Origin of the sequence: Microcoleus sp. K4-B3, assembly GCF_036704615.1 — a bacterium.
Lineage (GTDB): Bacteria > Cyanobacteriota > Cyanobacteriia > Cyanobacteriales > Microcoleaceae > Microcoleus.
The window spans coordinates 57,077-107,790 of record NZ_JAUBSF010000012.1 but is presented as its reverse complement, the minus strand read 5'-3'; the positions used below and the strand labels follow the sequence as shown (position 1 = coordinate 107,790).

General features: G+C 46.4%; 41 protein-coding genes and 1 pseudogene (1 of these 42 cut by a window edge). 20 read left to right on the top strand and 22 right to left on the bottom strand.

All coding sequences use genetic code 11. The annotated features are described in order from the left end of the window. Together QUA78_RS08670 and lepB are read left to right on the top strand one after the other, a co-directional pair. A pseudogene (locus tag QUA78_RS08670) lies at positions 1–225 on the top strand (IS630 family transposase); the annotation flags it as partial. 207 nt (positions 226–432) lie between these two features. After that, on the top strand, positions 433–1,008 hold the full coding sequence (lepB, locus tag QUA78_RS08665; protein ID WP_445302444.1) for a signal peptidase I: 576 nt from the start codon (positions 433–435) through the stop codon (positions 1,006–1,008). A gap of 363 nt (positions 1,009–1,371) precedes the next feature. Here the strand turns inward: lepB and QUA78_RS08660 are convergent, their stop codons facing one another. The 4 genes from QUA78_RS08660 to QUA78_RS08645 form a co-directional block, all read right to left on the bottom strand. Further along, positions 1,372–2,448, bottom strand: a complete 1,077-nt coding sequence (locus QUA78_RS08660) for a DUF3474 domain-containing protein (protein WP_333398722.1) — start codon at positions 2,446–2,448, stop codon at positions 1,372–1,374. Positions 2,449–3,047: 599 nt separating this feature from the next. After that, positions 3,048–4,514 (bottom strand): amidophosphoribosyltransferase, encoded by a 1,467-nt coding sequence (gene purF / locus QUA78_RS08655; RefSeq protein WP_333300784.1) that lies wholly within the window; start codon positions 4,512–4,514, stop codon positions 3,048–3,050. Between the two features lie 139 nt (positions 4,515–4,653). Next, entirely contained in the window at positions 4,654–4,818 is a 165-nt protein-coding gene (locus tag QUA78_RS08650; RefSeq protein WP_333300786.1) for a hypothetical protein, read from the bottom strand. A 300-nt stretch (positions 4,819–5,118) separates the two neighbouring features. After that, positions 5,119–5,565: a hypothetical protein gene (locus tag QUA78_RS08645; RefSeq protein ID WP_333300787.1), complete on the bottom strand. Its 447-nt coding sequence runs from the start codon at positions 5,563–5,565 to the stop codon at positions 5,119–5,121. Positions 5,566–5,759: 194 nt separating this feature from the next. Between QUA78_RS08645 and QUA78_RS08640 the strand changes: the two genes are divergently transcribed. Together QUA78_RS08640 and QUA78_RS08635 are read left to right on the top strand one after the other, a co-directional pair. After that, a complete protein-coding gene (locus QUA78_RS08640) occupies positions 5,760–6,029 on the top strand; it encodes a hypothetical protein (RefSeq protein ID WP_333398720.1) in 270 nt (89 codons plus the stop codon). After that, complete coding sequence (locus tag QUA78_RS08635; RefSeq protein WP_333300791.1) at positions 6,005–6,514, top strand: hypothetical protein; 510 nt, start codon at positions 6,005–6,007, stop codon at positions 6,512–6,514. Before QUA78_RS08640 ends, QUA78_RS08635 begins: the two co-directional genes overlap by 25 nt. A 129-nt stretch (positions 6,515–6,643) precedes the next feature. Here the strand turns inward: QUA78_RS08635 and QUA78_RS08630 are convergent, their stop codons facing one another. Both QUA78_RS08630 and purL read right to left on the bottom strand, forming a co-directional pair. After that, a complete protein-coding gene (locus tag QUA78_RS08630; protein ID WP_445302339.1) occupies positions 6,644–8,362 on the bottom strand; it encodes an SUMF1/EgtB/PvdO family nonheme iron enzyme in 1,719 nt (572 codons plus the stop codon). Positions 8,363–8,577: 215 nt separating this feature from the next. After that, positions 8,578–11,139 (bottom strand): phosphoribosylformylglycinamidine synthase subunit PurL, encoded by a 2,562-nt coding sequence (purL, locus tag QUA78_RS08625; RefSeq protein WP_333300794.1) that lies wholly within the window; start codon positions 11,137–11,139, stop codon positions 8,578–8,580. Between the two features lie 135 nt (positions 11,140–11,274). Between purL and QUA78_RS08620 the strand changes: the two genes are divergently transcribed. From QUA78_RS08620 to QUA78_RS08610, 3 genes are all read left to right on the top strand, one after another. Next, entirely contained in the window at positions 11,275–11,880 is a 606-nt protein-coding gene (locus tag QUA78_RS08620) for a pentapeptide repeat-containing protein (RefSeq protein WP_333300796.1), read from the top strand. 35 nt (positions 11,881–11,915) lie between these two features. Continuing rightward, complete coding sequence (locus QUA78_RS08615; protein WP_333300797.1) at positions 11,916–13,085, top strand: flagellar assembly protein H; 1,170 nt, start codon at positions 11,916–11,918, stop codon at positions 13,083–13,085. Positions 13,086–13,154: 69 nt separating this feature from the next. Then, positions 13,155–14,909, top strand: a complete 1,755-nt coding sequence (locus QUA78_RS08610) for a DUF3352 domain-containing protein (protein WP_333300799.1) — start codon at positions 13,155–13,157, stop codon at positions 14,907–14,909. A gap of 169 nt (positions 14,910–15,078) precedes the next feature. Here the strand turns inward: QUA78_RS08610 and mrdA are convergent, their stop codons facing one another. Beyond that, the gene (gene mrdA, locus QUA78_RS08605; RefSeq protein WP_333300801.1) at positions 15,079–16,905 is read right to left on the bottom strand and encodes a penicillin-binding protein 2; all 1,827 of its coding nucleotides are present in this window, start codon (positions 16,903–16,905) and stop codon (positions 15,079–15,081) included. Positions 16,906–17,458: 553 nt separating this feature from the next. On the opposite strand from mrdA, the gene QUA78_RS08600 reads away from it, so the two are divergent. Beyond that, positions 17,459–17,941: a hypothetical protein gene (locus QUA78_RS08600; RefSeq protein ID WP_333300805.1), complete on the top strand. Its 483-nt coding sequence runs from the start codon at positions 17,459–17,461 to the stop codon at positions 17,939–17,941. Between the two features lie 203 nt (positions 17,942–18,144). Beyond that, positions 18,145–18,951, top strand: a complete 807-nt coding sequence (cysE, locus tag QUA78_RS08595) for a serine O-acetyltransferase (RefSeq protein ID WP_172185669.1) — start codon at positions 18,145–18,147, stop codon at positions 18,949–18,951. A gap of 101 nt (positions 18,952–19,052) precedes the next feature. On the opposite strand, the gene QUA78_RS08590 is transcribed toward cysE, so the two are convergent. Then, positions 19,053–19,634 (bottom strand): Npun_F5749 family FMN-dependent PPOX-type flavoprotein, encoded by a 582-nt coding sequence (locus QUA78_RS08590; RefSeq protein WP_333300808.1) that lies wholly within the window; start codon positions 19,632–19,634, stop codon positions 19,053–19,055. 206 nt (positions 19,635–19,840) lie between these two features. Here QUA78_RS08590 and QUA78_RS08585 point away from each other — a divergent pair, with 206 nt between their 5' ends. Both QUA78_RS08585 and QUA78_RS08580 read left to right on the top strand, forming a co-directional pair. Then, entirely contained in the window at positions 19,841–20,959 is a 1,119-nt protein-coding gene (locus tag QUA78_RS08585; RefSeq protein ID WP_333300852.1) for a tocopherol cyclase family protein, read from the top strand. A gap of 89 nt (positions 20,960–21,048) precedes the next feature. Then, positions 21,049–21,549, top strand: a complete 501-nt coding sequence (locus QUA78_RS08580) for a biphenyl 2,3-dioxygenase (protein ID WP_333300810.1) — start codon at positions 21,049–21,051, stop codon at positions 21,547–21,549. Positions 21,550–21,556: 7 nt separating this feature from the next. On the opposite strand, the gene QUA78_RS08575 is transcribed toward QUA78_RS08580, so the two are convergent. The 4 genes from QUA78_RS08575 to QUA78_RS08560 all read right to left on the bottom strand — a co-directional run bounded on the left by QUA78_RS08575 (position 21,557) and on the right by QUA78_RS08560 (position 24,371). Then, the gene (locus tag QUA78_RS08575) at positions 21,557–22,462 is read right to left on the bottom strand and encodes a hypothetical protein (RefSeq protein ID WP_333300811.1); all 906 of its coding nucleotides are present in this window, start codon (positions 22,460–22,462) and stop codon (positions 21,557–21,559) included. Positions 22,463–22,664: 202 nt separating this feature from the next. Continuing rightward, the gene (locus QUA78_RS08570; RefSeq protein WP_333300813.1) at positions 22,665–22,976 is read right to left on the bottom strand and encodes a hypothetical protein; all 312 of its coding nucleotides are present in this window, start codon (positions 22,974–22,976) and stop codon (positions 22,665–22,667) included. Between the two features lie 250 nt (positions 22,977–23,226). Beyond that, positions 23,227–23,520 carry an ATP-dependent Clp protease adapter ClpS gene (gene clpS / locus QUA78_RS08565; protein ID WP_333028936.1) on the bottom strand — a complete coding sequence of 98 codons (294 nt, stop codon included), beginning with the start codon at positions 23,518–23,520 and terminating at the stop codon, positions 23,227–23,229. A 248-nt stretch (positions 23,521–23,768) separates the two neighbouring features. Beyond that, the gene (locus tag QUA78_RS08560; protein WP_333300815.1) at positions 23,769–24,371 is read right to left on the bottom strand and encodes a superoxide dismutase; all 603 of its coding nucleotides are present in this window, start codon (positions 24,369–24,371) and stop codon (positions 23,769–23,771) included. A 489-nt stretch (positions 24,372–24,860) separates the two neighbouring features. On the opposite strand from QUA78_RS08560, the gene QUA78_RS08555 reads away from it, so the two are divergent. Continuing rightward, positions 24,861–25,400 (top strand): phosphate-starvation-inducible PsiE family protein, encoded by a 540-nt coding sequence (locus tag QUA78_RS08555; RefSeq protein WP_333190705.1) that lies wholly within the window; start codon positions 24,861–24,863, stop codon positions 25,398–25,400. Between the two features lie 199 nt (positions 25,401–25,599). Here the strand turns inward: QUA78_RS08555 and QUA78_RS08550 are convergent, their stop codons facing one another. Then, entirely contained in the window at positions 25,600–26,151 is a 552-nt protein-coding gene (locus QUA78_RS08550; RefSeq protein WP_333300817.1) for a peroxiredoxin, read from the bottom strand. A gap of 119 nt (positions 26,152–26,270) precedes the next feature. Between QUA78_RS08550 and QUA78_RS08545 the strand changes: the two genes are divergently transcribed. Beyond that, positions 26,271–27,608, top strand: a complete 1,338-nt coding sequence (locus QUA78_RS08545; protein WP_333300818.1) for a peptidylprolyl isomerase — start codon at positions 26,271–26,273, stop codon at positions 27,606–27,608. A gap of 134 nt (positions 27,609–27,742) precedes the next feature. Here QUA78_RS08545 and QUA78_RS08540 read toward each other — a convergent pair whose 3' ends face one another. Next, the gene (locus QUA78_RS08540) at positions 27,743–28,474 is read right to left on the bottom strand and encodes a tetratricopeptide repeat protein (RefSeq protein ID WP_333300820.1); all 732 of its coding nucleotides are present in this window, start codon (positions 28,472–28,474) and stop codon (positions 27,743–27,745) included. A gap of 572 nt (positions 28,475–29,046) precedes the next feature. Here QUA78_RS08540 and QUA78_RS08535 point away from each other — a divergent pair. From QUA78_RS08535 to QUA78_RS08525, 3 genes are all read left to right on the top strand, one after another. After that, positions 29,047–29,763 carry a pentapeptide repeat-containing protein gene (locus QUA78_RS08535; RefSeq protein WP_333300821.1) on the top strand — a complete coding sequence of 239 codons (717 nt, stop codon included), beginning with the start codon at positions 29,047–29,049 and terminating at the stop codon, positions 29,761–29,763. Positions 29,764–30,295: 532 nt separating this feature from the next. After that, the gene (locus tag QUA78_RS08530; protein WP_445302340.1) at positions 30,296–31,027 is read left to right on the top strand and encodes a cytochrome c biogenesis protein CcdA; all 732 of its coding nucleotides are present in this window, start codon (positions 30,296–30,298) and stop codon (positions 31,025–31,027) included. Between the two features lie 290 nt (positions 31,028–31,317). Continuing rightward, positions 31,318–32,730, top strand: coding sequence for a cytochrome c biogenesis protein (locus QUA78_RS08525; RefSeq protein WP_333300824.1), 1,413 nt, complete (start codon positions 31,318–31,320; stop codon positions 32,728–32,730). A gap of 447 nt (positions 32,731–33,177) precedes the next feature. On the opposite strand, the gene queF is transcribed toward QUA78_RS08525, so the two are convergent. Beyond that, positions 33,178–33,597, bottom strand: coding sequence for a preQ(1) synthase (gene queF, locus QUA78_RS08520; RefSeq protein WP_333300825.1), 420 nt, complete (start codon positions 33,595–33,597; stop codon positions 33,178–33,180). 145 nt (positions 33,598–33,742) lie between these two features. Between queF and QUA78_RS08515 the strand changes: the two genes are divergently transcribed. After that, positions 33,743–34,339, top strand: coding sequence for a hypothetical protein (locus QUA78_RS08515; RefSeq protein ID WP_333300827.1), 597 nt, complete (start codon positions 33,743–33,745; stop codon positions 34,337–34,339). Positions 34,340–34,423: 84 nt separating this feature from the next. Here the strand turns inward: QUA78_RS08515 and speD are convergent, their stop codons facing one another. Next, positions 34,424–34,846 (bottom strand): adenosylmethionine decarboxylase, encoded by a 423-nt coding sequence (speD, locus tag QUA78_RS08510; protein WP_006633984.1) that lies wholly within the window; start codon positions 34,844–34,846, stop codon positions 34,424–34,426. A 534-nt stretch (positions 34,847–35,380) separates the two neighbouring features. Between speD and QUA78_RS08505 the strand changes: the two genes are divergently transcribed. After that, positions 35,381–40,306: an ATP-binding protein gene (locus QUA78_RS08505; protein WP_333300829.1), complete on the top strand. Its 4,926-nt coding sequence runs from the start codon at positions 35,381–35,383 to the stop codon at positions 40,304–40,306. Between the two features lie 173 nt (positions 40,307–40,479). On the opposite strand, the gene QUA78_RS08500 is transcribed toward QUA78_RS08505, so the two are convergent. The 5 genes from QUA78_RS08500 to QUA78_RS08480 form a co-directional block, all read right to left on the bottom strand. Beyond that, positions 40,480–41,541 carry a pentapeptide repeat-containing protein gene (locus QUA78_RS08500; RefSeq protein ID WP_333300831.1) on the bottom strand — a complete coding sequence of 354 codons (1,062 nt, stop codon included), beginning with the start codon at positions 41,539–41,541 and terminating at the stop codon, positions 40,480–40,482. A gap of 353 nt (positions 41,542–41,894) precedes the next feature. Beyond that, positions 41,895–42,038, bottom strand: coding sequence for a hypothetical protein (locus QUA78_RS08495; RefSeq protein WP_333300833.1), 144 nt, complete (start codon positions 42,036–42,038; stop codon positions 41,895–41,897). A gap of 996 nt (positions 42,039–43,034) precedes the next feature. Continuing rightward, positions 43,035–44,243 carry a histidine kinase gene (locus tag QUA78_RS08490; RefSeq protein WP_333300835.1) on the bottom strand — a complete coding sequence of 403 codons (1,209 nt, stop codon included), beginning with the start codon at positions 44,241–44,243 and terminating at the stop codon, positions 43,035–43,037. A 545-nt stretch (positions 44,244–44,788) separates the two neighbouring features. Next, entirely contained in the window at positions 44,789–45,271 is a 483-nt protein-coding gene (locus QUA78_RS08485) for a BON domain-containing protein (RefSeq protein WP_333300836.1), read from the bottom strand. 475 nt (positions 45,272–45,746) lie between these two features. Beyond that, positions 45,747–46,292, bottom strand: coding sequence for a hypothetical protein (locus QUA78_RS08480; protein ID WP_333300838.1), 546 nt, complete (start codon positions 46,290–46,292; stop codon positions 45,747–45,749). A gap of 69 nt (positions 46,293–46,361) precedes the next feature. Between QUA78_RS08480 and QUA78_RS08475 the strand changes: the two genes are divergently transcribed. Beyond that, entirely contained in the window at positions 46,362–47,768 is a 1,407-nt protein-coding gene (locus QUA78_RS08475) for an S-layer homology domain-containing protein (protein ID WP_333300839.1), read from the top strand. A 538-nt stretch (positions 47,769–48,306) separates the two neighbouring features. Then, complete coding sequence (locus QUA78_RS08470; protein WP_333300841.1) at positions 48,307–49,341, top strand: histidine kinase; 1,035 nt, start codon at positions 48,307–48,309, stop codon at positions 49,339–49,341. Positions 49,342–49,706: 365 nt separating this feature from the next. Here QUA78_RS08470 and QUA78_RS08465 read toward each other — a convergent pair whose 3' ends face one another. Next, on the bottom strand, positions 49,707–50,714 hold the 3' portion of the coding sequence (locus tag QUA78_RS08465) for a hypothetical protein (RefSeq protein ID WP_333300843.1). It continues 30 nt past the right edge of the window; only the last 1,008 of its 1,038 coding nucleotides appear in the window; its start codon lies beyond the right edge, outside the window — the gene reads right to left on this strand; its stop codon occupies positions 49,707–49,709.

The window sequence follows — 50,714 nt, the reverse complement described above, 5'->3', positions numbered from 1 at the left end:
GAGCCTGATGAGTGGTCAATTACTTGTATTTTATTTGCTCCAAATGCTCCCCAACAAAATCCCGTTGAAGATATTTGGTTACAGGCTAAAAACTTTTTAAGAAAGTATTGGTATTTATGTAGGTCTTTTAAGATTGTAAAATTTTTGTTTGAATTTTTTACTAACGAACATAAATTTGATTTCCCCAAAATACATAAATATAATTGCACGGAAAAAATTAATTAGGATTGCTATAGGTCTAGAAAATCATTTAGGATTGCTATATATATTGGGAAAGCTTGGCTCGGTATATTATTACTGATAATTTTTATTGTTTCGTCTCTTTCACCACTAGGTTCAATAATTGCTTATTGCTTAATCACTTATCACGCTTATATTGCTGCACCTGGTCGGAGAAAAATATCAACAAGTTGGCTCGTCGCGTTTTTTATTGTGTTATTCGTTTTAAGTCTAGTTAACTTTGGTCCATTAATTAGAACGTATGTTGCAGAAGCTCGGTATATTCCAACTGGCTCGATGCTTCCTACGCTGCAAATTAACGATCGTTTGATTATAGACAAGTGGAGTTACCGATTTCAAGAGCCACAGCGGGGAGATATTATAGTGTTTATGGCTCCTGAGAGGGCTGGTATTTGCGTCAGTAGCTCTTATATCCCCGACCCAAGCGATAGTTGGTCGAACTTCCCTACAGATAAGACAAAGCCTAGCAATCCCAAATTGCAGAATGCCTTCATCCAGCGAATAATTGGGCTACCTGGAGACAAGGTGGAAGTCAAAAGAGAACAGGTTTATATCAACAATAAAACGTTCCAGGAAAAGTATATTGCAGAGGCTCCATTTTATGAGTTCGGTCCTGTTACCGTGCCTGCTAAGTCTTATTTAGTGTTGGGTGATAACCGCAACAAGAGCTGCGATAGTCATTTCTGGGGGCCTGTCCCCCGCGAGAATATTATTGGTAAAGCGACAAAGAGATATTGGCCTCCTAAGCGCATAGGGAGAGTTGAATGAATTATCTTACTAGGCAACATTATCTTAGTAGGCAACAGTCCGGTGGCGAATAACTTGGGGTCGCTCAATTTCATTTTACGGCTTTTTTTGTCGTCAAACTGATGCCGATTGTTTAACTTGGTTTTAGTCCTCTTCACATTAAATTGGTATAACCTGAGTGAGATCGGGGACTCTTCTCAACTAGGCCTTTAGAGGTTTGACCTCGAATCTCGAACGATCGACGAAGTACGTAAGCGCCAAGCGCTGGCTTCGCCTACGAGTTCGAGGTCAAATAGGCCTCTATGCCCATCCCACAAGAAAACTAACTTTTTGTGAGACGGGCATAGAGCCTGTTTCTGAGAATGATCCCTGATGTGAGATAACTCAATTCGATCGCCGACTGTTAGGTGATTCGTAGCAAACTCCAGAACCTGTATCGGAGACAAAATGACAATCCCAGTAAGAGCGAATAAAGCTCTTCCAAATTGGATCGGTTGACTTGCGATAATAATCGCCCAACACTGGCTTGATGGCTTCCGTTGCTTCCTTCAAGTGATAGTGCGGCATGGTCGAGAAAATGTGGTGGGCTACGTGGGTGCCGATATCGTGATGGATGGAATTGATGATTCCGTAGTCGCGATCGATCGTAGACAATGCACCTTTCAAGAAAGACCAATCTTTACCGCGATACCAAGGAATGTCGGCTTCTGTGTGGTGCAGGAATGTTACCAAATCCAGCCATATCACGAACACGACGTAGGGAACCAAGTAGAACTTGAGTAAAAACAGCCAACCAAACTGATAGGTTAGCGCGCCTAAAAAGCCTACCATCAGTACCAAGGATGCGGAACTCGTCAACACATCCCATTTTTCGGAGGGACGGAAAAGCGGGCTACCGGGCATGAAGTGAGAACCTGCCCGATCGGGCGATCGCCGAAATAGATAAATTGGGTAGGCAAATAACATCAAATAAAAGCGTCCCAGCTTTTCGTACCAAGGCATTTCATTGTATTTGCTCTCCGACACCGGATACCAGCTTTCATCGTTATCTAAGCTGCCTGTATTTGCGTGGTGGGTTCTGTGACTAATCCGCCAACCGTGGAAGGGCACGAGAATTGGAGCGTGGGAGAGGTGTCCGATCAGGTTGTTGAGCCATTTGCTCTTAGAAAATGAACCGTGTCCGCAGTCGTGGCCCACTACAAACAATGCCCAAAACATGGTTCCCTGCATCAACCAAAAGATTGGGTAAAAGAGCCAGGAATCGACGGTGTAGGCGATCGCATACAAACCTGCGATAATTCCAAGATCTAAAAAGAAGTAAGCCAGAGATTTCCATGCCGAGGGCTCAAAACAGTGGGCTGGAATGGCTGCCTTGATATCTTGAAGAGTAAAAGGTAACTCTGTTGTACGAGAGGATGAGCCTTGAGTGCTCGGCTGATTGAGAACAGTATTTGATTGCACGAAGTTTCCGATTTAAGCTGACTTGAGAAACCGCATTCCGCCTTTTAACAGTCACTTTCGGCTCGCAAGGAGCCATATTTTTTACTCTGCAAGGGTTTCTAAAGTTCTTTAGTTCGCATGAACAGCCCGTCCGCAATTCTCAAGCAAGTTGGCTTGTGGAATACTTGTGTGGGAAAAATTAGTGCGATCGACCCTGTTATCTGAAAAAATCTCATGTGCCCGTTGTTGGTGCGAAATGCGACTTCAATCTGAGAGTGGATATCTGGAGGAAGTACCTCCAGTCTGCAGCTAGCATACAGCGCTTCGAGCAGGAATTGTGAACGAGAGTGTAGGGAAAAACCCATCAATTTTAGATTGGTGATTTTAGATTGAAGGACAAATATCAAATCTCAAATCCAAAATCTCAAATCGGAGTGTTGGGTTTCACACAAGTTCTACCCAACCGACTGTTCACTACAGTTCACAAATTCTGCAAAAATTGCTACAGCTAAGTTAATGTAACATTTCTACACACATTCTGGCAACGACTTACCAGAAAATTTTGAAAATCCATAAATCGCGGGAAATGACGGGCGATCGCTTTCTCGCTTTTTGATTTTCTATGTTCCAGCTTTTTCTAATATGAGCTTAGACCGTTTTACCACTTCTGGAACGTCGATCGGATAATCACCAGTGAAACACGCCGAACAAAAACTCATCGGGTCTTCGTTAGTCGCCTTCAGCATTCCATCCCAACTCAAGAAAGCCAAAGAATCTACCCCAATTTGGGCGCCGATTTCTGCGACTGACTTAGTAGCAGCTATCAACTGATCTTGATTGTCGGTGTCGATCCCGTAGAAACACGGATGAGTCACCGGCGGCGAGGAAATTCTCATGTGAACTGCGGTCGCGCCAGCATCCCGCAAGGCTTTGACGATTTTGCGGCTGGTAGTGCCGCGCACGATCGAATCGTCGATAATAATTACCCGCTTTCCTTCCAACACATCTTTGAGAGGGTTGAGTTTCATGCGGATTCCTGACTCCCGCATTGTCTGAGTCGGTTGAATAAAAGTGCGCCCGACGTAGCGGTTTTTAATCAATCCTTCGGCGTAAGGAATGCCGGAAGCTTGAGAAAAGCCGATCGCCGCCGGGATTCCAGAATCGGGAACGCCGATGACTATATCAGCATCAGCCGGAGATTCTGCTGCCAACAAACGCCCGATCCGCAGCCGGTAGCTGTATAAACTTTCACCTTCCATTTGGCTATCGGGGCGAGCAAAATAGATCATTTCAAAGATGCAAAGTTTGCGCTTCTGCTGCTGACTCCAGTGGAAGGAAGCCATACCTTCTTCTGTAATCCAAACTAATTCTCCCGGTTCTACATCCCGCAAAAATTCAGCACCGATAATATCCAAGCCGCAAGTTTCCGATGCTAAAACGTACCGTACCGGAGTTGTGGGGAGGATGCCAATTACCAGCGGGCGGACGCCGTGGGGGTCGCGGACTCCCATCACGCCTTTGGGGGTGGCGATCGTCAAACTAAAGGCTCCTTGACACATACCAAAGGCACTGATCGCTGCTTCCAGCCAGTCTTTGCCCTTGTCTACCTCCGACGCGATCGCCACCGCGATCGCCTCTGAATCCGTCGTGCTGACAAATTCGCACTTCCGAGACAGCAATTCTTCCCGCAATTGTTTCGTATTGACAAGATTCCCGTTATGTGCCAATGCCAGACTTCCCAAACGAGTTTCGACCACCACAGGCTGAGCGTTGACCACGCGCGACGAGCCGGTAGTAGAGTAGCGAGTGTGGCCTACGGCTAAGTTACCGGGCAAGTGACCTAAACAGGATTCGTTGAAGACTTGGGAAACCAGTCCCATATCTTTGTGCAGGTGGACTTTTTCACCGTCAAAGGTGGCAATCCCTGCGGATTCCTGACCCCGGTGCTGCAAGGCATACAAACCGAAGTAGGTCAACTTGGCTACATCTTCACCCGGTGCGTAGATACCAAAAACGCCGCAAGCTTCCTCTGGCTTGTCGGGTTTACTAGAATGCTCGTCAGCCGCGAAGGAATGGTTGGGAATCATAGATGGGTGGGTTCCTAATGGGGAAGGTGGGTTAGGGGGACAGTTTCAGCGGGAAATCTTGTTTGCGAAAGCGTCGCATAACTTAACATTCCCTTAATCTTGCCACGGATCTGTCATTATTTCCAACTCGTGTAACATTTCAGACAGAAGCGATGCGGCGTTTAATGGCATTGTAGTATCGATCGCCCCCCGATCCTATATTAACCTTGATTAATGGTGGGCGATGGGGCGATGGATTTGGCGCGATCGGGCGATCGGGCGATGGATTTGGCGCGATCGGGCGATTGAAATCGCTTCTATACACACTTTCGTCTCAGCAGAGGGGGACTAAGAGATAGGCGATCGTGCAATGGGAAATGAATTACAAAATTGCTTCACTGGCTTTTTCAAATATTAGAATTTAAGGGCGATCGAGCTTGACTTTTTCATATAATTGACCTACTATATCATCATCGGAATCTGTGCGGCCATGTAAAGTCAATTTTGGGCGCGATCGAGTATTAAGTAATGTCGTATTTTGTAGCTGCGTCGTCGCTATAAGATTTGGGCTCTTACTTGGAGATTGTAGATGGCGACGCACCCTACTGATTCAACCCGCGCCCCATCAGGTTTTCGTTGGTGTAGACGCGATTTCAACCGGCGATTCCAATTCTTGAAAAATTTTGTAACTACCGCAAACTACTTCGATACAAATATCTCCTTCCAGTCGAAAGTAGAAAAGGGACGAAGAACCTGTCTCAACCAAACCTGCTTGATTTTGAAAAGGATAGGACAAAGTAGATAAAATTTGACTCTTATCTTCTGTCAATTGTCTTAGTTCTGCGTTACCCACCCAGAAGCAAGACTCTTCTGAGTCGGAGTTGACTGGTTGAGAGATTACCTGATGAACGAGTTGATAGAATTCGATGGAAGTGTCATAAATCCCGGTTCCGAATGTAAAGTCTAAGCGCAAGGTTAAAGGTTGGGGGATTAGAGAAATGCCTGCCAGGTCGGCACTTTTCAAGTCTTCTATGCAAAAATGTTTTAAAGGGCGATCGGTTGTAGCCGTCATAGAATTATATTTTCTTCGGTACTGTGCGTGTTTGAACCTGGGATAAACTGAATATGATTGCCAAACTGGTCGTATCGGCGGCGGTAACTTTTACCGCGAGCGATTGACTTTTCTCTGAAATTGACATACGATATCATCAGGGGAATCTGTGCGGTCATATAAAGTGTTTTCAACTAAAATTAGTGGCAGAAAATATGGAAACTTTGCTGTTAACAGTCGTAATTATTTTGCAGTTCGTGCTAATCTTTTTAATTCTACAGCGCGAGTACCAGTTGTTGGCAGAAGGTTTGGGTGTCCGGGGAGAATCTCAACTTTCAAAGGCTACAATCCAGAAACAAAGGGCAAGTTCAAAAAACTTATGGGATAATCCACCACAAGCATCAGAGGAACTTAAGTTGACTGTTGCTGAATTTAAGGATAAGTATGACAGGAGTGAACCGTGGGATGGAGATTTTGCAGCCTGAAAACTTTTCCTACTCTACAAAGAGAGGAGTTTGACTGTGGAGAAGAGGAAATTAATAATTATCTAAAAAATCTAGTTGAAACGGCTGATGAAGCTGGTTTTTCTAGAACTTTTTTGATGATTCTGGAACCGGGAGAGGCAAAGGTTTGTGGATTCTATACTCTTAGTGCCTCGACAATTCCTGTTAAAGAATTGCCAGATGAATACAAGCAACCGCTTCCTTTCCCGATTCCGGCTATCTTGATAGGACAGTTTGCAATCGATCGGGTGTGGCAAGGGCAAGGAATAAGCCGCCTACTTTTGGCAGATGCCTATCGTCGAATTTGCTTGCTATTTGAACAAGAAATTATTGGATTTCAGGCGATTAGGGTTGATACTAGAAACGAGGAGGCAAAAGCATTTTGGTTAAAACAGGGTTTTGTGCCTTTTAGAAAGACTCAGCGTTCTCTATTTCTGCCAGTTCGGACTATTCTGAGAGAATTATAAATGTATTCATAAAATTAGAAATTCAACCCACTCTCGTCGGGTTTCGTTTGACAAGACGCGGTTTCAACCGCCGAGTCTTAAAATAAAAGTCCTCGCAGGAGAGTACAGCACAGCAACGGAAACCGGAGACTACGCGGAAACCAAAGCCACGCGAAAACCCCTGAGCCACCACCTGAAGACCGCCGAGTCGTAGTTACGAACGGCACCACGGCAATTGACCGCATTGTTGCCCCAGGAACCACCACGCAGCACCCGGTTATTATTTGTGCCAGTTTCCCAAGAACTTCCGTCAGTCGATGCGCCATTGTAGTTATCATGCCAGCGATCGCTGCACCATTCCCAAACATTCCCGTGCATATCATACAAACCAAACGGATTCGGCGGAAAACTCCCCACATCCGTTGTTTGTTTGCGGTAAAGTCCCTTCGGCGCAGCACCGTAGGGATAATTGTCATCATAATTAACTAAATCCGGGGTAATTGTCTCGCCAAAACAGAAAGGTGTTGTAGTTCCCGCGCGACAAGCATATTCCCATTCGGCTTCCGAAGGTAAGCGATAAATCTTGCCGATTTTTTGAGAAATTTTCTGGCAGAATTCCAGAGCATTATTCCAGCTTACTTGTTCTACAGGACGTTTCAAACCTTTGATATCAGAAGGGTTATTCCCCATCACTACTTCCCACTGTTCTTGAGTAATGGGATATTTACCCATAAAAAAAGGAGAGATATTAACAGTACGCTGCGGCCCTTCATTGTTACTTCGCCCTGCTTCTGTATTGGGGGAACCCATCACGAAACTGCCACCAGGAATTGCTACCATATCTAAGATTGCACCGCTACCTAAATTTTCACTATAAAATTGTGCTTGACAGCGTTGACGGCTACTTATATTACCCCGCACCTCAACTGTCACCGGGTCAAAGTCAAACCTTTTTAAAGTCTGTATAAAATTTGGTGTTGACTGACGTTGAAAATCTCTTAAAACTTCCTCTGCTGATTGATAGCGCTGCTGGATATCTTGTGCCAACAACTTAGATAAAATCAATTCCAATTCCTTGTCTATGGGAGTTTTCAAATGTTGCTGCCAATTTCCAGTCCAGCTATAACCGTGTTCCGTCCACAAACCATAAGGATGTACCCCCGTCAGTAGATGAAAAGCCGTCGCCCCCAAGCTAAACAAATCGCTGGCTGCATAAGCTTCACCCCCTTGCATTTGTTCAAGCGGTGCATAACCATGCGAACCAATTTGCGTTCCCTGTCGCGATATCACTGTTCCCGACAACTGTTTGGAAACTCCGAAATCAATCAGCACTAACACACCGTCGCTGCGACGGCACATAATATTCTCTGGCTTGATATCTCGGTGAATGATTTTTTGTTCGTGAATAAACTTGAGAACAGGTAGAAGTTCTAGTAATAGTTGCTTAACTTGGCTTTCTTGCCAAATTCCCTGATTTGGGAAAAGCGTCAACAAATTATCGCCATCGATAAACTGCTGTACGAGATACAAATAGTTGCCTTCTTCAAAGTAGGCATCAAGGGATGGAATTTGGGGATGTTGTCCTAGCTGTTGCAGTTGTCTGGCTTCTTGCTGAAATAATTCTCTCGCTTTGCTACTCTCCCAAGTCCCCTGGAAATTTGGTGCTAATTGTTTAACGACACAGCGTTGATTTAGTCGATCGATATCTTTAGCTAAATAGGTTCTACCGAAACCGCCTGCACCGAGGAATCCTATCATCCGGTAACGGTTTCGCAGGATGGGGACGAGTTCAAGGTGACAATCGATGCAATGTGTACGCCCGCCGGGGTTTTCAGGCTTTTTGCAGTTGGGATTGATACAGCAAATCATTTATTTTACGAATGATATTGTTTATATTATATAGTGTGCAAGAACCCCGACTTCTGTAATAAGTTTTTGCCAAAATCGTGAATTTTGTAAGAAGTCGGGGTTCTTGGGTGTGTTTTTAAACCCGGAGATCCCCCCTCGCCCCCCTTAACAAGGGGGAAGAACACTCAAAGTCTCCCTTTTTAAGGGGGATATAGGGGGATCGAAACTTCACGTTGTTAGACAGATGCAATCCGACGCTCGATCGCATTATAGAACCGATCGCCCATCTCACCCATCGCCACCTCAAGTAACACTTGATTATCAGCACTCAAAACCCGCAAAGGTGATTCAGCCCCGCCAACTAAACCGATTTTATGCCACATTTTAGTCAAATGTTCTTGCAGGTAAGACTCCCAAATTCCTTGATTTTTAGGGGCGACTGAAACTACAATACAGTTGCCCATTTCACCAAACAAAATTTCATCCCAGCGGCCGACATTTGCCGAATTAAAACTGAGATGAATTTCCGCACCCATTTTAGCAGAGATACAGGATTCCGCGAGGGCGATCGCCATTCCACCTTCCGCACAATCATGGGCAGAACCTACCCAACCTTGCCGAATTCCATCGCGACAAACCGATTGCACTTTTCTTTCTAACTCAAAATTTATCCTTGGGGGTTTCCCAGCTACAATCCCGTGAATTGCCGCTAAATATTCCGAACCTCCCAAAGTAGGAGAAGTTTCGATTTTTGAGCTTTCAGATGGAAGTTCTGAGTTTTGGGATGATTCCCCCATTCCCAGCACATAAATTAAATCACCTTTCTTTAGCCAAGCTTGGCCGCAAATCTTCTTCAAATCGGGAATTAACCCCACCATTCCGATTACCGGAGTCGGATAAATTGGTTGAGGATTTCCCTCAGCATCAACCGTTTCATTGTAAAGAGAAACATTGCCGCCAGTCACAGGCGTTCCCAACTCCCGACAAGCATCAGCAATTCCGCGACAAGCTGACGCTAACTGCCAATATCCGATCGGCTTTTCAGGACTGCCAAAATTCAAATTATCAGTAACTGCGAGAGGTTCAGCACCCACACAGCTTAAATTTCTCGCTGCTTCCGCTACGACTGCTTTTGCACCCTCATAAGGATCGAGATAAACATAACGAGAATTGCAATCAACCGTTGCAGCAACTCCAGGAATCATCCCCAGGGGCGCTTCCTTCTTGCTAAGGGGGGGAGAAACTTTTGGAGTTTCCCTACCTTGTGCCTTTGTAAATAGAGGAATTACTTCTTCTTCCTGTTTGCTTTCGGAAGCTAGAGAAACAGCATTTTCTCTCAGTAGATCCCCCTTAGCAAGGGGGTGTACTTCTAGCCCTTTAGCAAGGGAAGATTGGCAAGGTTCTAGCGGACGCAATCTGACAACCGCAGCATCAGCGCCTCCCGGTAAAACCACAGTATTGTTTTGCACTTGATGGTCGTATTGGCGATAAACCCAGCGTTTTGAAGCGATGGTGGGAGTATCTAAAAGCGTCAGCAAAATCTGATTCCAAGTTTGGAATTTACCGTTAATTTCGATACCTGTAACTGTAGGTTGTGGCAGGGAATCCGCCGTCCAATCCCATGCTTTTTTAGCATATTCTGGCGGTTCTGTCAACAATTCTCGGTGATAAATTGGCGTGTTATCTGCCAAAGCAGTGGCGGTAATTTCGGCAGCGATTTCGCCTTTAAAGAGAATTCGGACGATCGGCTCTTCAATCACTGTACCCGCGACTACGGCGTGCAATCCCCAGCGGTGGAAAATATCGATTAATTCCTGTTCGCGTCCTTTTTGGGCAACAAACAACATCCGTTCTTGGGATTCCGAAAGCAGGTATTCGTAGGGAACCATACCGCTTTCTCGAACGGGAACTTTGTCTAAATCAAACTCAATACCGACGCCGCCTTTGGCTGCCATTTCTGATGTCGAACAGGTGATTCCTGCCGCGCCCATGTCTTGGGCGGCGACGACTGCACCGGTTTTGAATGCTTCTAAACAAGCTTCTATTAAGGATTTTTCTAAAAATGGATCTCCTACTTGGACTGCGGGGCGATCGTCCATTGATTTGTCGGTCAATTCGGCACTGGCAAAACTTGCTCCTCCCATGCCATCTCTGCCAGTGGTTGAACCGACATAAAGCACGGGATTTCCGATGCCAGAAGCGCCGGATTTTACGATTTCTTGAGTTTCCATTAAACCCAAGGCCATGACGTTAACTAAGGGGTTGCCGGAATAAGCAGGATCGAAGTAAACTTCGCCGCCAACTGTGGGTACTCCGATGCAATTTCCATAATGGGAAATTCCCGATACTACGCCTTTGAACAATCTCTGAGTTTTAGCATCGTCTAAGTTGCCAAAACGCAGGGAATTTAAAAGTGCGATCGGGCGAGCCCCCATTGTGAAGATATCGCGCAGAATCCCGCCGACACCGGTTGCCGCACCTTGGAAGGGTTCGACTGCTGACGGGTGGTTGTGCGATTCAATTTTGAAGGCGAGTTGCAAGCCTTCTCCCAAGTCTACGACGCCGGCATTTTCTCCGGGCCCGACGAGAATTCGATCGCCCTCTGTGGGAAACTGTTTTAATAGCGGCCGCGAATTTTTGTAACAGCAGTGTTCGCTCCACATGACGCCGAACATTCCCAATTCAGCTTTATTAGGATGGCGGCCGAGACGCTGAACGATTTCTTCATATTCTTCAGGTGTGAGTCTTTCACCGGCAATTTGTTCGGGGGAAAATGGGGATTCGGAGATGGGAGACATGGAAACTCGTTATAAACCACAGGCTTTATTCTAAATGCCCTGTGCTTGCTTAATCTAAAATCTATAATCTAAAATCTACAATCCTAGGTCTTTGGGTTGTGAATCTAAAATCTAAAATCTAAAATCTAAAATCGAATGACTTTACCTCGAAATCTCAATTTTGCTAACCAAAACTTGCGGAACCGTTCTTTTAAAGGGCTTGACTTGTCAGGGGCGAATTTCAGCGGTTGCGACATTCGAGGCTGCAATTTCACCGGGGCGATTTTGAGGGGGGCAAATTTTCAGGGTGTCAGAACCGGACAAAGCCGCAGGCGGGTGAGAAATTTGATTGCTAGGGCTGGGGTAACGGCGGTGACAGTGACGACGGCTGGGGCTTTGACTGGACTGATTGGCGGGGCGGATGCGGGGGCTGTGGCGGTGGCCGGAACGGCTGCGACGGCGATTGCTGCGACTCGGGGCGAGGCGGGAATTGTGGCGGGGGCTGTGGCTGGGGCTGCTGCTGCGATCGGGGCTAGCGGTATTGTGACATTTTTTGGCGGAGATACTATCAGGGGAATTGTCTTATTTTTGGTTTCTGGGGTAATTCTTGGGTTAACTGCGATCGGCTTTTTTATCGCTGTTGAAGAAATAGAAAAATTGTCGGTAACGTCGTTTAGAAAAGCTGATTTAACTGATGCTGTATTCGATGCGGGGGCGGTTCTAGATGCAGATTTTTCCGATGCGCGAGGAGTGCCGTGGTAGACAACCTGCTTCTAAAATCTAAAATCTAAAATCAGATGACTAAGTTTCCCCACGATCAGTTTGCAAAAGAATACCTGCAAGAGTTATTATCCCCCCTCGGAGAAGTAGAAACGAGCAAAAATGTCACTGCTGAAGTTAGAGAAATTGATGTTTGGTTTCAACCAACTTCTTTTGAGGGCGAATATGTCCAAAGTTTGGGTTTGTTAGGTAAAATGGCTGCAACGGCGGCGATAATTGAACCGTTTCGCAATCCTGTGACTGCTGAGGGAATTTTTAGCTGTGTCGTTAAGTTATTAAATAGTAGGGCAGAACAGGGGCGGCGGGCTAATCGACAAGATCAACGTTTTGAGGAAAGACAATTACCGATGTTGTGGATTCTCACTCCTACTGCTTCGGAGGCTTTATTAAGCAGTTTTGGTTTTCGGACTCCTGAAGAATCTGAGGGCTGGGGGAGGGGAGTTTATTTTTTATCGGAGGTTTGGAGAGTTGGCTTAATCGCTATTCACCAGCTAGCGAGGACTCCAGAGACTATGTGGTTGCGGATCCTGGGTAGGGGCCGGGTGCAGCAAGGGGCGATCGCGGAATTAACTGCATTTCCCATTGATGCTTCAATTCGAGCTAATGCGCTACAATTACTTTACATCTTGCAGGAAAATTTGCAAGCGAATACACCAACTAATCCCACAATGGATGATGAAGATCAGGAGTTAGTTATGGCGATCGTACCCCTTTTTCAACAAAAGTTACAAGAAGCACGAGAACAAGGTCTTGTACAAGGTCTTGTACAAGGTCTTGAGCAAGGAAGAGAACAAGGTCTTGAGCAAGGAAGAGAACAAGGAAGAGAACAAGGACAGCGGTTGATTTTAGAGAGTTTATTGCAGGTCAGATTTGGGGAGTTAGACCCGATAACTGTCACCTTTTTGCGCCCGGTATCGGCTCTACCTACTGCCGAGTTTACGATGTTGTTAGTGCAATTGTCTATGCTGCCGATCGCCCAAACCGATCGCCAACAAGTCCAAACTTTGCTAGCGGAAAGTGTTTTGAACAACCGCTTCAGCGAATCAGGACAATTGGAAGAACGCCCGGTTACTCTCATCCCCAATTTGCTCGGTTTATCCCCAGAAAACTTATCATTACTGTTGTCAGAATTGCCTCAATTATCCCTGGAAAATCTGATAGCTAGATTGCCAGATCGATCGACTTAAAAACTAACAATGTGGCGCTCACCTCTGCTTTTGAAACAAGTCGGGGTTCTGGGTGTATAATCAGAGACTGTGGTAATTTGTCATTTGCCGATGAAGTTGCGATCGTTCTTTTCTTTCCTCATTGCTGGCGTCTTGGCACTCTTAGGCTTGAGTGCCGGCGGTTTTTACTGGCTGACAACTCACACTCCCCTGAATTTGCTCGCCGGCGGGCCGACAACTACTCCGGCTGCGGCTGTGTTTGTCTCGAAACAAGCACCTTTGTTAGCATCAATGCTGGTAAATCCCGATCGCCTTGAAGCATTGCGACAAGTTTTTGCTACTCCCGAAGAAAGAAGTCGATCGCACGCGGAATTTGAGCAAATCAAAAAAAGCCTCCTCGCCAATACAGGCCTCGATTACAGTCGAGATATCCAACCTTGGATAGGTGACGAAATTACCCTAGCTGTCACAGATATAGATTTTGATGGCGACAGCAAAAACGGCAAACAAACCGGGTTTTTGCTGGCCGTTTCCTCCCAAAATGCCGATCGCAGCCAAAAATTTCTCGACTCCTACTGGCGAAAACAATCTCGTGCAGATAAAACAGTGCAGTCGGAACTATATAAAGGCGTCCAACTAACTTACAAAAAATCCCCGACAGCAAACAAAAAAAACTCTCCGATTTCGCCTTTTAACCCGCTTTCTCTGCCGAATTCAACTTTGCCGCGCAGCTTCGCAACAGCGGCTATCCGTGGCAGTTCAGATACAGGAAATAACCCAAGTTTTGTTTTATTTGCCAACAGCCCAAATGTGATTCGAGATGCAATTAACAACGTTGAAGCAGCAAACCTAAATCTCAACAATAGTCCTAATTATCACAAAGCTTTCCAGCAGTTAACTCAAGGCAGAATAGCTTTAGCATTTGTTAATCTCCCGCAGTCAGCAACCGAGCAAAATCCCCAAGTTTCTCTTAATTCCCTCGCAGTTGCTGTCGGAGTCAACCGACGGGGATTGCTGGCTCAAACTGCTTTAGTGACATCGCGAGAAAACACAGCTTCTCCAACACTCTCCGAACCGGTGAAAGCCTTGCAATACATTCCATCAGCCAGTCCTTTCGCGATCGCCAGCACCGATTTAAGGAATTTTTGGGCTGATTTGTCATCGGCGGTGTCCACTAATGCAGAACTCTCAAAATTAGTCGATCGCACCCTGGCAGATATTCAGCAAGTTTGGAGCGTCAACCTGCAGCAGGATATATTTAACTGGGTACAAGGAGAATACGCTTTAGCAGTGCTTCCGAATTCGTCAAATCGTGCTGACTGGATTTTTGCCGCCGAAACATCTGCCGATTCCCAACAGGCGATCGACAAACTAGATGAAATTGCCCGCAGCAAAGAATACAGCATCGGCAGCTTCACTCTCAGAAACCAGAAAATTACCGCTTGGACGCAGTTGACAACGAGCCAGAATTCTGGTAAACAAAATAATAGAAAAAGTGTGCTCGAAACCCAGGCAAAAGGAGTTCGAGCCGCCGTCGGCAAATACGAAATTTTCACGACTTCAGTAGAAGCAATGGACGCAGCACTAGAAGCAGCCGAAACAGGCTCTTTAGTTGTAAATCAAGATTTTCAAACCAGCATTGAACCGCTACCGCCATCAAACGACGGCTATTTTTATTTAGACTGGCCCTCCAGCAGGGCAATTTGGGAAAAACAAATCCCGCTGTTGAGGTTAATTGAACTTTCGGCAAGACCACTGTTCGACCACTTGCGATCGCTCACCGTCACCAGTACGGGAGAAATAACAGGAATTCGCAAAGCTACAATATTTATGCGGCTGAATTAGTCAGTAGTCAGTAGTCATTAGTCAGAAGGAAGAAGGAAGTTCGGCAACGGATTCGCTCGACGGATGTAACGGATGTCAGGAAGAAAAAAGGAAGAAAGAAGAAGGAAGAAGGAAGGAAGAACAAGAAACTACTCCCAATTCCCAATTCCCAATTCCCCATTCCCAATAACTAAGGACTAATAACTACTGGCTGCTTCACCTTTTTCGGTTGCCCAAAATAAGCTTGAAACACCTCTTTCGCGATCGGGGCCGCGGCAACAGAACCAAAACCGCCATTTTCCACAACCACGGCGATCGCAATTTCCGGCTTGTCAGCAGGCCCAAACGCCACATACAAAGAGTGATCCTCCTGTCCGATGACCTCCGAAGTCCCAGTTTTGCCCGCCGTCATGGGAATCGTACCGTCATTCATCCCCTGTCCCGTACCCTCGGCCACCACCGCGATCAGTCCTTCCTTAATCACCTGAATTGTCGAAGGTTTCATCCCAATCTTTACCCGTTTAGTCTCCGGTGTGCCGGTCATAGAAGTCAAAAGATGGGGCTTCACGCGATAGCCGCCGTTAGCGATCGAACTCACCATCACCGCCGCCTCCAAAGGAGTCACCAACACCAACCCCTGGCCGATCGACATCGTTACTGTATCACCCGCATACCAAGGTTCTTCATAGATTTTCTCCTTCTCCTCCGGCGTCGGGATTTGACCGTGATTGCCACCGCTTAGCCCCAAAAGATTCAAATCCGTATCCTTGCCAATTCCCAAGCGGTGTCCCCACTTAGAAATTTGCTCCGGCCCCGTACTCATCCCCACTTGATAAAAAAACGTATTGCTGCTGAAAGCCAAGGCATCCCGAAAGCCTATGTAGCCGTAACCGCCGCTGTGTTCGTTAAAATCAATTCCCCCCACAGTAATGTAAGACGAAGTACCGAGAATTGAGTCCGGCGAAAACTTGCCCGACTCCAGGCCCGCGACGGAAGTCACAATTTTAAAAGTGCTGCCGGGGGGATAGCCTTGCATGGCCCGATTCAAAAATGAATTTTCCTGGTCTTGAAGAGTTGCCCAGTCATCCTTAGTGATTTTTCGCGTAAACAGATTGGGGTCAAAAGTCGGGTGGCTGGCCATAACTAATACCGCGCCGGTTTTCACGTCCAGGGCCACTACTGCCCCCCGGCGGTTCCCCAGGGCTTTTTCGGCTGCTTTTTGCATGGATAAGTCTATGGTTAGCTGCACCGCCTCACCGGGTTTGGGCGGTGTCTCTCCCATCAGCCGCAATTCTTGATTTTGGGCATTTACCTCGATCAGCCGATCGCCCCAAACTCCGGCAATCTTCTTGTTAGAACTCGCTTCTATGCCCATCTGACCGACAATCATCCCCATCGGATATTCCGGGTGATCTTCCAAGTCTGCTGCGGTAGCTTCGCCAATATATCCGAGAACGTGAGCCGCCAAACTGCCTTCGGGATAATAGCGGTTCGCTTCGGGCCGCACTTCCACTCCCCGCATTTGTCCCACCTGTTCTGCTAGCGGCACAAACACCTCTGGCGGCATCGCTTGCTTGATGCGCACCGGTCTGTAGGATAGAGGATCGACCTGTGTTAATTTCTGTAAAATTTCTTTGGTCGGAATTTTAACCAGCGGACTCAACTTTTCTGCTGTCGCTTTCCACTCTTCCGGCGTTTGTTCTTTCGGCCACAAATATACCGATCGAGCTAAATTGTTCGCCGCTAGCAGCTTGCCGTTGCGATCGACAATGTGTCCGCGATTCGCAGGCATTGGCACAAGGCGAACGCGATTGTTTTCGGCTCGTTCCCGGTTTTGCTTCCCTTGTACCAGTTGCAATTCCACCAGCCGACTAGCGTGCAGGCCCAGCAAACCGGTTGCCACCAGCATTAACACGATCGCCCGGTGTATCGGACGATCCTGTTTTTTAGGAGTTTCCCCCAGGGTTTTGTCAGAAGAATGAAATCCTGATATCGAATAAAATTGTCGTTGCATCATTCTATAGGTAGATGTCAAGTCCTAGATTTTAGATTCCTGATTGTCAATTGTGAAGTATACATCATCAGACCGGGGACGCTCGGGCCTCGATCGTTGGGGGAAGCGCAATCATTGATAATTAGTTTTTGACTAATAACTAATAACTCATGAATGCTGACTGCTGACTAATCCCCCAAGCACCAAGAAATAGCCAGCAAAATCAAGGTCAGGCTCAGCCAATTAGGGAAGTGGAGCCAGCCGGATAGACCCATAGGTAACAATACCAAAACCTGTGTCAATAGGGAACAGATCGTCAACACCAAGGCTAGGAGTATCAAAATAATCATCTTGACACCGTACAATTTCGGATATGAGTCGATCGCCTGTGGCAGAAATTGGAGTGGCACTCGGAGCGCGAGCGCACACGGATTGTTCTGATAGACATAAACAAGAGAAACCAGGAGGTTTTGAATAAATTTAAAAAAAGTTATTTTTCCTCCAGAGTTATGGTTGTAGGGGCTGCGATGGGTAAATTCTGAGTTGTAATTTTAAGTTGTGAGCGAGGAATATTGCCATGTTGTTTAATCAGCGAGCCAATTTCAAAAACGGTGCACTCTTGGCGGCGATCGCCGCGATCGCCGCCCTACCAGTTTTAGCAGAAACAGCCAATTTCGGCACTTTAACTTTATCGCGAGGTTTTGGAGCCCCAACAGCAGTTTTGAGAGGTTCCACAGGCGGATCGTACTCTCTATCTGCCATTGCCAACGCCGATCGGCACAAAAACAAATGTTTGGGTTTTGCCACCCCAACTCCCGACCACATCATCGTCTTGCAGCAAAACTTTTCAAAACTCGCAATCAAAGTCAACAGCGGAGGCAAGGACACAACCTTACTCGTACAAGGCCCCGGTAATGCGGTGCGCTGCGGAGACGATGCAGGCCAGAATAAAGATGCTGGCATTGTTGATTCAGACTGGCAAGCAGGCTCTTACAGGATTTGGGTCGGTACTCTCGAACCCGGAGTCAAGTCTAACTATACAATCTCAGTACAGGAATAGAACGCCGCGGCGCTGTGGGATGGGGAAAATCAAATACGATCGAATTCTCCCCCAATCTGCCAATCTGCCAATCTCCCACTCCCCCAATCTGCCAATCTGCCAATCTCCCACTCTCCAATCTCGCGATCGGCCTCTCACTTACGCCATCCAGTAAAATGTAAAATCGAAAGTGGCGTGTTTAACCAAAATTGGTAAATCCGAAAGTGCTAAAGACTCTTAGAGCTGACTTCAGTATAATTTTTGATCGCGACCCTGCCGCTCGCAACTGGTTGGAAGTTTTATTTTGTTACCCCGGTCTTCAGGCCCTAGTGCTGCACCGCCTCGCACATTGGCTTTACGTGCTGGGACTTCCCTTCATCCCCCGCTTTATTTCCCACATAGCTCGCTTTTTGACCGGAATTGAAATTCACCCAGGGGCAACGATCGGCAAAAGCGTCTTCATCGACCACGGTATGGGGGTTGTGATCGGCGAAACAGCGATTATCGGCGATTTTGCCCTAATTTACCAAGGTGTCACCCTTGGCGGAACAGGCAAGGAAAGCGGCAAGCGTCACCCTACCGTCGGCGAAAATGTAGTTGTCGGTGCCGGCGCCAAGGTACTCGGCAATCTGCTAATTGGCAACAACGTTCGCATCGGCGCAGGTTCCGTCGTGCTGAGGGACGTACCATCTGACTGTACGGTTGTAGGGATTCCCGGCCGCATCGTCTATCGATCGGGAGTGCGCGTCAATCCCCTAGAACACGGCAGTTTGCCGGATTCGGAAGCTGTGGTAATTCGCTCTTTGCTCGATCGCATCGAGTCCCTCGAACAGCAAGTAAAAAGTTTGCTTCCTCAAGCATCTGTCTCCTTAACTTCTGTTCCCCATTCCCACAATTTCCACTCAGTATCAGAAGCTTTAAACCAAGCCAGCAATGTAGCCTTAGCCGAAAAAACAGAGCTAGTTACAACCCCTAGCTGCAAGTTAAAAGATAAAGCAATTCAAGAATTTTTCGACGGCACCGGCATCTAAAAATAGTTTTGAGTGTTGAGTTTTTCATTGGGAATTTTTCAACTTAAAACTTTCCTACTGACAGCAGTCAACAGTCAACAGTTAACAGTCGTCAACTGACTTCAAGGATTAACCGATCGCACAGACCAATTTCCCTCCCCGTCGCGCCGATAAAGCGATCGGTTCTGCGGTTCCTCCCGTAACTCCAACAAATCCACCGTTTCCGGTTCCAACAACAGCAAGCAAAAATTAGGCAGCGGCTCGATCGCATCTGGGGAAGCAGAATCAAAAGCACTAGCCGGGGCTTTGTCTTCCCCCGGATGAGGCCAAGCAAACTGAGATCTAGCCGCCTCTGAAAGCTCCTGCCAAGCTGTGCGGCGCGATGAGCACAACTCTGCCTCTGGATCATCTGCCCCTACCAAAATCAGTTGTCCAGCAATCCGAAATTGTTCGCGAGTTTTGGGGAAATACCAGCAAATTTCCCCCCAAGGATAGAGGTTAATTTCCTCTGCCTTTTGACTGCGAATATCTGTAATAAATTTCAACTGATTAGTATCTTCTAAAAAGCCTCGAAACACCACAGTGCGGTTAGCCGGACGGCCGGTGGCACGAACAGTTGCTAGTTGCAAGTAGCGGGCAAAAGCAAGACTGCGGTTGCGGTGGAGGGCACGAGCTAAGGGCGATCGCCAAAGTGCTAAAGACATAATTAATAACCTATCATATTGGTAATGGGATTAGTCAGTAGTCAGTAGTCATTAGTCATTGGAAAAAAGGTAATTGGGAAAAAGGGAATTGCGAATTCGATCAGGTGTGCACACCAGCACGCTACTACTGACTAATGACTGCTAGCTAATAACTAATAACTAATGACTGCTGACTAATGACTCTTCTTTCTGCTATTGGTAATTTTATGTCAAATTCACTCTCAAAACTCAAAACTATTGAAACTCCCCACAGCGGCTACCACTGGGACGGCAGTTCCCGCCGCTTTTTTGAAGGCTGGTACTATCGAATAACATTACCCATTCACGGACAATCTTTTGCATTCATGTATTCCATCGAAGACCCCAGAGGCGGTCAACCTTACAGTGGCGGTGCAGCTCAAATTCTCGGTCCGAAAGATAGCTATTTGTGCCGAACCTTCCCCGATGTAAATAAGTTTTGGGCGCACCGAGAAAGCTTGGCTTTCGGACATTGGGGCAAAACAAATTTACAAATTAAACCCCAATATTTAGAACCGCAAATATTCGACAGTCGCGTCGAAGAAGGTTATCAAGCTACTGCTACTTTGAATCAAGGTTATCTGCACGATCCGGGAAGCGGCAGCCGCTGTTTTTGGCAGTACGAAATTAAACCTATTTACGGCTGGGGAAACTCTGAGGAAATCCAGAAATCCACGGCAGGAATGCTATCTTTTTTACCCGTATTTGAACCGGGATGGCAAATTTTAATGGCTCACGGTTTAGCCACGGGCTGGATTGATTGGAACGGCCAACGCTACGAATTTAAAGATGCTCCCGCTTACAGCGAAAAAAACTGGGGCGGTGCTTTTCCGCAAAAGTGGTTTTGGATTAATTGCAATTGTTTTCAAGGCGAAAAGGATTTAGCTTTAACTGCTGGCGGCGGCAAGCGGGGCGTGCTGTGGTGGATGGAATCGGTAGCAATGATTTGTCTGCATTACCGAGGCAAATTTTACGAATTTGTGCCTTGGAATTCGCAAGTTAGTTGGAATATTGAACCTTGGGGAAGCTGGAAAATGCAGGCTAGAAACAGCCAGTTTGAAGTTGAGTTAATTGGCACTACAAAGAGTTCTGGTACTTATGTGCGAACTCCTACTGAAAAAGGCATGGCTTTTTGCTGCCGGGATACGACGCACGGCGAATTGCGCTTGCAACTGCGAGAATTGTTGGGGGGAAATGTTGAAAAAAATGGTAAGCAGCGTTCTAAAATTATCTTAGAGGCTCAAAGTTCTTTATCGGGTTTGGAAGTTGGGGGCGGGCCTTGGGATGAAGTTTGGCGATCGAATTAAGTCAGCAGTCAGTAGCCAGTAGCCAGTAGTCATTAGTCATTAGTCATTAGTCATTAGTCAGTTAATAGTTAACAGGAGTCAGAACAGCCATGATCAATTTACTCGGTTGGCAATTAGGCAAATTCTACCGCAGCCAGGGGTTACAAAAAACTCTCAAGGTGATTTTGGGACTAATTTTATGTTTGAGCACAATCTTGATGCCAGCGGCAATTGCTAGTGCTGCAGGTGATTTGTCTCGCCAACCTGTCACCGAAATTACTGTTAGTTTAGGTAACGAAGTGGGGGAACTTAAGTTTTTCCCCAATCTGCTAGAGTTTGAATCGGGCAAGCGCTATAAATTAGTGCTGAAAAATCCCAGTTCGCAGAAACATTATTTTACTGCTAAAAACTTTGCTGATGCGAGTTGGACTCAAAAAGTTGAAGCTGGTAATGTGGAAATTAAAGGAAGTATTCACGAACTGGAACTTAAACCGGGCGCTATGGCAGAATGGGTGTTTGTGCCGATTAAATCGGGAAGTTACAACCTGCGGTGTACGGTAGCCGGACATACAGAGGCGGGGATGATTGGGAAAATTACGATCGCCTCTTAAATCCCAGTTAATACATTAAGAGATTGACTAATTTTTGTGTAATCGGAAAACCAGTCTGACGCTCAAAGTGTATAAACATCGGACTAGGATTTGCCTCTAAAAATACATACTCACCCGTTGGCTTGACACGCCAATCAATAGCAGTCCACTCTAGCATAAATGCCTTTAATATTGCCAAACATTGTTTTTTAACTGATTCTGGCAAATCTATCGGAATTAGCTCTGCCTCTAAATCTTCCCGAAAATCCAAAGCTTGACTGCTAATTTCGGCAGAATAAACTGATTCACCAATCACATAACTGCGAATGTTTGTCCCAGGAATATACTCTTGTATTGTGACAGGAGAAATACTCAAAGCCAAGTCCAGGCGATTAGGTTCTAAATGCGTCTCTGTCACTAACTTGGTATGAGCGCCACCATAAACAGGCTTAAAAATTGCTTTTTCATGATTTTCGACAAATTCCCTAACTTGCTCTGGATTGTTACTGATTAAAGTTGCAGGAATTGTCACTCCTATTTGCTTTGCCTTGCTCAGTTGTAGGGGTTTTTCTTTATGAAATTGGTATGCCTGCCAAGAATTAATCCAGCGAGCCGGACAAGCTTGCATGAGCGATCGCACTGTACTCATGGAATCGTTCAATGCAACTTGGTTTTGATGTGCATCTTTTAACTGTGGAACGTAAACACCGGAGAAAATGCGCCAAAATACACTGTGAATATCTTGAAAATTCAAAAGGCGACCTCCGGGTAGCGTCAAGCACCCTACCAGGGTATCAGGTTGCCAAGACAGACGTAACTGTCTTGGAAACAGATAGGTATCTAAATAATCTACTTCTGCACGGGCTTGGGTAAGAGCATCTTTTATATGAGCAGCATGAGCATCTGAATCATTACCCAGAATTAAAATGTTCATGGGAAATTTGAAAATTAAAAATGTACTAAAATTAAGTAGACATATGAAAAGTGGCCTCACTTGTTTTGAGAGTGTTGCAACTTTTTATATATTAAAAACAAGACACTCAAATGAGGCTAAGTTTTTTAAATTCTCATTACAAAAACAATCAGAATAGTTCAGAAATTAGGCAGAATTTTTACCATTGCCGGCACGAACGAGATTACCAATCAATAGGGCTTCCACCGCCTTCAAACCAAGCTTTCGTGCAATATCCTCCACCCTCTTCACCTATAGCCAGAGTGGTCACCGGAGGGTCAAGGGGAATAGGCTGGGGAGGAAATCCTCCTCCTCCCTCACTTCCCGGACAGGGAGCTGAGATACACTGTATCCCACCACCTTCTTCACCTATAGCTAGAGTGGTAGCCATTATTCCACCTCCGATGTGGGCAGCCTCTTCATCAGTTAGGGTCTCTTCAAAATCCAAATCAATTGCTTCCAGGTCAGCAATATTTAGATCAAAAGGATGATTCATAAAAATCTCCTAAGTAGGTAGGCGCTGTAAAACACACTTATGTTAAGGATTGTAAAGTACCCACATTCCCTAAGCGTGGCTAAGTTAGCCCTGTTTACATAATGCTACATAGCTCGGTTTAATCCCGCTTACCTACTTACTTGAGTAAAAGATTAGGTGTGTTTACAAATAATCTAAATCAAGAGGAGGAAGTGATGTTGCCATTTTGGCAAGTTTCAAAGTAAGTATTGTAAATGTCAATTTAAAAATCTTAACCTGACTCTAGCGGAGCCATTGTCAGTCCAGCACGGCTCAATTGCATATGATAAAGTTCTGCTTGCTCTTGCGGGCCAACCCAGACAGTGGCCTGGCCTTCGTGGTGGATTTGGTTGGCGAGTTTCCAAGCTCGATCGCTCGTCATCCCTGGAATGTATTTCGTCAAACATTCCACAACGTGCTGAAATGTGTTGAAATCGTCGTTGAGGACTATTACCCGATAGTTGGGATAAGGTTTGCGGGTAACTTGACTCGATCGAACGGGTGCTATGGTTGGTGAAGAGGTCATCGCGCGAACAGCCACTAAAACTACAAAATTTGTAAAAAAGTTACCGATAGCACTATAACACAATTTCAGAATTTTTTAACTACTACGAAGTAGTTCGATCGGCTTCGGCGTTTATTTTCACTGCTGCGCCCTGTGTTGCACCGCGCCCCTCAAACTCAAGTTAATACTCATCTCAAGAAAGACTAAAGTCCTCACTACGAACCTATGAAGTTTGTAGTGAGGACTTTAGTCCTCAAACTCAGATGCTACTAAGCCGCAGCCAAATTTGCTGCTGCGAAATCCCAGTTAGCCAAATTATCCAAGAAATTAGTAATGTAGTCGGGACGGCGGTTTTGGAAATCCAAATAATAAGCGTGTTCCCACACATCCAAAGTCAGCAACGGAGTTTGGCCGTGTGCTACCGGGGTGTCGGCGTTGGCAGTTTTGGTAACTTTCAAAGTACCGTTATCTAAAACCAGCCAAGCCCAGCCGCTACCGAACTGAGTTGTCGCAGCAGTCTTGAATTCTTCTTTGAATTTGTCGAAGCTGCCGAAGTCGGCGTTGATTTTCTCAGCTAAAGCTCCTGTAGGAGCGCCGCCGCCACCTGGTGCAAGGGAATTCCAAAAGAAATTGTGGTTCCAAACTTGACCTGCATTGTTGAAAATGCCGGCTTTGGATGGGTCTTTAGCAGATTCCTTGACAATTTCTTCAAGGGATTTGCTCGCCATTTCCGTCCCTTCAATCAGTTTGTTGAGGTTGGTCACGTAAGCAGCGTGGTGCTTGTCGTGATGGAACGAAAACGTCTCGGCCGACATATGACCTGACTCTAGGGCGTCAGCGGCGAAGGGTAATGGTGCAAGTTCAAATGTCATTGTGTTCAATCCTCTCTGGATTACTTTTGGTTTTTCGGTTGACTTTCCGGCTTTTGTATGATTAAAGCCGAGAGTCGCTAGCTTGAGTTTATCAAGCTGTGGTCAATAATTCTTTACAATTTTCATATTTTATAGCAGTTGCAGCATTTTAGGATTTTGACCTTCACCAGCCAGGGTACAAGCCCCCGGATTCATCCGTGAGGTCGCTTTCTTCAATTATCCCATTCTTCAATCTAAAATCTAAAATCTCAAATCTAAAATCGATTGACTTCTGCTTTTCACCAGTCAAATCTACTAATAGCAGGTGTGGACTATCACAAACTTTGGCAAAATGTCAACCCGCCTGCGCGGTAAATAAAAGTTTATGGGAAATTGTCAACACAGGGAATTTTTATAATGGTTATAAATAAATTAAACCGATTTTTTTTCAAAGATAAGCTAACTTTAACTTAAGCTGTAAACAAGTCAAACAGATTGCAGGAGCCGTCTATGCAAAACCGTTCAAATAACCAGATCAATCACCCCCCGCAATGGTTGAATCTGAAACTAATAGTCAGCGCTCTCGAAACAGTTCAAGATTTAATTGTAATTTCTTTGTGTATCGGTTTGTTCTGTTTCATGGTACTCGAACTGCGAGAAATGTTTTTCTCGCTGCTGCCTCCTTTAAATTTTAAGCAAGTGACTGCCGACATTCTATTTTTATTAGTTTTGGTAGAATTATTTCGGCTGCTAATTATTTACTTGCAAGAGCAGCGCGTTTCGATAGGGGTGGCTGTGGAAGTTTGTATAGTATCTGTTTTGCGAGAAGTCATCGTGCGGGGAGTGCTGGAAACTCCCTGGGTTCAAATATTATCAACAGGCGCTTTTTTGATAGTTTTGGGAGTGTTGTTGGTAGTCCGAGTTTGGTTGCCACCAACCTTCGAGGGAATTGACCCGGAACGCCGCCTTGCTAACAGAAATAGAAAAATTTACGAGCCGGAATCTGCTGCCGATCCTGTTGCAATCAATAGCCAGTTTAATTCTCATTGAGTATGGCGGGACAAGCAATTGTAGATTTGAGATTTACTCTTATATTGCTTGTCACGTTACCAGCCATCATTTCCAGTAAAATCAACCTGATAATGTTTGTAGTGAGGACTAAAATCTTCTGAAAATGCAGAGGAATTTAGTCCTCACTACAAACACAAGCTTCATCAGTCATCCCCAATTATTCAAATCTCAAATGGTATTACCCGTTAGCCTGCAATTCCCCCAAACGGGCTAACACTTCTTTAGAATGAATCGCCGGATTGATCTTCACAAAAGTTTCCCGCAAAACGCCTTCAGGGTCAATAATAAAACTGTGTCGCGCCGAGATAAAACTCATCCAAGAACCGTAAGCTTTACTCACTTTACCATCCGTATCAGCTAACAGCGGAAACTTCAAACCTTCGGAATCGCAAAATTCCGCATGGGAATCGACATCATCCGCGCTAATACCGATAATTTGAGTATTCTTTGCCAAGTATTTCGGCAAATCTTCCTGAAATCTCCGCGCTTCGATCGTACATCCCGAGGTAAAGTCTTTGGGATAAAAATACACTACCAGCCACTTACCGCGAAAATCGGAGAGGGAGACTTGTCCGTCGCCGCTGTTTGTGGGCAAGCTAAAATCTGGTGCGGCTTCATTCACCGCTGGAAGCTTTCCACCTAGGGCAAATGCAGGTGCGGCAAAATTGAAACTTAGAACAACTAGACAAATTGCCAATAAAGTGCTAAAAAACTTGCGACGGGACATCATAAATTTAGAAGTAGAACTGTACTTAAGACAAGTTTACAGTTTTCTGATTAAATGGGTAGGGGCAATTCGCGGATTGCTTCTAAAACCCAAAGATCACTCACTCAAATAGCAATTTACCCATGAGCGCTGCACTCCCGTTAACAGGCAAAGTTATAGTAGTCCAGGTAATTAACGGTCAACCCGTTACGATCGAAGTAGACGGCACTAATGCCCCGCTTACTGGAGGAAATTTTGTTGACTTAGTTGAACGCGGTATTTACGACGGAGTGATGTTTCACCGAGTTGTGCGTCAGCCAGATCCTTTTGTGGTGCAAGGAGGCGATCCGCGCAGCAGAGATACTTCAATTCCAGCCAGTCAATTGGGAACGGGTAGTTTTATTGACCCGGATACCAATCAGGCGCGTTTTATTCCTTTGGAAATTAAGCCGCAAGGGGCCGCGCAACCTGTTTACAACCAAGTTGTAACCCAGACGCCGCAGTTGCAGCACACTCGCGGTGCCGTGGCAATGGCTCGTTCTAATGCTTTGAATTCGGCTTCTTCGCAGTTTTATTTTGCTTTGGATGATTTGCCGTTTTTAAATGGCAATTATGCTGTTTTTGGCAACGTTATTCAAGGTTTTGAAACGGTGGATGCGGTGCAGCAGGGCGATCGCATTTCTACCGCAAAAGTCGTTCAAGGAATCGTCCCCAGTCGGGTTTCTAGCATCATTAGCGATGTTAATGTTCTCAACGATTTAATTAATAGTACCAATTTCGTAAATCTGCCTTTGCGAGCCCTCCGATTGACCAACACCCCGAACAACTATCAAGTCACTTCCCAAGACTCTCAGCAAAATTCTAACGGTGTAGTGGGAGGTAGCGCAAACGATCGCATTATCGGTTCACCGACGGATGATGCAATTAACGGCGGCCAAGGCAACGATACCCTCACTGGCGAAGCGGGTAACGACTTTTTGCGAGGTGGCAAAGGTAACGACTCCATTAGCGGCGGTGTTGGCAACGATATTATCAACGGAAATCTCGGCGACGATAATCTCAATGGCGATGCTGGTAACGACTTTTTGCGAGGCGGCAGAGGAAACGATGTTTTAATCGGCGGCGATGGTAACGATATTTTAGCCGGCGATATTGGCAGCGATACTCTCACTGGCGGTGGCGGTGTTGATACTTTTGTTCTGATTACTGGTGACAATCTGGCTTTGGATACGGCGAGCGATATAATTCTTGATTTTAGGCCGGGAGAGGGCGATCGCATTGGCTTAACCAGCAATTTATCCAACACCTCATTCACCCCATCTGGCAGCAACACACTCATTCAATTTGGAGGAGTTACTTTGGCTGTCGTTCAAAATGCCGCCCCCGCAGCAGTTCAAAACGCCGCCTTTGCAATTAACTTTTCTACTATTTCCCGTCCGGATGACTTGCCAGTCGGTGACGCCGCCTTGAGAATTGGCTAACTTTAACAAGACTGACGCCATAATTATAGGTGTAGGGTGCTCTTCGGTGCACCTTACCTGATTATTAATAGCCCATTCCCAATTGCCAATACTTCGACTACGCGATCGTACAAGTTCCCAATTCCCAAATTCAACTAATACCATAGCTTTCTAATTTTAGAAACCGCATCTCGATAAGAATCCATTCTGCCCTGCTGCTTAAAAAGCCCTGCCGCCTTCTGAAAATCCTCAAATGCTCCCTGAACCTCCCTCAATTTATATCTAGTCACTCCTCGGTTGAAGTAAGCTTTAGCAAAATCGCGATCGAGGCGAATTGCTGACTCAAAGTCAGCTAGTGCTGCCAGGGAATTTTCCATTTGTAGGCGGATAGCACCTCGGTTAAAGTAAGCTTGGGTTAAATTGGGGTTGAGCAGCAGTGCTGAGTTGTAATCCGCGATCGCCTCAGTATAATCTTTTAAACGAGTCAGCATAAATCCGCGATTGGTGTAATAATTGGCTCGGTAAGGATTGAGTTCGATGGCTGTAGTTAAATCTTCGATCGCAGATTGCTTGTAGCCTAATTTATAGCGAACCAGACCGCGATAGCTGTAAGCGGACGCGAATTGCGGATTAATGTTAATTGTGGCAGTAAAATTTTTAATTGCACCGTGCAAGTCTTGTTGTTTGAGATTTTTTAAACCCTGAGTATAAAACGGTCTGGCAGTAACTTTTAAATTTACCTCTTGTCGGGAGTCAGCTTGCTCGCCCGAAAATACTTGACCTGCAATATTAGCTAATCCCAAAAATTCAATCGAATTAAAAATAGTTGTAACAACTAATTGGCTGGGGAGAATGGGGATAGTAGGCATGGCAGGATTGGTGTTCAACTGTATGCTCTCATTTTGCTCGATATTTCAGCTAGTGACAGTGATATGCGTACTCTCAGGAACGTGATAAGTTTGATGAGATTTGGTGATGGTGGGGCATTCGCTTGTGTGATGAAAGTTGGGCTTAGTTAGTGATGACGATCGCAATTAAGAAAAATTGCGTCTATAATCGGCTAAATATCAGGTTTACAGGCTAGCTGGGCGGTTTATTCCTTGCGATATTGAGAAATTCCTACCGAGATGGTTTTGAGGTATGCCCCTGCGGGATCGATCGCAACTGCCCGCCGCAAGTATTACTTTGTAGAGATATTGCACTGGCAAATGCCGATCGAACTTGCGGCCATCTAAAACCCGGTTTTAACGAAAAATCTTAGTTTGGCAGCGAGGCATCTGTGAAGCAACCGGGTTTTTAGCTCAAAGCCCGTATAAGACTACCGGAGTTAAGTTTGTGGCTGCGCCAACGCCCGATTAACATTTAATTAATATTTTTGAGTAAGATTGGTGAGGAAAGTTGCCGATTGTTTGCTATCCTTTGAGTATACATCAAGAATCTATTGCGCAAATTAGTGTCAATGAAAAGAGTCCTGAAGTTGAAAAAAATCTTCGCTGCCGTGTTGGCGATCGTCCTGTTCACTCTCTACTTAACTCCTCCTGTAATGGCCGCGAAAGCGGACGATTTGAGTCAGCTATTAAAAGATAATTGGTGCGTCAGCTTTCTGTGGAAGCAGTGCGATTTGAGCGCTGTCGATTTGCGGGGAGCTAATCTCCAAGAAGCCAATTTGAGTGGCGCTAATTTGTCCGGCGCCAATTTGTCCGGTGTCAATTTAAAAAATGCTGACCTTTCTGGCGCAGACCTCAGCGGCGCTAATTTAGCCAATGCTGATATTTTAGGCACGGATCTCAGCCGCTCAAATTTGACCGAAGCTAATTTCAACGGCACGAAATTGTGGGATGCAAATCTGACTTTGGCAAATCTGACTCGCGCCAATTTAAAAAAGGCTAATTTGTTAGATTCTCGACTTTGGGGAAGCAATCTCACGGAAGCTAATTTAACTGATGCGACGCTGCACGGTGCTGACTTGCAATATGCTAATTTGGCTGACAGTAATTTGACTGGTGCTGACTTGCACAGTTTCTTTTTTCGAGGTTCCAAACAAGTCACAAACTTGAGCAATGCTAATTTAGAAGGCGCTATTTTAACTGGCGCAAATCTCAGAGGTGCGGTGCTGGCAGGGGCAATAATGCCAGACGGCTCTATTAATGAAGAAATTGGCTTTAATTTAAAGTAAATTTAAATTAAAGTCTGTCTGAATAATCTCAATAATAGGGTTTACAGCCTGTTTCCCAATCAATGAATTCTCAGATGCAATAGGCTCCGCCCGTTGCAAACAGATTGTTGAAAATAGTGTCAAGATATCAGAAAATAGTGTCAAGATATCAATTTTAACCGGGGTGCGATCGACTTTTCTACTCCCAAGCAGTCAATCTCGCTAAAATCTTAAATCTTAAACCGAACCTGCGCGCATCTGTTACAATTTGAAATAGAGCCTGAACAGCACCGAGCCTGAACTCGCCTGCCGAGGGATACAAGCCTCCGACTTAAGTCGTGAAGCTCAAAAAAATTAGATATTTAGTTTAAGCTCCCAGATTCCTCTGTAGAGTCAATCTAAAATCTAAAATTGACTGTGGAGATAAAAAATTAGATATTTAGTTTAAACTCCCAGATTCCTCTGTGTAGTCAATCTAACATCTAACATCTAAAATCTACTGTGGAGTCAATCTAAAATCTAAAATCTAAAATCTAAAATCTAAAATCGACTGATGGAAATCCTGCAAACCCAACTTTACGAACTCGCACAATTTGCTAATAATTTAGTAAATACTCAACTGACAAACCTCAGTTTAGTCAGCATCGGAGTCATCTTTCTGGCAGGGTTGCTAACGAGCTTAACACCCTGTATGCTTTCAATGTTGCCGATCACGATCGGCTACATCGGCGGATACGAAGCAAAAAGCCGCCTGCAAGCCGCTGCCCAGTCGGCGTGGTTTTCCCTGGGATTGGCGACAACCCTTGCGGGTTTAGGTATTGTAGCATCATTTGCCGGACAAGTTTACGGCAAAATTGGCTTGGGTTTGCCGATTCTTGTCAGCATTATCGCTATTTTAATGGGGCTGAATTTACTCGAAGCTTTACCCTTGCAAATGCCGTCTTTCGACGCTGTGGGGTGGGTGCCGAAAGATTTACCTGCGGGCGTGCGATCGTACTTATTGGGCTTAACTTTTGGTTTAGTAGCGTCTCCCTGCAGCACTCCGGTTTTAGCTACACTCTTAGCTTGGGTTTCCAAAACCGGAGATACAGTTTTAGGTGCTGTGTTGCTGCTGTTTTACGCTGCTGGCTACGTCGCTCCGCTGATTATAGCAGGTACTTTTACTGCTAGCATTAAAAAGTTGTTAGAATTGCGTCGGTGGTCGAGTTGGATTACGCCTGTTAGCGGCGCTTTGCTAGTAGGATTTGGCGTTTTCTCTCTGCTTTCCCGCATCCTTCCCGCTTAAGTTTCGTTGTAAGGATTTCAGTTTTTATTTAGAGATATAGCAATCACTAGGGAATGCGTGAATAAAGTTTTTTTTAACGAACCGCGAAAACGTGAAGAACACGAAGGAAGAAAGAAATAAATAAAAGAAAAAGAATTCAAAAGTGATTGAGACTTCTCAATAAAAATAATAATATTCTGTTCATCTTTTGTTTTTCTTCCTTCTCCCTTCTTACATCCGTTACAAAATCCGTTGCCGAACTCCTTCCATCCGTTACAAAATCCGTTGCCGAACTTCCTCCATAATTACCAATGACATCAAAAGAAGTATTTCTATCAAAACTATCCAACTGGGCAAATGTCCCTCAAAGGTTTTTCAAGCGAGAAATCTTGCCGGTGCTAGCAGATTTGCGGTTGGCAATTATCTTGCTGCTGACGATCGCATTTTTCAGCATTTCCGGCACCGTCATCGAACAAGGCCAATCAGTACCGTTTTACCAATCTAACTATCCAGAACACCCCGCTTTGTTCGGCTTCCTCACTTGGAAAGTTGTGCTAATTGCAGGACTAGACCACGTATACCGCACTTGGTGGTTTTTGTCAATCCTAATTTTGTTCGGCAGCAGCTTAACAGCTTGTACATTTACCAGACAATTTCCTGCATTAAAAGCCGCCCGCCGCTGGAAATTTTATGAAGAACCAAAGCAGTTTGAAAAATTAGCTCTCAGTGCGGAATTAGAAACAGTTGGTTTAACTTCGTTAGAACAACTTTTGCAGCAAAAAAACTACCGCATATTTCGAGAAGGCGAAAAAGTTTATGCTCGCAAGGGAATAATTGGCAAAATCGGGCCGATTATTGTTCACGCCAGTATGCTAATTATTTTAGCTGGGTCGATGTGGGGCGCGATGACGGGATTTCTAGGTCAAGAAATTGTTCCCAGCGGCGAAACATTTCAGGTGCAGAATATCATGGATGCGGGGCCTTGGGCGGGGCCGCAAATACCGAAGGATTGGTCGATGCGAGTTAATCGGTTCTGGATCGATTACAGTCCGAGCGGTGCGATCGACCAATTTTACTCTGACCTGTCAGTTTTGGACAAAACAGGCCAAGAGGTCGATCGCAAAACCATTCACGTTAACGAGCCGCTCAGATACCGGGGAGTCACATTTTATCAAGCAGATTGGGCAATAGCCGCCGTGCGAGTTCGCCTCAACAAAAGCCCGGTTTTACAATTACCAATGGCTCAGTTAGATACTCAAGGTAAAGGTCGAATCTGGGGAGCTTGGATTCCGACAAAACCCGATTTGAGCGCAGGAGTTTCTCTGCTAGCAAAAGACTTGCAAGGCACAATGTTAGTGTACGGTACCGATGGCAAATTGTTAACTACAGTTCGCGCCGGCACAGCGGTGGAAGTTAACGGAGTGATGCTGGCAATTGACGAAGTTGTAGGCAGTACGGGATTGCAAATTAAAGCCGATCCGGGCATTCCGATCGTTTATACCGGCTTCGGGTTGCTGATGCTCAGCGTGCTAATGAGCTATATGTCTCACTCGCAGATTTGGGCTTTGGAAAAAAACGGCAAACTATACGTCGGCGGGCGCACTAATCGAGCTCAGGTGACTTTTGAAAGAGAAGTTGTGGAGATTTTGGACAAGTTGGCAGAATCGAAAACAGCAGAGGAAAAAAGTGCGATCGCCCCGAATTCTGTTGCAAGTCAAACCTAACCGTAGGGTGCGCACTGCGCACCTTACACCAACTATAAATATCAAAAAGATTAGTTGAGTTTGTAGGGTGCGCCTTGCCCGATTTGTCGAGGTGGTTAATGTGAACCGGAAAACAAGCAGAAAACCGCTATTTCACGTTCGGATTTTTCCAATTTCAACCAATGAAAATTGCTATAGGGAGTTTGGTTTCAAAATCAAAACGCTGAAATGCCTGTCAATCGGTACTCTCCGGTGGGCTACAAACTCAACCGCTGCGCAGTGCACACCCTACAAACTACGAGATTTTAAACGTTGGAGGGAATTTTTGACTACCTTGAGAGGGCCACCCTGACGCACCCTACAATTACTTACTAAATTTAACAATTTTATTTCTTACGACTTTTGTGGGGTGGGCTTCTACGCCGCCCCACAATTAAATATTAATGCCACACCAGCTTCATACCCGCCCTACTTCTGATGCGACACCTCAATCACGGTGTGGACGTTCCCCCGCGGCGAAAAATCGCCCTTAATCGTCGCTTCTAGCGGCGCGCAAGCTGCCACAAAATCGTCTAAAATTTGATTGATCGATTCTTCGTGAGAAATGTAGCGATCGCGATAACTGTTAACATACAGTTTCAGCGCTTTCAACTCCACCACCCGCTCGTCGGGCACGTAAGTAACGTGAATTGTCGCAAAATCTGGATACCCAGAAAACGGACATTTGCAAGTAAACTCCGGCAAAGTAATGTCGATCGAGTAGCGCCGCCCGACTCGCGGATTTGGGAAAGTAATTAACTCCCCTTCCAAAATCTGGCGTTCGCCGTATTTAATTTCCTCGGTGCTTGACTTTTGGGACATACTTTGTTCGGCTGCGTAGTTGTTCATAGCGATTGACTAATAACTTGTAACATTTAATTAAATTTACGATCGATATCTGTAACAAATATCTTGACGAATTGTGTTGCGATCGATCTAATTATAAATACTCTCAGGCTAAACTAAAACAAGTTCACCCTCGCCATCTACAATTATGCAAAATACTACCTTATCTGACAATACTTCCCCTGAAAACTCAAATAGTTACTCTCCATCCGTACCAATTTCCCTTTATCGAGAAGTCACGGCGGAGCTGCAAGCCGCCCAAGCGATGCTCGACTCCCTCAAAACCCACAACCAGCAATTAGTCCAACAAAATCAACAACTGCGGCGAGAAGTAGAAACAGTAGTTCAAGTATCCCAACAGCTACAGCAAGTAGTCAACTCGGCTCAGAGCCTCACCCAGACAGGGATGCCTCAAATGCCCCCAGTCAAATTCAATTTCAGCGTTGAACCTGCGCCCCTAGCACCTGCCACCTCGCAGACTAACTCTGCCATACCTCAACCACCTCAGACAGTAGCTTTCCCTTTTCCCCTACCGGAAGCGCAGCCAACAGCCTCCTCGATGCCGCAGCCACTTCCAGAAAAATTATTTGCAGAAGTGCCGGAAACTCCTTACCGCGTGCGCTCTCAATCCAAAAAAGCCTCAGACTTAAGCGGATTGTGGTTGGCCATCGCAATTTTTCTGATTGTCATTGCAGCTTTCGGCGCAGGTTATTTAGTTGTCCGCCCTTTATTAATGAAAAAGTAAATTCCAACAAGAATCCCACGGTTCGATCCGTGGGATTTTAAACAAAACCTAGCATAAAATATTCAAAGTTACGCTAATTGGCCATCATCCTCTGGCGGCACTCGTTTCTACTGAACGAGGCGCATACTGCTCTTCACAAGCAGAACCTACGATGCCCACTCCTGGCTCGAAACCGCGCGTGAACTCAGTGAGTTTTACCTGTTTAGCTTCCAAAGCTGTCTGTAGCACCTTCATGGCTCGGTGAGGGTCGCCGGCCCCGCAGAAAAATAAGTCTGCAGCAAAATAACCGTGTTCAGGCCAAGTATGGATTGCTATATGAGACTCTGCCAAAGTAGCAGTAGCTGTCACTCCGTGAGGACTAAACTGGTGTACGCACAAATCGATGAGAGTAGCTCCTCCGGCTTCGATCGCATCGAGTATGGCGCGGCGGATACGTTCAGGATCGTTGAGCAGGTCTCCAGGAGACTGCCAAGCATCAGCGACCAGATGGGTTCCCAATTGTTTCATTCTGCGGGGTTTTACCTCTAACTCATAATGTCTCAAACCTTTTTACACTAGCACCATGTCCAAAATTTTGCAAGTATGTTTCACAAAGAAAGATGAAGATTAGTAGAAGTACCCATCATCAACCGCTGGCGGTATGGTTGGGTCGAGCTGTCTCACAGGCAGAGGTCACTAATGGAAGAAATGTTATTTTAGCGCTGCCTTATTCTTCTCAAACAAGCTTCTTTGATTAATAGCGATCTTTTGTTTTAATTGGCGGCGAAAAAACCAAAGCTCGATCGTTCTGGCTGTGGCGGAATTGATATGATATCGAAAGGCCAAAGATGGACGGCTATGCTCTCATGCGTAAAATTCGCCAGATCCTAGACGATCGCCCGGCGGGCAGATTCCAGCGCTCGCTCTGGCAGCCTATGCTGGACAAGTTGACCAGCAACAGGCCATCCCCGCTGGGTTTCTGGCGTCATCTAGCTAAACCCGCCCGGTCAGCCGAGATAGTATCGTTGCCCGTTTGTGTCGGCCCAATGGAAAGACAAGCGCATGATCCAGCAGTCTCAACTCGTCGAACAGATTTTTGCAGGAAATAGCGAGATGGCGATGCTGATGCGATCGCACGATTGGTCGCTTTCCGCCCTTGGTGCCGTTGAAACCTGGCCTCAAAGCTTGAAAACCGGGATTCGGATCATCTTAGGCTCTCGCTACCCCATGTTCGTCTGGTGGGGACAGCAGATGACCAAGTTTTATAACGATGCTTACATTCCTATGCTCGGCAAGCGACACCCGCAAGCACTAGGTCAGCCTGCCTCACGGGTATGGGCTGAAATCTGGGACACGCTAGGGCCGCAAGCAGAAGCGGTTTTGAACCAGGGACAATCGACGTGGAATCAAGAATTGCTTCTGGTAATGGAGCGCAACGGGTATACAGAGGAAACCTACTTTACCTTTTCCTACAGTCCGGTGGCGAATGATGATGGCCCGGTGGGGGGCGTTTTCTGCGCCTGTAGCGAGGACACTCAGCGCGTGTTGAGCGATCGCCGCTTGGCAACGCTGCGCGAATTAGCAGCAGAAACAGTCACTGCCAAGACGGTAGAAGCAGCTTGCGAGATTTCCGCCACCGTATTGACCAATAACGCCTATGACATCCCGTTTGCGCTGTTTTATCTACTCGATGGCGAAAGCGAGATCGCACGACTCGCGGGTACAACAAGGTTAGCAGCCGGAACCCTTGCCTCTTGTGAGGCGATCGAGCTTACATCCGCCCAAAAGTGCCAGTGGCAATTGAAGCAAGTCATCAAGACGGGCGAAAGCAGAATCATTGAAGATTTGGAGGCGCAATTTGGACTTTTACCGGGCGGTGCGTGGTCCCAATCTCCTCATCAAGCGGTAGTTCTACCACTAGCTCGATCGGGAGAAACCTTCGGGTTCCTGATTGCTGGAGTGAGTCCGCTTAGAACGTTTGATGATGATTACAAAGGTTTTTTTGACTTGATGGCAGGGCAGGTGACAACAGCGATCGCCAACGCCCAAGCTTACGAACAAGAGCGTAAACGTGCCGAAGCATTAGCTGAGTTAGACCGTGCTAAAACCGCGTTTTTTAGCAATGTGTCTCACGAATTCCGCACGCCGCTCACCTTGATGCTGGCTCCCTTAGAAGACACGATCGCGAATTTGAATGGAACAATTCCACCTCAAGAACGCGAACAATTACTACTGGTCCAGCGCAATGGAATGCGGCTGCTCAAACTCGTCAATAGCTTGCTCGATTTCTCACGCCTCGAAGCAGGTCGAGTCCAAGCATCTTATGAACCTGTAGATTTGGCAACCTATACGGCGGAACTTGCCAGTACCTTTCGATCGCTGATTGAACGGGTGGGAATGTCGCTGATTGTTGACTGTCCACCCTTGCCCGAAGCGATTTATGTCGATCGCGAAATGTGGGAAAAAATCGTTCTCAATTTATTATCAAATGCCTTTAAGTTTACATTAGCGGGAACCATCACTGTTCGATTGCGGTGGATAGACTCTCACGTTGAATTATCAGTTGCAGATACAGGAATCGGTATTCCCTCCGAAGAACTACCGCATTTATTTGAACGATTTCATCGAATCAAAAACTCGCAAGGCCGGAGTTTTGAAGGCTCCGGCATAGGGCTGTCGCTGGTGCAAGAACTCGTCAAAATACATGGGGGAGCGATCGATGTCAGCAGCACTTTTGGGCAGGGCAGTTGCTTTACGGTGACGATTCCCACTGGAACAGCTCATCTGCAGCCGGAGCAAATTGGTGTCAGTTGCACGTTAGCATCAACGGCGTTAGGCGCGATGCCATATATCGAAGAAGCTCAACGCTGGTTGCCAGAAGGCGATTTTAGATTAGAAGAATGGAGCATGGCTCCATCCACTCATGAACTCGTCAATCAACCCGCTCAATCTAAAATCCAAAATCTAAAATCTAAAATTGTCCTGGTAGATGATAACGCTGATATGCGGGATTATATTCGACGACTCCTGAGCGGTTCTTATATTGTTCAAACCGTCGCCGATGGCGTTGCCGCATTGACTGCCATTGAGAAGAATCCACCCGATTTGGTATTGACAGATGTGATGATGCCGGGGATGGATGGGTTTGAGTTGTTGCGATCGCTGCGTTCTAATCCCGCAACCCAAGACATTCCCATCATTCTATTATCAGCCCGCGCCGGCGAAGAAGCGCGTATTGAAGGACTCGCAGCCGGAGCCGACGACTATCTGATTAAACCGTTCTCGGCGCGTGAACTGCTGGCAAGGGTAGAAGCAAGTTTGAAGCTGGCACGGCTGCGGCAGGAAGCCACTGTGCGAGAGCGAACTATTCTGGGGCGCGTAACCGATGCGTTTATGGCAATGGATCTCGACTTTCGCTTTACCTACGCCAACGAAGCCGCACAAGGAGTGTCGCGAACTCCCCTAGAAGCAATGCTGGGCAAAACGATGTGGGAAGCCTTCCCAGGCACGATCGGCAATCAGTTTGAATTCCAGTATCGCCGATCGCTCAGCGAGCAAATCGCGGTGGACTTTGAGGAATATTATGCTCCGTTTGATTTGTGGGTTGATGTTCGCGTTTATCCTTCAACGACGGGGCTGTCTCTTTTCTTCCGGGATATCAACGATCGCAAAAAAATTGAGCAGGAACGGGAACGGTTTCTTGCCGTCGGTTCAGATTTGCAAGTGATTGCGGGCATAAACGGGTATTTCCACTGGGTCAGCCCCACCTTTAAACGAATCCTCGGCTGGACATCGGACCAAATGACATCCCGCCCCTGGACTGAGTTTGTCCACCCGGACGACCTCGGCCCATCTATTGCAGAAACCGACAGTCTGTTCTCGGGTAACGAAATCTTTACGTTTGAAAACCGTTACCGGCACAAAGACGGTTCCTACCGCTGGTTTCTCTGGAATGCCCAGCCTTATCCAGAAGAACAAGTGATTTATGGGGCTGCCGTTGACATCACCGATCGCGTGCGCGTCGAAAACGAGCGCAAACGGGCCCAACAAGCCTTGCGTGAAACCGAGGGGCAGAGCCGGAATATTCTAGAGAGCATTGGTGAAGCATTCTTTGCCGCGGATGAGAACTGGCGGTTGACCTACGTCAATCAATTTGCCGAAACATTGCTCGATCGCACTCCGGGTGATTTGATTGGCAAGAATTTATGGGAAGAATACCCAGGACTGATTGGTAGCGAGTTTGAGCCGATCTATTGGAGCGCCATGCGCGATCGGGTGGCTGGGTCAGTGACGGCGTTTTATCCCGACCACGATCGTTGGTACGAAGTCCGCCCCTACCCTGCCGCAAATGGAATCACCGTTTATTTCAAGAATGTCACCGATCGAATTCAAGCCGAAGCAGTCCTGCGCCAAACGTCCGCCGAACTCGAACGGCAACTGCAAAAGTTCAACGCGTTTAAGTCTTCGGTGCCGGACTTTATTTATACGTTCGATTTGTCCGGGCGGTTCATTGATGTCAACAAGCCGTTGCTCGACCTTTACCAAAAATCCTTCGCTGAAGTTATTGGCAAAAACTTTTTTGAATTAGATTACCCAGTGGATTTAGCTGTCAAACTGCAAAATCAGATTCAAACAGTGATTCAGACGCGCCAACCGCTTAAGGATGAAACGCCATACACCAGCGCGTTCGGTACAAGAGCTTACGAGTATATTTTTGTGCCCGTTTTTGATGCAGAGGGTGCTGTGGAAATGGTAGCGGGTGTAACGCGCGACATCACCGATCGCAAGCAAGCCGAAGCTGAACGCGAGAAGCTTTTGCAACAGGAGCAAACCGCACGAGAAGCCGCCGAAACCGCCAACCGCATCAAAGATGAGTTTTTGGCGGTGCTATCTCACGAGTTGCGATCGCCGCTCAATCCGATTCTCGGCTGGTCGAAGCTGTTACAGCAGGGGAAACTGGGCGCTGCAAAAACGGCTAGCGCCCTTGCCTCGATCGAACGCAACGCCCTACTCCAGTCACAACTGATTGATGACCTGCTCGACATCTCCCGCATTCTGAGCGGCAAACTGAGGTTGAACGCGATGTCCGTTGATTTGAATATGGTGATCTCGGCCGCCTTGGAAACCGTTCGGCTAGCAGCCGAAGCCAAGTCACTGCAAATTCAAACAACCTTTTCACCATCCCAGGGAATGGTAATTGGCGATTCCGGGCGTTTGCAGCAAGTAATCTGGAATCTTTTATCCAATGCCGTGAAATTCACCCCTCAAGGCGGGAAAATTAGCGTTAGGTTAACCCAAACTGGAACTTATGCCCAGATTCTTGTCACCGATACTGGAAAAGGCATCAATCCTGAGTTTCTGCCTTATGTATTTGAGCATTTTCGGCAAGAGGATGGAGCCATAACTCGTAAATTTGGGGGTTTGGGATTGGGGCTGGCGATCGCGCGTCAAATTGTGGAACTGCACGGCGGCAGAATTTGGGTTGAGAGTAGGGGTGAAGGACAGGGAGCCAGCTTCACCGTGGAACTTCCCCTCTTGCATACCGCGAATCCGGTGGAAGAAGTCGTCGGCCGGGCTGAAGCTCGATCTGACGATCTTCACCTGGCCTCTCTGCGCGTGTTGGTTGTGGATGATGAACGCGATTCACGCGAGTTTGTGGCGTTTGTAGCGGAACAAGCGGGAGGCAAAGTGACTGCCGTTGGGTCTGCGAGCGAGGCGTTGCAACTGCTCTCAACCACACCCTTCGATATCCTCCTGTGCGACATCGGAATGCCAGATATAGATGGCTATATGCTAGTGCGGCAAGTTAGAACTCTACCATCAGAGCAGGGCGGGCAAATCCCGGCGATCGCCCTGACTGCCTATGCTGGAGACTTTAATCAGGAACAAGCTCTTGCTGCTGGGTTTCAACGTCATGTTGCAAAACCTGTCGAACCGAATGAGTTAGTCAAAGCAATCGTGACATTGCTAAGGAAACTGCATCGCTGACTCCGAATTTATATAGATTGTCGATCGCCCACAATCTATATAAACCCGCCACCCACAACAGATAACTGAATTCTGACTTGTGACTCCTGAATTCTTTATTGTTAAAAGTTTTGAGTTTTAAATTAAAGATTATTTAACTTAAAACTCAAAACTATTTTCCCTTAATCAACTTATCAATCCCGGCTGTGAGTAGCTCCATTCGGCAAAATCGCCCCGCCCAAAGCTGCTTCATTCAAATTATCAACATTCAAGCTCGCCCCAATCAAATTAGCCTCGGACAAATTAGTTCCTGTCAAATTCGCCCCTGTCAGAGAACTCAGCAGCAAACCCGCTCCCGACAAATTGGCATGGCTCAAATTCGCCCCCCGCAAATCCGCTTCCAGCAAGCTAGCACCTGCCAAATTCGCACCGCTCAAGTTAGCTCCCCGCAAAGAAGCTTTGTTCAAATTCGCAGCCCTTAAATCAGCATTGTGCAGCATCAAACCATTTAAATTAGCTTTACTCAAATTAGCTCCCTGCAAGTCGGCCCCGCTCAAATTAGAGCCATTTAGATTGGCCGATTGCAAGTCAGCACCGCTCAAGTCAGCACCGCTCAAATTAGCAGCGCAAATAGAAGCCTCCCGCAGACTTGCTTCGCTCAAAGTAGCCCCAACCAAATTGACGCCGCTGAGATTTCCGCGATTGAGATAAGCCCGAGTTAAAGTTGCTCCGCTCAGGTTCGCCCCGTTCAAATCTACCTCGCTGAGAATCGCTCTAGTCAGATTTGCTCTGCTTAAATCAACCCCGCTCATAATTGCTCGGCTCAGCGTCGCCCCGCTCAAATTAGCCTCAGTTAGTTTCGAGCCGCTTAGCAAACAAGCTCCTACTAAACTCGCTCCCGTCATCACAGATTTGCTCAAGTCAGCCTGAGACAATATTGCTCCGCTGAGATTTGCTCCGCTAAAATCTGCTGCGATCGCCACAGTTCCAGTTAAACTAGAACTGCCGAGGTTAGCTTCAATTAATTTCGCCTTAGATAAATTAGCCCCGCTCAAGTCGGCGCCGTTTAAATTAGCTCCAATCAGTTTGCTTCTAATTAAGTTGGCGCCTTTCAAATTAGCGCTGCTCAAATTTGTTCGACTGAGATTAGCTTCACTCAAATGAGCTTGAATGAGGTTAGCCCCTCGAAAATCTCGTTCCCCGTTTCTATGTCTAATTAAAAGTTCATCGGCACTTAAAATCTCAGTGAAATTCATAAAAAAAGTTGAGTGAGTTTCCTTAATTTCTCGATGTTCTCTGTTGTCTGTATGAAAGTTTGTACTATCGTGTTTGCCAGTCAGTTTTTTAAACCAATACTGCCACACTAACAATTGTCAAAACTGCTTGTTGATTCCTAGCATCACCATGCTAACCTAGTTATAACTTACGAAAAGAAACCGGGTTCGGGTAAAATCTGAAGTTTGCCAGCGCGGAAGTCCTGAATAAACCGAGTTTCTCGCCGCGTGTAAGTCCTGTAAGTCTTATTTTGCTAGTAATTAGTTGGCGGTTGATATTAGTTGTTAATTGTTAGTTGGATTTATACTAACTGCTAATCACTAACTATTAACTGCTAACTATTTACCCAAATACCAAGAATTTGTCGATCGAGCTTGTCAAGGTCGATCGAATATTGGGGTATTGCTGGCGGCATCCGCGCCACATTCTGACCAGAAAAATTGCTAGTACAGGCGATCGAATTTATTAGTGCAATCAAGAAACAAGATATCGGAGCTTCAACCCCTAATGCCTTCTACATAAGTGCCTTCTATCTTCGATTGCCCATGAAAGCAGAGCCCGGTCAGCTCAGCTAGTGTCACCTCCCCCCACTGTGCTCAATGCCAGTGAAAACCAACAGGAAGGCTGTTTCCGTCGGAGTGCTGAGCGAGTCGCAGGCGAAGCAAGCAATACGCTGCCATTAGCCTGAGATTTCGCGAAAAAATGGACCGCGAGCCGTTCCCGTATTCTCGCGTTGCTGTGCTTGCTGTTAATCTTTACTCGATCCATGAGCGCTTGCGGTTCTAATTAACAGAACACCCGACACCAGACGCGCTCCCGGACATAAAAGCTGTTCCTGGGCTTCTCAAATGCTTCGCTGAGGCATTCCCAGAAAAACTGTATTCCTGTAGCAGGTCTTGCCAACGGCAATTGGGCTGCTACAGCCAACCAATGACCAGCCTAAGTCTCGCGGGAAGGCGACGACAATATTATTATTCTAATAGTTGCCGACCACCGCAGGCTTTTCTGGGCGCGCGGGACTGGCTACTTCACCTGTATAAGTTGCGGAAATTAGCCGCCCCATAATTAAAGATAGTCGTTCTTTGACTAACCGGGCAATATCTGGTGTAATTTATGTCATCAAATTTGATAATACTGCGGGGTTTGCAATCGAGCAGTAGTGAGTGTTACAGACTAAAAAAACACTGCGGATTTAGGGTGTAAAAGTTAAGGGAGCCGATCGCTGGGCCCGCACAAAGCCCAGCTTGCGGCCTGGCTCATTAATCAAAATTCAAATTGTGACAGGTCGCTTTTTTTTAGTTTCCAAAACAAAAGCCGACTTTCAGAGAAAAAGCCGACTTTTGAGAGAATTTTACCGACGAAGTGCAAAACCCCTAGCTCGCCCGTGTTGATTGGAGCACTTTCCACAATCCGAGTGCGCGAGTGCGACTACCGTGCAGAAAGTAGAAACAATCCCCAAACAAAGTCTGAAGTATTAAACCCGAGGGTGGCGCGTAACACCCTGATTGGGGTCGTAAATATCAGCCGTAGTATCAACGCCCGGAGTGCCAGGAGCGCCGTAATCAGCCCGAGCACTATCGACGCTGGGATAGTCGTAGGTGTTCCACTGCTGAATGCCTCCGCGGCTCAGAATGGTTTCAGCTTTAGCGACTTCTGCTTCGCTGCCGTCAAGCAGTACCAAGTAATCTCCCCTGGCTACCCGATCGTTGTATGCTCTAGCTTCCTCTTCGGGAATTCCCAAACCGACTAAAGCTCCGATCAAGCTGCCTGCCGCCGCACCCAAAGCCGTACCGGCGAGTGTAGTGGCGATCGCCGTAGCTGAGGCTCCTGCGAGCATAATCGGCCCGATGCCCGGAATTGCCACTAGGCCCAGACCTACCAACAAGCCTGTCAAACCGCCCAAAGTGCCGCCTGTGAGTGCGCCCTTAGTCGCCCCTTCATCCGCCTTGTTGTCCGCGCTTTCCTGCACGTCAATGCCTGCGATGTCCCCTTTAGACTCAGAATCCTTAGCGATGACCGAAACCCGATCCATGTCAAAACCCGCAGATCTAAGTTCTCCCAGCGCTTGTTCCGTCTCGCGACGGGTTGAAAATACGCCCACCGCGCGCTTGTGGCGGCCCGAAGCTCTGTGATCGGTGTCTGCCGGCACATCGTAAATGCCCCAATCCTGAATGCCCCGCACGCTCATAATTCCTTCGGCTGTGGCAAGCTCGGCATCTGTTCCTTCTACGAATACCAAGTATTCTCCGCGCGAGACGCGATCGCTATAAACTTTAGCTTTTGATTCGGGAACTCCCAAACCGACCAAACCCCCGACCAAACCGCCCGCAGCAGCCCCAATCGCACCTCCGACTACAGTATCGGCCAGCAGAGTTGCGAGCGCGCCCCCAGCCATCACCGGGCCAACTCCCGGAATCGCTAGCGCTCCAATGCTTCCGAGTAACCCAATCAAACCGCCCGTCACGACTCCCGCTGTCGCGCCTGCTTTTGCGCCGCCGCCCACTTTGTCGTCCGTACTCTTACCAGTGCTCGCGCCCGCAATTTCGCTGCGATCGAGATTTTCCCCAACTACCGAAACTTTATTCATCGGAAACCCGCTACTTTGCAGTTCCGTCAGGGCTAGTTCCGTATCTCGGTAATTAGAAAATGATCCTACAGCTCGCTTGTGTTGACCTAAAGCCATTTTATTTCTCCTGCAAAATATACTACTTTTACACAACTACAGAATTTATGCTCTGCTTGCCGCCATCAATCACATTTAGTCATTTTTTCCAAACATTTTTCATCGGTCGCTGGGAATAACTTCGGACTCTATCTTCAGGCTGGTTTTCAACTAATTCTCCGGGATGGTAAATTGTAATTTGGGGATAGGACTTTGCAGGTATTGCGCTAGTTTTGAGTTCGTGAATTTTTAATTTTCAACTCTTTAACTTAAAACCCCGCTCGCCCTAGAGAGTCACGTAATACCAATTCAAACAAGTCTTGCGACAATCCTCAATCTGATAACAATCATTAAATGTCACAGATCCAGGCGTCGGACACGGGATTGCCGTGTCCCTACAGACGATCGGGTAAAATCTATCTGTCGCCCTACTTTTCAGGATCGATCTAAGCGCTGCCAACCGCTCCGAAAGCAATCTTAAAATGCCCAAACTTCCCTCAAAAATCCATCCGTTAAATCCGTTAAATTCCCTACACTGCGCGTTCCCGCCCGAACTTACTCCTAATTTATTGCTTGCTGCTAGGCGATGCGGGTGCAGCGGGGGCGACAACAGCCGTAACATTCACCGTTTTGACACCCTTAATCTCTTTAGCTAGCGGCTCAATTTTAGCTAAATCAGTTTGATTGGGAACTGTGCCACCTACGGTGACAGCCCCGTCTTTTGCCTCAACAGTTAGCTGACCTTTAGTGATGTTTACTTCCAACTTCGAGCGAACTTCACTTTTGAGGTCGCCATCGGCTCTCATTGCATCGCCGCCAGTCACATTGTTGCGCTGTTCTCTGGCCCTGATATCATTATTTGCTTGGTTTTTGCGAATATCGCTAGTGGCGTCACCCTGAGTTTTTTGAACTGTCTCGGCTGGGGGCGGGGTGGTGGTATTTTCTGTGGTAGAATTAGGAGCATCAGCGCTAGTTTTAGCCCCGTCGCTGCAAGCAGCAGCTCCAAATAATAGGATGCCGCTGAGGAGAATTGGTGTTAGTTTGTTCATAATTATGTTAATACCCTCCGGGTAAGCTTTCGATGAGCCTGACTTCCTTGACTTCGTTGAGCCTGATGGGAGCCAGATCGAGCAAGACAGCATCTTTGTTTGTGCTTGCTGCGATTTGAAAATCATTATATTAAATATATAAACTTGAGGAAGTATGTACATCGCTCCACGGGTGTAAAATTTATCTATGTCGTTAGATAGAGTACAAAAAACAAAATAAGGTATTATGTCAAATTTAACTTAATTACTTTTGACCGCATTATTCCTCAGAAACCCCGTAGATGGCTCCATTTTTCGTTGCCAAAGCCAATATTTTCCTATACACCCAGTTTAAAAGGGTAAGCTTTATTAATAAATTCGATCGCCACTGCCAACTAATTTTTCCCCAGAACCGCGAACCTCTGACTTCATCCTTCAATATCCATCCGTTGAATCCGTTAAATCCCGTATATTGCCCGCTGCCTAACTTCCTGCTTCAAAACAAACGAAAAGAGTCGAGAAATTTTTGAGCATTTTCTGGTTCTGGGGTAGTGGCTACCAGCCCGTAAACGCGCGTTTCCACCAAAAAAACTTGACCTACACCTACAGGTTCAGTGGGGGAAAGCGGCTGAAACTCAAACTCTTTTCCCGGATAGCCTCCGAGGGAAATATCCCGCACTTGCAACAATTTAGCATTCGCCCCCACGACAAAGAAATCAACGGCATTATTTAAAGTAATTTTAATATTATTGTTGCTTTGCCGGAAATCTAGGTCAAAGTATTGAAGTAAATAAGTTTCTTTGTTTTTTAAGATCGATCGGTATGTATGAGCGGTAACTTGAGTTGAAAAAGTTTCGGAATTAATTTTGGGAGTTCCCGGCATATCGATCGCAAACTGACCCATCGCCGAGCAAAATGGCTGCCACTCTGGCGTCTGAATTGCTGTCCGCAGCGGGGCTGGTTGAGATGCAGCGGGACGGGCAAACTTGACAGGGGAGAAAAGTAATGTAGCAGTAATTAGAAGTAAATATACCAATTTCATTTCGGTAAAAATTATATTTGCCCGATCGATCTGCGCTAGCCTAGAAATACATCCGCAAAGGGGGGATTTATGCTGAATATTATATTTACTCAACGGCGAGGCAACTCTCAAGGGCGATCGCCAGCTAAAACCAGTAAAACCAATAAAACCAATATACTCGCTGCTGTAAATACTTGGCTGGCTGTGTGTCTGCTGGCTGCTGTCACAGCTTGTGCAAACAGCCCCAACAGCAAGGCACTCGAAGAATCTTTAGCCGCCGATCCCAAATTAAAACAAAATCCAGTGGTTTTCTCTTCCCCGCCACCAGCGACAGCAGTTGAGACAAACTCTACCGCCAAACTTCCTCCCGATTTCCCTACAGAGATTCCACTCTATCCTAATGCTGAGTTAATCGAAGTTGGTGGGCAAACCGATCCGTCGCAAAAAAATGTGCGGCTGCGCTGGGAAAGCACCGATCCGGTTAATTCCGTTCAGAACTTTTACTCCACAGAGTTTGGGCGCCGCAACTGGGAAATAGTCAGCCGCCCCACCGCCGAGGGACAAGGTTCTTTAGTAGCAACCCGAGATAATTTGCGGGTAACTGTGTCGCTTTTTCCTACTGAGAAAGTAGGGGGTTCTACAGAATTTGCGATCGACTACAGCAAAGACAGCCCAGAAATTGCTGCCAGTCCTCAACCTAATAATTCCGAGTCTAGCGCATCTCCAACACCTTCACCAACTCCATCTAATTCAGAGGGAACTACTCCAACGCCATCCGCTTCGCCAAAATCAGCAAAAGTTAGCCAACAAGACGACAAAATTCCTCAACAGTTGCGGCAGTATGTGGCAGATTTAACTCAGTTAGAAGTGCTGAAAGTGCGAACGACAGAAAGTGCTAATTTAGAAACTGCCAGCACTTTGCCCAAACCTAACAAAATTGTCACTCGCCGCGAATACGCCCGCTGGTTAGTAGCAGCTAACAATCAGATTTATGCTAGCCGTCAAGCCAAACAAATTAGATTAGCAGTAGACTCTAGCGAACCGGCTTTTTCTGACGTACCCAAAACAGACTCGGATTTTTCAGCCATTCAAGGTTTAGCAGAAGCTGGTGTAATTCCGAGTTCGCTTTCGGGAGAAACTAAAGATGTGAAATTTCGCCCGGATGCACCTTTAACTCGCGAAACAATGATTCTCTGGAAAGTGCCTTTAGATACTCGTCAAGTTTTGCCGACAGCTAACATTGACGGAGTGAAAGAAAAGTGGGGTTTTCAAGATGCTTCTAAGATTGATTCCCAGGCGTCGCGGGCAGTTTTAGCTGATTTTAACAATGGAGATTTGGCGAATATTCGCCGCGTTTTTGGTTTTACTACTCTGTTTCAGCCGAAGAAATCCGTGACTCGCGCCGAAGCTGCTGCTAGTTTGTGGTATTTTGGCGTTCAAGATCAGGGATTGTCTGCTAAAGATGCTCTGCAAGCAAAGTCTCCACCTGCTGAGTAGAGTTGTTTGGGGTTGTTAAAAGTTTTCAACAAAGCATCTACTTACCCAAACCAAAGAAACCGGGTTTTTTCTACGTTAAAAAACCCAGTTTCTGCGTCCAAGACTGCCGAAATTTTACCAGTTTTCTAGATCGGCGCGCGATCGCCCGCCACAAAACTTACTGCTTGAGTTTCTAGGATTTCTGTGAAAATGGCTTACCCAGAAACCGACTTTTATCTACGAAAATGCCCAGTAAAACGCGAGGCATATCCGGTGAAAAACCCCGTTTCTTTAATTCCTATGGGCGAGTTATGGTAAAAAATCCTTTCAAAAACTATACATCGGCTTTTCTGTCCTTGTGGCCCACCCTAAGGAAGAGATGTTTTTTGCCTTAATCTTAATTTCTGTATCTTTCCACACAACCGCTGCATTTTGCGGACAAATTTTCTCCATATTTTCACTAACACTTTGCTCAAAACTCTCAGTAGGATTCCGGATGCGGTAGCGGCCTTAACGATAAATGAAAAAGAGTGTTTGAGCTCTGGGAGAGCGTTTTTTAATGTACGATATTACCCTATTTACCCCGCAAGACATGGCAAAATGCAGCTTAGTCCTGCGCCAGTTAGGTAAAAATACTGCTAGTATGGAAGCCAGCAGCCAGAAGATTGTTAACTATATTTACCAACATTTTTGCGACTCGCAAACTGGAGAGAATACCTGTGCCTTAGTGCGTTTGTTCAAAACTCATCCCTACGGGGAATTAGAAGACTCATTGCAACAATCCGCGCGCCGCTTAATGAACGGCAATTCCCCCGCCGCCGACATGAAATGTTGGACTCTGCTAGCAGCCGCAGGCACAGAACCGCAGTGGAATTCTCGGCACACAGCAGCAGAAAATACAGCTATTCCATTAGTTAGCACAAAATTAGTGGCTCAAATGCCGGCGATTTCGGAAATAATCCGGCAGTTTGGTTTAGACATTCCTACATTCGTCGGAATTGAGCGAGAAAGGTTCCTGCAATTAGAGCCCGCAGTATTAAATATTTTTCACGTATCAGAGGCAAAAGACAGCCCCTTTATTCCTGAGCAAAATTCTTTAATTATCCCCTACCAAGTCAAGTCTGTCTTGGGATTTGGGGGACTTCTGCCGTCAGGAAGTTTGTTTGCGGTAGTGATGTTCCTGAAAGTTAAAATTCCCCAAAGCACGGCTGAAATGTTTAAGAATTTGGCACTTAGTGTCAAAACTGCATTGTCTGTTTTTGACAAAAAAGATATTTTTGAATGTTCAAAGAATGCTAATAACATTGTTACAAATAACAATGTTACCGAAAACCAATTACTGGAATATCAAGTTGCTAATTTGATTCAATTGCTGGATTTTTCGGAACAAGAAATGCTCAGACAAGCCGCTCGTTTTCAACGGACAATTGACAAGTTGCAGCGCGAAATTGCCGAGCGCAAAAACAAGGAACAAGTTTTGAAATCAAGTCAAGATCCATTCACAGGCATCCTCAATATTCCCAAAGATGCTGTTGATCGCGTCGAAGAAAATCAAGGAATTCAGCATTTTAATCAAGGGGAAGAACAGATTTAACCCAAGCTCTGTGTTTAGTAACCCGGTTGCTTTGATAAACCGGGTTGTTGCTGTGTTTTTGAGTTATACCAGTTCCCCCAAAATATGCTGCAACGATCTTAGAGTTTAAGGATGATTGTATCAAAGTAAACTACCGAGAAAGAATTGATTTAACAGCTAATGTCCTATGCACTCTTGAGGACTTCCTGAGAACCCTAAACCATACTGTACTCAGTTGGTGTAGGAATATGTCACTAAAATTGAAAAAAGTCAAAAGGTAAGAAAGCTTTCAGTAAAAACAAGATTTTTTACTTTTGGCTTTTGACTTTTGACTTTTAGCACATCCAGTATTCAACTCAAAACTCAAAACTCAAAACTCAAAACTCTTAAGGCGCTGCTGCCGCCCTGCGGTTGGCAACAATCAGATTAGCCTGATACTCTGCCGCTTTTTGCTGAGCCTTTTGATAGTTCGGGCTGGTTGAGGGCACGGCTCTCATGAGCTTAACCGCTTGCTGCCACTCGCTTGCTACTGCGATCCACTCATTTTGAGACTGAGCCGTCTGGGCCGAAATTGCTGCCTTCTGAGCTGTGTTAACGGCTTGCCTCCAAGAGTCAGGCTTAGGCGCGGCGGCTGTTGGCGCCGGAGAGGCTGCCTTAGGCGCCGGAGATGCTGGTGCAGCTTTGGGTGGTGGAGATGTCGGAGCTGGGCTTGCGGGCGCAGCAGCATTGGGAGCGGTTGCGGGGGTCTGAGTGGCTGCCTGTGGGGCGCGCCCAGATGCGGCTGGAGAGGGTGCGGTGGCTTTAGAAGCGGGAGATGAGGGTTTGGGGGAGGGGGAAGCAGCTTCGGGGGGGTTCGGTTCTGGGTTGGAGCCGCCGAAGGGGAAAGTTTTAGTAAAGAAAAGCCCTGCGATCGCCGCCAGAGGTACTAAGATACCCACAGGTATTACCCATTTGGGGAATTGTTTTTTCGGAGGCGGGGCTTGATCTTCGTCTTCGTCTTCGTCTTCCTCATCGTCATCTCGATCGAATTCTCCTTCTTGATAATAGTCTTCGCCTTCGGGCTCGACATCATCTAAACCTACAGAGTCGTCAGGCATTCTACTATCCAAGGGGTAAGGCATTGGCTCCGCAGGCATCAGATCGATTTCATCTTCCCACGCAGGCGATCCGTCACCTGTTCGACGCCCGTAAACCTTGACAGTGTGAATTGATTCGAGTCCCAGCTTCGTCATGCCGGTGCGGATGAAATCGACCAATACCATTTGATCCGGTACTTTGTCTGCCTCCAGAATTATGTGGAGGCAGCCGTTGTCCCGCGTCACATCGGCGTTGATGCCTTTGGGTTTGAGTGTACGGTTGATGCTAGATGCGATCGCTTTTGGATCGCCTTGCTT

Excerpts from the sequence above, each read along its gene's own strand:
- purF (WP_333300784.1), bottom strand. The coding sequence starts at position 4,514 with ATGATTCCCAACCATTCCTTCGCGGCTGACGAGCATTCTAGTAAACCC.
- QUA78_RS08645 (WP_333300787.1), bottom strand. The coding sequence starts at position 5,565 with ATGACGGCTACAACCGATCGCCCTTTAAAACATTTTTGCATAGAAGAC.
- QUA78_RS08640 (WP_333398720.1), top strand. The coding sequence starts at position 5,760 with ATGGAAACTTTGCTGTTAACAGTCGTAATTATTTTGCAGTTCGTGCTA.
- QUA78_RS08630 (WP_445302339.1), bottom strand. The coding sequence starts at position 8,362 with ATGATTTGCTGTATCAATCCCAACTGCAAAAAGCCTGAAAACCCCGGC.
- purL (WP_333300794.1), bottom strand. The coding sequence starts at position 11,139 with ATGTCTCCCATCTCCGAATCCCCATTTTCCCCCGAACAAATTGCCGGT.
- QUA78_RS08620 (WP_333300796.1), top strand. The coding sequence starts at position 11,275 with ATGACTTTACCTCGAAATCTCAATTTTGCTAACCAAAACTTGCGGAAC.
- QUA78_RS08615 (WP_333300797.1), top strand. The coding sequence starts at position 11,916 with ATGACTAAGTTTCCCCACGATCAGTTTGCAAAAGAATACCTGCAAGAG.
- mrdA (WP_333300801.1), bottom strand. The coding sequence starts at position 16,905 with ATGATGCAACGACAATTTTATTCGATATCAGGATTTCATTCTTCTGAC.
- QUA78_RS08600 (WP_333300805.1), top strand. The coding sequence starts at position 17,459 with ATGTTGTTTAATCAGCGAGCCAATTTCAAAAACGGTGCACTCTTGGCG.
- QUA78_RS08590 (WP_333300808.1), bottom strand. The coding sequence starts at position 19,634 with ATGTCTTTAGCACTTTGGCGATCGCCCTTAGCTCGTGCCCTCCACCGC.
- QUA78_RS08585 (WP_333300852.1), top strand. The coding sequence starts at position 19,841 with ATGTCAAATTCACTCTCAAAACTCAAAACTATTGAAACTCCCCACAGC.
- QUA78_RS08580 (WP_333300810.1), top strand. The coding sequence starts at position 21,049 with ATGATCAATTTACTCGGTTGGCAATTAGGCAAATTCTACCGCAGCCAG.
- QUA78_RS08575 (WP_333300811.1), bottom strand. The coding sequence starts at position 22,462 with ATGAACATTTTAATTCTGGGTAATGATTCAGATGCTCATGCTGCTCAT.
- QUA78_RS08570 (WP_333300813.1), bottom strand. The coding sequence starts at position 22,976 with ATGAATCATCCTTTTGATCTAAATATTGCTGACCTGGAAGCAATTGAT.
- clpS (WP_333028936.1), bottom strand. The coding sequence starts at position 23,520 with ATGACCTCTTCACCAACCATAGCACCCGTTCGATCGAGTCAAGTTACC.
- QUA78_RS08560 (WP_333300815.1), bottom strand. The coding sequence starts at position 24,371 with ATGACATTTGAACTTGCACCATTACCCTTCGCCGCTGACGCCCTAGAG.
- QUA78_RS08555 (WP_333190705.1), top strand. The coding sequence starts at position 24,861 with ATGCAAAACCGTTCAAATAACCAGATCAATCACCCCCCGCAATGGTTG.
- QUA78_RS08550 (WP_333300817.1), bottom strand. The coding sequence starts at position 26,151 with ATGATGTCCCGTCGCAAGTTTTTTAGCACTTTATTGGCAATTTGTCTA.
- QUA78_RS08545 (WP_333300818.1), top strand. The coding sequence starts at position 26,271 with ATGAGCGCTGCACTCCCGTTAACAGGCAAAGTTATAGTAGTCCAGGTA.
- QUA78_RS08535 (WP_333300821.1), top strand. The coding sequence starts at position 29,047 with ATGAAAAGAGTCCTGAAGTTGAAAAAAATCTTCGCTGCCGTGTTGGCG.
- QUA78_RS08530 (WP_445302340.1), top strand. The coding sequence starts at position 30,296 with ATGGAAATCCTGCAAACCCAACTTTACGAACTCGCACAATTTGCTAAT.
- QUA78_RS08525 (WP_333300824.1), top strand. The coding sequence starts at position 31,318 with ATGACATCAAAAGAAGTATTTCTATCAAAACTATCCAACTGGGCAAAT.
- queF (WP_333300825.1), bottom strand. The coding sequence starts at position 33,597 with ATGAACAACTACGCAGCCGAACAAAGTATGTCCCAAAAGTCAAGCACC.
- QUA78_RS08515 (WP_333300827.1), top strand. The coding sequence starts at position 33,743 with ATGCAAAATACTACCTTATCTGACAATACTTCCCCTGAAAACTCAAAT.
- speD (WP_006633984.1), bottom strand. The coding sequence starts at position 34,846 with ATGAAACAATTGGGAACCCATCTGGTCGCTGATGCTTGGCAGTCTCCT.
- QUA78_RS08505 (WP_333300829.1), top strand. The coding sequence starts at position 35,381 with ATGATCCAGCAGTCTCAACTCGTCGAACAGATTTTTGCAGGAAATAGC.
- QUA78_RS08500 (WP_333300831.1), bottom strand. The coding sequence starts at position 41,541 with ATGAATTTCACTGAGATTTTAAGTGCCGATGAACTTTTAATTAGACAT.
- QUA78_RS08490 (WP_333300835.1), bottom strand. The coding sequence starts at position 44,243 with ATGGCTTTAGGTCAACACAAGCGAGCTGTAGGATCATTTTCTAATTAC.
- QUA78_RS08485 (WP_333300836.1), bottom strand. The coding sequence starts at position 45,271 with ATGAACAAACTAACACCAATTCTCCTCAGCGGCATCCTATTATTTGGA.
- QUA78_RS08480 (WP_333300838.1), bottom strand. The coding sequence starts at position 46,292 with ATGAAATTGGTATATTTACTTCTAATTACTGCTACATTACTTTTCTCC.
- QUA78_RS08475 (WP_333300839.1), top strand. The coding sequence starts at position 46,362 with ATGCTGAATATTATATTTACTCAACGGCGAGGCAACTCTCAAGGGCGA.
- QUA78_RS08470 (WP_333300841.1), top strand. The coding sequence starts at position 48,307 with ATGTACGATATTACCCTATTTACCCCGCAAGACATGGCAAAATGCAGC.